This is a genomic window from Rhodovulum sp. FJ3 (assembly GCF_032918305.1).
Lineage (GTDB): Bacteria > Pseudomonadota > Alphaproteobacteria > Rhodobacterales > Rhodobacteraceae > SAT37.
The window spans coordinates 115,344-172,078 of the sequence record NZ_JAWJUU010000001.1; the positions used below are offsets into that span (position 1 = coordinate 115,344).

Here is a 56,735-nt window from a genome sequence, read left to right on the forward strand (position 1 = left end):
CGCCAGACGCGGCGCGTGCAGAACCTCGGGCAGACCGCCGAGATAGGCAAATCCGGGCGCGCCGCCCGCCATATAAACGCTGTAAGTCGCGCTGGCATGCAGGGTGATCAGCGCGTCACGCGACATGCGTTTGGCATGCGCCAGCGCGTCCAGATCGACACCGACATCGCCCCCGTAGACCACCGGAATATCCCACATCCGCCCGATCAATGCCTGATCCGGCAGATCGGCAAACCGGTCCTCCAGTCCCGCGCGCACATGGGCAAAGGGCACCGTTTGCGGGTCATAAATCACCAAGAGCGCGTCACAGGTCGGCACGGTTTCGACAACACCGTTCAGGGGGTCCTCGCGCAGGCTCTGGGCCAGTGCGATGATCTTGTCACCGGCAAGCGCGGGACCGTTCGCGGCCACCCGCAGCGACAGGGCGCGGTCCCCACAGGGATGGACGAGCAAAGCAGCTTGGGTCACGGTCACCTCGGTCTAAACTAGGACCTTAGTATTACGACCCTGCCCCCACCGCGCAAGGCGCTCAGGGCGAACCTATCCTATTGAGATCAACCGTAAACATTTGCGCAACCGATTTCGCACCGAACCGTGCATCCGTATATGTCGCGCCGCCCTTGCGGGGCCTCAGCCGTCCAGCGCGGCAAGCAGCGCCTCTAGCTGATCCAGCAGGGCCTCGATGTTGTCCACGCCGATTTTAGCCTCGATATCCGCATAGATTTGCGCGCTTTCGGGGGCGATTTTGTGGATAAAGGCGCGCCCCTCATCGGTCAGGTGAACCAGTGTCCGCCGCCCGTCGTTTTCGTCGCGAACACCTTGAATAAACCCGCGTTTTTCCAGCGCCCGCATGATCCGCGTCAGGGACGGCGCAAGGATCGAGGCCTGTTCGGCAAGGTAACTTGCATCGACCTGATCCACCTCTTCCAGAACACGGATCACGCGCCATTGCTGTTCAGTGATATCATGCGCGGCCAAGAGCGGGCGAAAGTTTTCCATCACCGCCTCACGCGCGCGCAACAGCAAAATCGGCAGCGTGCGCCGCGTCTGCGCAAGGCCAAAACCGTCCTGTGCCTTGGGGCGTGTCATGGGGCTCTCCTCTTGTCTCTTTTTCCATGGCGGCAAATCGGGCCTGTTGACAAGGCAATTTAAACTTAACATGTTAATGAAGCACGGAGGAGGGATTCGTGCCACATCTCGCGATTGAATATTCGGCAGGCCTGACGGCGCGTGCCGACATGAAGAGCATCTGTAAGGCGCTTTATGACGCCATGCTGCGCGCGGGGATTTTCCCCAAGGCCGGCATCCGCGTGCGCGCCTATCAGGCCGATGTCGCGATTGTGGGCGACGCCCTGCCCGAGAACGATTTCATGGCCATGACCCTGTCGGTCGGCGCAGGACGCAGCACCGAGGACCTACGCACGGCGGGCGACCTGATCTTTGCCGCCGCGCAAGAGGCCCTGAGCGGACCACTGGCCACACCCCATTTCGCACTGTCGCTGGAGATCAGGGTGATCAACCCCGACCTCAGCTGGAAAGACACCCCCATTCACACCCGCCTGTCGGGCCAGACGTGAAGGAACCACAATGAGCGCTCTTGAGGACAACCTGAGCAAGGCCACCGCCTATATGGCCAAATTCGCCGAGACCGGCGTGATGAACCACATCAACGGGGCCAGCGTGCCCGCCGCGTCCGGCAAGATGTTCGAAACCATCTCGCCCGTGGATGGCAAAGTTCTGGCCCAAGTGGCCAAGGGCGACGAGAGCGACATCAACGCCGCCGTCGCCGCCGCCAAAGAGGCGTTCAAAACCTGGTCGAAAACGCCGGGCAAGGAACGCCGCGCCATCCTGATCAAGGTCGCCGAGTTGATTGAGGCCCGCGCCGAGGAAATCGCCTTTACCGAATGCATGGACACCGGTCAGGCCCTGCGGTTCATGTCCAAGGCCGCAATCCGTGGCGCCGCCAACTTCCGCTTTTTCGCGGATCAGGCCCCCACGGCCGAGGACGGTCAGGCCCTGCGCAACCCGACGCAGATGAACGTCACCTCGCGCCGTCCGATCGGCCCCGTGGGCGTCATCACCCCGTGGAACACGCCGTTCATGCTGTCGACGTGGAAAATCGCGCCCGCGCTGGCCGCCGGTTGTACCGTCGTGCACAAACCCGCGGAATTTAGCCCTATGACCGCGAAACTGTTGGTTGAGATCGCCGAAGAGGCCGGTCTGCCCAAGGGGGTTCTGAACCTTGTGAACGGCTTTGGCGAAGACGCGGGCCGCGCCCTGACCGAACATCCCGATATCAAGGCGATTGCCTTTGTGGGTGAGAGCCGCACAGGGTCAATGATCATGCGCCAAGGGGCCGAGACCCTGAAACGCGTTCATTTTGAACTGGGCGGCAAGAACCCCGTCATCGTGTTTGACGACGCGGATATGGAACGCGCGGTCGATGCGGCGGCGTTCATGATCTATTCGCTGAACGGCGAGCGCTGCACGTCGTCCTCGCGCCTGTTGGTGCAGGAAAACATCTATGACGACTTTACCGCCAAGGTGGCCGAGGTCGCCAACCGCATTAAGGTGGGCCACCCGCTTGACCCCGAAACCGTTGTCGGGCCGTTGATCCACCCGGAACACGAGGCCAAGGTCCTGTCCTATTTTGACAAGGCCCGCGCAAGCGGCGCGACCATCGCCGCCGGTGGGGAAAAGATCGGGGATGCGGGATGCTATGTCCGCCCCACCCTGTTCACCAATGCCACCAATGACATGGATATCGCCCAAGAGGAAATCTTTGGCCCCGTCCTGACCGCGATCCCGTTCAAGGATGACGCGGACGCGCTGCGCATCGCGAACGACGTTCAATACGGTCTGGCCGCCTATCTGTGGACCAACGACCTGAACCGCGCGATGTACATGACCGACAACCTTGAGGCCGGTATGATGTGGGTGAATTCGGAAAACATCCGCCACCTGCCCAGCCCCTTTGGCGGGGTCAAGGCATCGGGCATCGGGCGGGACGGCGGCGACTGGTCCTTCGATTTCTACATGGAAACCGTCAACGTCAGCTTTCCGCGCCAATACCACAAGGTTCCGAAACTGGGCGGCTAAGCGCCCCGTTTCCCACCGACAAGACAGACAAAGAGAGAGACAGAGACATGCCCATTCCGGCCCCCAATCTCTACCCGCCGTTCAACATCCTGCGCCTCAGCCACGTCGTGTTCGGGGTCAAGGACCTTGCCGCGTCGCGCAAGTTCTATGTCGATATCCTTGGGCTACAGGTCACGGATGAGGATGAGCAGACCATCTATCTGCGCGCCATGGAAGAGCGCGGCCATCACTGCATGGTTCTGCGCAAATCCGAGGCCAGCGAGGTGCACTCGCTATCGTTCAAGGTGTTTGACGAGGGCGAGTTGGACAAGGCGCATGATTGGTTCGCCGCCAAAGGTCACACCGTGGAATGGGTGGACCGCCCCTATCAGGGTCGCACCCTTGCCACCACCGACAACTATGGGATGCCGATTGAGTTCTATTTCAAAATGGACCGCCTTGCGCCGATCCACCAGAAATACGAGCTCTACAAAGGTGTGAAACCCCTGCGCATCGACCATTTCAACTGTTACTCGCAGTCCGTGGACGAGAGCGTCGCGTTCTATAACGAAATCGGGTTCCGCGTGACCGAATACACCGAGGACGAAGAGAGCGGACGCCTCTGGGCCGCATGGACCCACCGCAAGGGCGGCGTGCATGACATCGCATTCACCAACGGTCTGGGACCGCGCCTGCATCACACCGCGTTCTGGGTGCCGACGCCTCTGAACATCATCGACCTGTGCGACCTGATGGCGACCACCGGCTATGTCTCCAACATCGAACGCGGTCCGGGTCGGCACGGGATTTCGAACGCGTTTTTCCTCTATATCCTCGACCCCGACGGGCACCGGATCGAGATCTATTGCTCGGATTATCAGACGGTCGATCCCGACCTTGAGGCGATCAAATGGGACCTCAAAGACCCCCAACGCCAAACCCTCTGGGGTGCCCCTGCCCCGCGCAGCTGGTTTGAACACGGTTCGACCTTTACCGGCGTAGAACCCAAGGACAGCGATCTGGCCGCAACGCCGATCATCGCCCCCTGAGGAGACGGATCATGACACCCATCCCTGCCCGCATTGCCGCCTTTCACGCCAATGGTTCTGATCGCTATGGCGTTGTGACGGACGCCGGTCTCATCGACATGACGCCCGAGTACGGCGCGCGTTTCCCGACGCTTCAGCACGTGGTTGAGGCCGGCGCGCTGGAAGAGGTGATCGCCGCCGCCGAGGGGCGCGCGCCCACCTACCGCGAAGAGGACGTGACCTATCAAATCCCGATTGCGCGTCCGGAAAAGCTGATCTGTATCGGGGTGAACTTCCCCGACCGCAACGCCGAATACAAAGACGGTCAGGCCCAGCCGACAAAACCGTCGATGTTCATCCGCTTTCCCCGCTCGTTCACCGGTCACGGCGGCAATATGATCCGCCCGCCCGAGAGCGAACAGTTGGACTATGAGGGCGAGGTCACCATCGTCATCGGCAAAAGCGGTCGCCGCATCGCGCGCGAAGACGCCTATGACCACATCGCCGCCCTGACCCTGTGCAATGAGGGCACGATCCGCGATTGGGTGCGCCACGCCAAATTCAACGTGACCCAAGGCAAGAACTGGGACAGCACCGGCGCGATTGGCCCGTGGCTGGTCCCGTTCCGCGGCGCGGATCAGCTGGACGATATCGAACTGACCACCCGCGTGAACGGCGAGGTGCGCCAGAACGACCGCACATCGAACATGATGTTCGATTTCCGGTTCATCGTGAATTACGTCTCGACCTTTTGCACGCTGGTGCCCGGTGATGTGATCGTCTGTGGCACGCCCACCGGCGCGGGCGCGCGGTTCGACCCGCCCAAGTGGCTGAAACCCGGTGACGTAGTTGAGGTCGAGGCCGAAGGCATCGGCATCCTGCGCAACGGCGTGGCGGACGAATGATGCTGTCCAAGGACGATATCACCACCGCCGCTGCCGACCTGCTCAGGGCCGAAGAGACACGGCAACAGATCGGTCTGTTGTCGCGTCGCCACCCCGAGATCACGCTGGACGATGCCTATGCGATCCAGTCGGCGCAGATGGCGCAAAAGCTGGCCCAAGGGCGCACCATCATCGGCTGGAAAATCGGCCTGACGTCCAAGGTGATGCAGGACGCATTGGGGATTTCCACCCCCGACAGTGGCGTGATCTATGACGACATGGATTTCGCCGATGGCTGCACCGTGCCCGCAAACCGGTTCATCCAGCCGCGGATCGAGGCCGAGATCGCCTTTGTGATGAAGGCCCCCCTGTCGGGCAAGGTCACGCGCGAACAGGTTCTGGCGGCCACCGATTACGTCGCCCCGTCGATTGAAATCCTCGACACACGGATCGTGCGCGCCGATGCCGACACCGGCCAGACGCGCAAGATTTTCGACACCGTCGCCGACAACGCGGCCAATGGCGGTATCGTTCTGGGCCCGCAGAAACACGATCCGAACACGGTCGATCTACGCTGGGTCGGGGCGATTTTGACCAAGAACGACGAGGTCGTCGCGACCGGCCTTGGCGCCGCTGTTCTGAACGATCCGGTGATGGGGATTGTCTGGCTGTCCGAACGCATGGGCCAATACGGTCAACGGATCGAGGCCGGTCAGGTCGTCCTCGCGGGCTCGTTCATCGCCCCGATCGAATGCCCGTCCGGCACGCGCATCGACGCCGATTACGGCAGTTTCGGCCGCGTCACAGTGAATTTCGCATAGGAGGCCGCGATGCCCGCACCCAAAAACACGTTCAAAGCCCGCCTTGGCACCGGTGACGTTCAGATCGGCCTGTGGCTGGGCCTTGGGGATCCGTCCTCGGCGGAACTGGCCGCCGGTACGGGGTTTGACTGGGTCCTGATCGACGGCGAACACGGGCCCAACGGCCTGCGCGATGTGCTGGATCAGTTGCGCGGCATCGGTGAGCAGACACAGGTCGTCGTGCGCACCCGTGACGACAACCGCGCCGACATCAAACAGATGCTGGACATTGGCGCGCAGACCCTGCTGGTCCCCATGATCGAGAGCGGGGCGCAGGCCGCCGAGGTCGTCCGGTCAATGAAATACCCGCCCCAAGGGGTGCGCGGCGTGGGCGCGGCCTTGGCCCGTGCGTCGGGCTATAACGGGATCACCGATTACCTGCAGACCGCCAATGATGAGGTCTGTGTCCTTGTCCAAGTCGAGAGCCGCGCGGGCATCGACGCGCTGGACGATATCTTGTCGGTGGACGGTGTGGACGGCGTGTTCGTCGGCCCCGCCGATCTGGCCGCCGATATGGGGATGCTGGGCAAACCCGGCGCGCCCGAGGTGCAAGAGGTGGTCGTGTCGACCCTGACCCGCATCAGGGCCGCGGGCAAGGCGGCAGGCATCCTGACATCCGATCAAACACTGGCGGCCCAGTACAAAGAGATGGGCGTCGAATTCCTCGCCGTCGGGTCGGACGTGGGCGTTTTGCGCGCGGGTCTGACTGCATTGCGGGCGGCGTACCGCTGACGGCTTGGGCGGGGGCTTACGGACGTGCCTCGGGATGGGTCGGGATGTGCAGGCAATATTCCAAATGGCTCGCGCCATCGCCCGAACAGCGCAGCGTGCCGCCCATCGCCCGCGTCAGTTCCATGATATACAGAAGGCCATGCCCCGAGGGCGTGTCCGTCCCATCAAGAAACCTGTTGATGCGATCAGGGTCCGAGCTGGTGCCATTGTCGCGCACGTAGATCGACACGCCGTCGGGGGTGCGATCCGCCCAAAGTGTGATCAGCAGGTCGCGCGCCACCGCATGTTTCAACGCGTTGCCCACAAGATTGACCAAGATTTCGAGAATGGAATCGCGGCTGCCGACCAAGGGTTCCGAGGGCAATTCGACGATCGACCCTTTGCGCGCCTCAAGCTTGAGCGCATAGATTTCCCGCAACTCGGTCGCCAGATCGGACATCACGACATGATCCAACCGCATCGCCAGATCGCGACTGGGCTCGACCGCGATTGAGCGTAAACGCTCATTGATCATGGCAAGCGCCTCTTGGACGTTGCTGTGCATCAGGGCGACGACGCGCGCGGCGCTCTCGCTGAGGTTCGCCTCTTCTGCCAAGACCTCGGTCCCGTATAGGACACCCGACAAGGGGGAACGCAGATCATGCGCCAACATCGTCGCGACCGAGCGCAACCGCGTCCGATAGAGCAACCGCGACATTCGCCCCAGCCGTGCCCGATCCGCGCGTTGTATCGCAAGGCGTAGACCCTCGGCATTCACCGTCGATTTAAAGCACAGCTCATCCACATCCGAGCGCGTCAGTTCCGTCGCAACGGCCCCGTCAAACGATCCGGTCAACACGACGATTCCGGCCTGTGCGGCGGTGGCGCTGCTGCTGCGCAACCATTTCGCCGCGTCCGATCCCGTCCCATCGCCCAGTTCGAAATCAAAGATGAACAAGGCCTCTGGCGGCACCTCGGTCAGGTCCAGCTCGCTCAGCTCTGCGACCGAGCGAAAAACCACAGGTTCAGGCAGTCCCAGTTCTTGTAGCAAGAGCGAGACACGGATGACGTCAAGTTCTTCGTTTTCAAGCAGATAAATCTTCACCGCAGCACAACCACATACATTTCACACCTACACAGGAAGGATCGAACACACCTTGATCCATTTCCCCATCATCTGAATACAATTCAGGAAATCGTCACCCGCTTTTTCCTTGGTAATATAGCCGGTTACGCCCAATTCCATCGCCCGCGCCACGTCATCATCATCCGCCGAAGAGGTCAGGACGAACACCGGAATCTTGACCAGACGACTGTCGTTGTTCATCGCCGTGATCAGTTCAAAGCCGTTCATGATGGGCATGTTCAGGTCGGTCAGAACCACATACCGCTCATGGGCGTTCTGGGTGGTTTCGGAATAGAGATAGTCCAGCAACAACTCACCATTTTCAAAGAACCGCACACGGTTGGACAGGCGTTTGGCCTTGAGGGCGCTTTCGATCAGAAACCGGTCTAGATCCTCGTCCTCGGCGACCAGAATTTCAACCTCTTCCGCGGGGTTCATCGGGTTCATTTCGGTCATTGGACGTCTCCTGAAGGGAATAACATTTCGAAACTTGCCCCGCTCAAACGCACGGGGTCGTCAATTCTGATGGTGCCGTTCATGCGTCCGGTCAGACGCTCGACAATGGCAAGGCCAAGGCCGCTTGCACCAGACCGGTGTTTGGGCTCTTGGGTTTCGAACGGTTTGAACAGGCGTTCGCGGATGGCGGACGGGATGCCGACGCCGTTGTCCTCATAGCGGATGCGCACCCGCCCTTCGATCTGGTCCACCACAAAGACCGCTGCCGGGTGTTCGGCGCGCCCGTGCTGGATCGAATTTTCAAGCAGGTTCTCAAACACGCGGATCAACGCGCCGCGATCCCCCAGAAGGACCGCGCTACCGTCGCCTTCGACGTTGATCTCAACCCGCCCCGCGAACCCCGCTGACACCTGACGCAACACCGCAACGACCCGTACCGGTTTTGTCTCCAGCTCTTCGTCGCGACTGCGGATATAGCGGATGAAAGACGTGCTGAGGTCCTCAATCCGTTTCAACGACTTTATCTGTTCCTGATCGACGTCACCGTCGGACATTCCCCGCTCGGCCTTGAGGGCGTGGCGCATTGTGACAAGGGTACGCACATTGCGCACCGGTGATTTCAGATCATGAGACAGAGAGCTGACGATGAGGGCCAGATCCTCATTCTGACGCGTAATCCGGTCGGCCTGTGCCTTGTGCACAATGGCCAGTTTGGCGTTGTCATAGCCATACATCAACGTCGCCCTGATCCCCGCGAGAACCGTGCCAAACACCGCAACGGTCAACAGGTAGGACAGAAAACTGTCGGGCTTGGGGACGTTGACGAACCAGCTGAGCAACAGAAACACAAACACCGCCGGAAAGAACCCAAGGCGCCAATTCGCCTCTAGACGGCCATCCCGCGCGTGCCGCCAGTAATCAAACAGAAACGCCGCAAAGAACAGAATGGTCATCGGCCCCATGCCACTGCCATGGGTGAGGTTCAGGACCATGTCTTCCACGACGAACAGCTCATAAATCCCATAAGCCGTCAGCCCAACCACCATGAAAAACCGCCACGACGTCAGGCGATCCGTCTCGCCCGTCGCAAGTTGCGTGACCAAAAACACCGCCATAGCGGTCTCAAGCGAGGGCACACCTGGAAATGCCTCAGGCAGATGGCTGGACAGGGTGATCAGTTCCACCGAGGGCAGGATGAACACCCCCACATAGATCAAGATCAACGCCAACGACACGACCTGTAGCACACCGCGCAACACGGCAACCGCCACGATCAGACGCGGTTTGTCCACGATCATGACCAGCACCGCCAACAGGGACAACATCACGGCGGTGGTGATCTGGGTGCGGTTCAGGACGGCGAACGGGGGAATCGTCGTCTCTAGTTCAGGGCGGTAGATTTCGGCCACTTGCGACAGGGCCAACAGCACCAGCATCGCCAGCCACAGCCGTCTGTCATACGGGGGCGCGACCGCCGGGCTCATCCTGCGCGCTCCTGTCGCCTGTGATTTGCCGTGACGGTCAGATCAATCCCGTGGCGGGTCAAAAGGACCTGTTTCCAGTCCAGCAGGAACCGATCACGCAACGATCCGGTGCGGGCGGCCTCAAACCCGTCTTGCGGGACGCTCTGCCCATCAAACGGGGTCACATCGACGGCCAGTCGCTGGCCGTCAAAGGTCACCTCGGCGCACTCATAGGTCTGGCGCGCCTGCAAGACCGTGAACAGGCTATCAAGGATGCATTCAAACACCTCTGTCTGGACATTGCCGTCCGCCTCAATCGCCACCTTTGCGCAACCGGGATCGAAATGCAGTGCCAGAACCTGTTCCGCCGCGCGTTGCAGGCGCTCAGCGGGCACCGTCATCCGCGGCACCGCCAACAGGCCGATCCGCGAGAACTTTTCGACGTCCTCGCCCACCCGCCGCAAACGGTCGGACACCGCCGTCAACATACCGCGTGTCCTGTCATCGCAGTTGGGGCTGATCTGCTCTAGGACGCTGGCCGAGACCCGCAGCGGCGAAATAACATCGTGGTTCAGGTATCGCTGGGCCAGATGCATAATACGGGGCAATTGCGCCATCACCGTACGCGCACGTTCCGCGTCAATCGGGTAAAAAAGGAGTTTTTCCACATTCGCCGCATCAGGGCCGTCGCGGTGCGCTGTGACGAAAAACGGCGAACAACCGGGACTTGTGCTCAGTTCCCAAATCAAATCGCCCGTCGGATCGTTGGCAAATCTTTCGTCCCACGCGACGCGAAACTCTTTCGACGACCCCGAAACAACAAGCGTTTCCAGAGACTTATTAAGAACGCCATCGGGGGTGAGTCCGATGCGCTCTAACAGGGCGGGGCTGACATCTGTGATGGTACCGATTTCATCATGTCGCACCCAGTATGATCGGCTTACCGTTGGCACTTACGATCCAACCCCAGGTTGATGTGATTTATCTCTATCTTTAGTTACATAGGACTTAGACCTTATCAACTTTTTTCAATGAAAACGCAGATACCCCATACTTTTTCCCAAAATACTATACTTTCGGATAGGTATAAGTTTGGGGCGGTTTACAGGTCCAAGGTGACCGAGACCCGCGCGCGCGACACACAGAGCATCATCTTGCTCTGGCGTTCTTTGACCGGCAACACCACGTCGCGGTGGATCACCGTGCCCTCGGAATAGCCGCATTTGCAACTGCCGCAGACGCCCAGTTCGCAGGACGACGCGACCTCATGCCCTGCGGCGCGCAGCACGTCCAGCGCCGAGGCCTCGGCGGGAACATGCAGGGTCTGACCCGATGAGGCAAGGACGATGTCGAACGGCTCGGGCTTGAAATTCTCGTCCAGCGTGGCGGCAAAGACCTCAAAATGCACCTCGTCGGGATCACGATCCTCGGTCGCGGTGCGGATCGCTTCCAGCAACGGATCGGGACCACAGCCATAGATATGCGTCCCCTCGTCCAGCGCGCCCAGAACGCCCGCTACATCCATGCGGGTGCCGCGGGTGCTTTGGTGCAGGGACAGATGCGCGTCGCCACAAACCGCGCGCAACAGGGCAGTCATTTCCGGCGTGGCCTCGCGACAGCAATAGTGCAGCGTAAACGGCTGACCCGCCGCACGGGCCGCGCGCGCCATGGCGATCATCGGCGTCACCCCGATGCCACCGCCAATAAACACGGAACTACCCCCCACCAAGGGGAAGTTGTTGCGCGGGGCCGAGACATGCGCCTCATCGCCGGGAAACAGGTTATCATGAACCCACGCAGACCCGCCCCGCCCCGCGACCTCACGCCGGACGATGATGGAATAGCGCGACAGGTCGGCCGGATCGCTGACCAAGGAATACTGGCGCACCTTGCCATCGGGCAGACGCAGGTCCACATGCGCGCCCGGTTCCCATTCGGGCAGGGTCGGCCGCAGCGGATGGCGAAACTCAAACAGGACAAGGTCGTCGCCAAGGTCATAGCGCGACGCCACGCGCAGCTTCATGATAATTCGGGCTGTCATACGGGTTGCTGCCTATGGGGAAAGGTCGTGGGTTCGTTCAGGGGTTCGATCACATCGCCGGGGCGGATGATGCCGCCCTTTTCGATGCGGCAATTCAGACCGGACCGGTTGTAGAGCGGCAAAAAGAACGGCTTGCCGATCAGTTCCTCGATGTATTTACAGGGAAAGTTCAGACGCCCGCCGGACAGGATGCATTCGCCGATCCGAAACCGCCAGCCGACCAGATGGTTCAACGGCACGCCCCGCACGGTCAGGTTGCGGCGGTGATCGGACGGGGACATCTGGATCGGCGCGCCATGCATCGGCGGATCGTCATAGGCCAGCGCGGTCAGCGCCTCCATCTCGATCAACGTCACCTCACGCACATCGGGCTTGGGGGAATAGGTGCCGGTCCCTTTATAGTACCGGTCCCCGACAATGCCTTTGCCCTCAACCAGATGCGCCTCGGACAGTTCCTCCATTTCATAAGAGGCATCCGGCGCGATATGGATGTGCAGCAGTTCGCCTTGCCAACTCATACCCCACCCCCGACGGCGATGCATTCGATCTCGACCAGCGCGTCCTTGGGCAGGCGCACCACCTGAAACGCGGATCGCGCAGGCGCATCACCGGTAAAGGCGGCGGCGTAAACCCCGTTCATCTCGGCGAACTTGTCCATGTCGGTCAGAAACACGGTGGTCTTGACCACATCGGCCATGCTCAGGCCCTTGGCCGCCAAGATCGCGGCGATATTGTCTAGCGATTGCTGCGTCTGTTCGGCGACGGTTTCAGGCATGTCGCCGGTATCCTTGTTGATCGGCAATTGCCCCGAGACAAAGACGAACCCCTGTGCGGCGGTGCCCTGCGAATAAGGACCGGCGGCGGGCGGGGCGTCTTGGGTCGCGATGATGGTTTTGGTCATTTTATTGGTCCTTTACGGGTGTGAAAATCAATCGAGAAGCGCATGCGGCAGCCAGAGCGCGATCTGGGGAAAAGCCACCAGTCCGCCCAGCACGCAGAGCTGAATCAGTACAAAGGGGATCACGCCGATATAGATCGCGCGCAGGGACACGCCCTCGGGTGCGACGCCGCGCATGTAGAACAGGCTGATGCCAAAGGGTGGGGTCAGGAACGAGGTCTGCAAGTTCACCGCAAACAGCGCGCCCATCCACAGGGCAACGTCGCTGCGCCCGACGTGCGCGCCGAAATCAAGCTGGCCGATGATGGGCACATAGATGGGCAACAGGATTAGACAGATCTCGATCCATTCGAAGAAAAAGCCCAGAACGAAGGCCCCCAGCAGCATGAAAAACAGGACTTTCCACGCCGAACGATCCCCCGCCAGCAACAGGTCCTCGACCATGAAATCGCCGCCCAAGGCGCGGAACACATAGGAAAAGGCCGCCGCGCCGAAAAAGATCATGAACAACATGCCGTTGATCTGTCCGCTGCTGCTGAGGGTGGTGCGCCAGACCGCGCCATTCATCCGGCGCCGCAGGATCACAAGGGCCAGCGCGCCGAACGCGCCGATCCCCGCCGCCTCGGTCGTAGAGGTCAGGCCCGTCGCGATTGAACCCAGCACCAGACCCACAATCGTCAGCACCGGCAAGAGCGACGCCATCAAACGGCCAATCGGAAAGGCCTCGGTATCGGCCACAGACGGGCGCGGTGCCATTTCGGGGCGCAGAACCGCGATCCCCACCGAATAGACCGCGTAAAACCCCGCAAGGATCAGACCCGGCATGACCGCTGACAGGAAAAGCTTGCCCGCCGAGATCTGCAGGATATCCGCCATCAGCACCAGCATGATCGAGGGCGGGATCAGAATGCCCAGCGTCCCCGCCGCGCCGATGATCCCCATGGTATAGCTCTGGGCATAGCCGCGCGACAGCATCGCGGGCGTCGCCAACAGGGTCAGCATCACAACCGACGCCCCCACGATCCCCGTGGTCGCCGCCATGATCGTCCCGAGCAGCGTCACCGACAGGCCAAGGCCCCCCGGCACCTTGCGCAACAGATGGCTAAAGGCGCTGAGCAGGTCATCGCCAATGCCGGACTTGTCCAAGAGAGCGCCCATAAAGATGAACATCGGGATCGCGACCAGCAGATAGTTCTGCATCACCCCGCCATAAATACGGGCCACGATGTTAAAGAACTCGGCCGGATGGAACATGCCGACGCTCATCCCGATACCGGCGAACCCCATCGCCACGCCGCCCAGAACGAAGGCCACCGGATAGCCCGAAAACAACAGCACGAACATCGCGCCAAACATCATCAGGGGCAGGAAATCCATCCAGATCATTCCACATCCCCCCGCAGGCCACGCGCCGAGCGCACCACGACGACAACCGTCGCCATGGCCAGAACCAAAGCCCCAAGCGGCATCACCGATTTGATGATCCAGCGTTGGCCTAACCCCTCGGCCGCCGATGATCCCTCACCCGACAGGAACGCGGTCCATGCGAATTGGGTCGAGAACCACAGGACCAGCGCCAGATACGGCAAAACCAAAACCAGCGCGCCAATGATTTCAACAACATGGCGGGTTTTGGCAGAGAACTTCTCGCTCAGGATTTCGACCCGCACATGCCCGTTGCGCAGGTAGGTCCCCCCCAACGTCAGCAAAAACAGCGTGGCATGAACATGCCACTCGGCCTCTTGGAAGGACACGGTGGGCAGGGACAAAAGACGTCGACCGATCACGTCCACGACGATCAGCAGCATCAAGAGAGGAAACATATACTGTCCGACCTTTTCAAAGGCCGTGACCAATCGCGTTAACGCGGTTTCGACGCGGGACATTCGGAACACTCCAAGGGGAAAAGGAGCCGGGCCCAAACGGACCCGGCCAGAGATCAACGGTCCAGATAACCGACGTTGACCCAGCTCTGGTATTCCTCTTGGAAGGATTTCATCGAGGCCCAGACCGTCGCGAAATCCTCATCCTTGGCGGATTCCTCGGCGGCGACCTCTTCCCAAGCGGCCTCAAGCCCGTCCAGAACCTCGGGCGACCATTCGCGAACCTGAACACCCTTGGCCTCAAATTCCTGCAGCACACCGGCCTGCAAGGATTCACCCAGCGCAATCGCATCACGCACGTTGTCGCCGCAGACATATTCGACCATCGCCTGTTGCTGATCACTCAGGGCGTTCCATTCGTCGAGGTTCATCATGAAATCATAGAGCGTGGCGGGCTGGTGCCAGCCGGGGAAGTAGTAATAGCTTGCCACTTCGTTCAACCCGAGGGCCTTGTCCACCGACGGCGCGGCGAATTCGGTGGCGTCGATGACCCCACGTTCCAACGCCGCGTAGAGCTCACCGCCGGGCAACAACATGGTCGAAACCCCGATTTTTTCCAGCACCAGCGCCCCAAGACCAAGGAACCGCATCCGCATCCCTTGGAAGTCCTCAATGGTGTTCACCTCTTGGCGGAACCAGCCCGACGCCTCGGGGATCATCCCGCCGCAGGGCATGGATTTGACGTTGTGTCGGGCATAGAGCTCATCAAACATCTCTTGTCCGCCGCCGTGATAGAACCACGCCATCAGACCCGGCCAATCCATGCCGAACGGCGCCGAACTATAAAGCGACAGCGCGGGTTCATCGCCGTACCAATAGGCGGGCGTGCCCCAACAGGCCTGAACGCTGCCCCGCCCGACGGCCTCAAGGCATTGGCTGGGCGGGATCAGGGCGCCGGGCTCATAGAATTGCACACGGAAGGTGCCGCCCGACAGGCGCTCCAGCTTGGTGCCGATATCCGCACCACTTGACCCGGCGTGGGGCGCCGCAGAGGGGAACCAGCTCTGCATGCGCCACCGCACCGGGCTGTCCTCGGCCATCGCACTCGAGGCCAGAGACAGTCCAACAACAGTCGTCAGAGTGAAGGGGAGATTTTTTAGGGTCTTAATCATCGTCTTAGTCCTCGCGCTGTTTTCTACTTTAGTGGAATTGCCTCCATTGTTGGGGACTCCGCAGCGAACCTGGCAAGCGTGAGATGGTGGAAACCGGAAATTTAGACGGCAGGCACCTGAAATCGCCTATATTAGAGGCATTATCCATTTTATAGGACGCACTGAGGGCGCAAAATAAACAAAAACGGCCGCGACCTGATGGGTCGCGACCGCCGAATCTATTTTAAGAGAATCTGTTAGCGGGATTTACTGTCGATGATCAGCAGGTACTGACAGGGGCCCGTTCCACGTGCGATGAACTCATGCGTGACATGCGCGCGAAAGAACAACGCGTCCCCTGCGGACAAGGGGTGGCTCTGCCGGTCCAGCAGCGCGTCCAACTCGCCCGACAGAACATAGATATATTCCTCAACCCCGACGGAATGCGGCACGAACTGCCCCGTGCTCTGCCCCTTGGGCAAGGTATTCAGCACCCAGTCCAGCCCCCGCGACGGCAGGATCGGCGCGATACAGCGGCGCTCAAACCCTGTTTTATCGTCGATCATGCGCGGTTGATCCTTGGCCCGCAGGACAACGACCTCACCCCCAGAGGGCGGCGACATCAGTTCGGCAAAGGTGGTCCCCAGCGCCTCGGCCAGCTTGGCAAAGTTGGTCGTGGTCGGGGTCACCTCGCCCCGTTCGATCTTGGAAATCGCGGACCGGCTGACCCCCGATTTCTCGGCCAACTGCTCAAGCGAGAACCCGCGACCCGCGCGAAATTCCTTCAACCGCGGCCCCAGCGCCATCCCTTCTTGGGCCTCCGGCGCGTCCGCCTCATCCGCCAAACGATCAAAGGTCTCAAACCCTGCGCCGCTATTATCCTGCATAGATCAGATCCTCTGCCTCACACATCGCCTCCCATAGATGGGAAGATTTTCCACTATAGTAAGATCGAAACCAGACGACCGCAAGTCACGGACGCACAACCTGACCGAGAATTGAAATGTGGCTCAAGAACTGGCTGCCCCTACCACCTACAATCCGCATAATCTGTTTCAAGGCACCGGACGGTCAACTCTTGTCCCTGTGTCAGTAGACCGACAGGTAAGACTTTCGCAATTTCATCCCGACGCAAACACCCAAGGCTCGCGCCCTTCGCGCAGGAAATATTAAACCACATATATGCCGATACATAATTCTGATAGGTGCCTGCGCCTTCTTCGTACATATCGCCAAGCAAATAATGATCAGCAATTTTCCCTTCCCTTGCTGCCTTTCGCGCAAGTTCAAAGGCTTCGAAGACGTCCTTTTTGACCCCATCTCCATCGTAGTATAATTTAGCAAGCCTTAGCCAAGCTTTCGGGTTTTCGCGTTCTGCAGAAAGCTTCCACCACTCTGCGGCTTTGCCAACATCCTTTGGCACGCCCCTCCCATAGAAATGCATATTTCCCAATCTGAATTGGGCTTCCGCGTCCCCTGCCTCTGCATATGGCGTCATTTCGTTTAAAACGAGTGCAAAATCAGCATCACGATAGGCTTGCTCCCAACGCTCCCAATCCTGCGCGAAACACGGCTGAAAAACACACAGAAAAGCGCAGAGAAACAAAGATAATTTCAGCATTCCACGACCCAACAGATTTAATTATCAGGCTTATAAAAAGACCATAAAACGGCCAGACGTCAAAATCCAAATCAAGGATCTTGGCCTGCAACTGATTTTCCGTGAACTAAAAAAGGAAAATGGCGGAGAGACAGGGATTCGAACCCTGGAGACGGTCTCCCGCCTACACACTTTCCAGGCGTGCGCCTTCGACCACTCGGCCACCTCTCCGGTTGGACCCGTTTAATGCGGAAACCCTATGATGTGCAAGCCCTGAAAACGGATTTTTTACGCGCCCAGCAACAGGTTTACGCGGCGGTTCTGTTTGCCCTTGTTTTCCACCTTGCCAAGGCGCACGGGGCCAATTTCGCCGGTGCGCGCCACATGGGTGCCACCACAGGGTTGCAGGTCGATCTGTTCGTCCTCGGTGCCGATGCGCACCAGACGCACGCGCCCCGCGCCCATAGGCGGTTTCACGGACATGGTTTTGACCAGACCGGGGTTCGCGGCCAGCTCATCATCGGTGATCCAATCGGTCGTGACCGCCAGATCGCGCTCGATCAGGGCGTTCAGCGCGGCCTCAAGCGCGTCTTTGTCCGCGGGCGCCTCGGGCATCATGAAATCCAGGCGCCCCTTTTCCGTGCCGATCTGCCCGCCCGTCACGGGCAGCGGGATCACCACCGACAACAGGTGCAGCGCCGTGTGCACGCGCATGTGGCGATAGCGGCGGTCAAAATCCAGAACCTGTGCGACCTCGGCCCCGACGGGCGGCAGGGGCGCGGGTTCGGCGGGCACAAGGATGATCGCGTCGCCCTCGCCCTTGATCGTCGTCGCGATATCCAGACGCGCCTCGCCCCAGATCAGGGTCCCGCTGTCCCCCGGTTGGCCGCCGCCGGTCGGGTAAAAGATCGAGGCATCCAAGATCACCCCGCCCTCGGGCGTGTGGGCCGTGACGGTCGCGGGGGCCTCGCGCAGATATGCGTCTTGGCGGAACAGGTCTTGGGTCATGGCGTCCTCCGTTATGCGGCTTAGCGCTCGCCGCCGTCGCCTGTATCAATGTCGCGCTGAACCGGTTTGTCGTCCTCGGTCGGCGCGGGCTCGGGGGGCTCTTGCGTCGGGGCGTCGGGTTCGCGTTTGGGCAAGGCCTCACCGCGCAGGGCCTCGGGGTTGCGCAGCCAGATGTCGCGCTGCGCAAACGGGATCTCGATCCCCTCATCGGTAAAGCGGCGCGCGATGGCGTGGTTCAGCTCGGACCGCGTCGGCAGGCCTTGGGTCACGTCGCGGATGACACAGCGCACCTCAAAGTCCAGCGAATCCGCGCCAAACCCCATGAAGGTCACCAAGGGCGGCGGGTTCACGATGACGAGCGGATGATCCTCGGCGATCTCTTGCAGGATGGCCTGAACGCGCTCGGTGTCCGTGCCATAGGCCACGCCGATGTTCAGAATGATGCGGCCCGTCATGCTGGATTTGGTCCAGTTGGTCACGGTGCCCGACACCAGATCGGCGTTGGGGACAATCACGTCGGTGCGGTCGAACGTCTCGATCCGTGTTGAGCGGACCGAGATGGATTGCACGGTACCCATGACGCCGCCGACCTCAATCCAGTCGCCCTCGGCCACGGGACGTTCGATCAACAGGATGATGCCCGAGACAAAGTTCGACACGATGTTTTGCAGGCCAAACCCGATCCCGACCGACAGGGCACCGGCCACAATCGCCAGCGACGACAGGTCGATCCCCGCCGAGGTGATCGCGACCACGGCGGCCAGAAAAATCCCGAGGTATCCGACGCCCGACACAATCGCGTTGCGCCCGCCGGTGTCGATCTTGGTTTTCGGCAGGACCGAGGTGCGCAAGCCCCCCTGCACCAGACGCGTGACCATATAGCCGACCACGAACACGGCAGCGAAGGTCAGGAAATCACCGGGCGAGATGCGGCTATCCCCGATCGAGACGCCCTCGACAAAGCGCGTCCAGACCTCGGTCAGGTCGGCCACCCGCGCGCCCCAGATCAGGGCCAGAACCGGCATCGCCAGCACCGCCAGAACAAAGCCCAGCAATACGGGGATCAACCCGTCCGTCGCGGTTTCGGGATCGCCCATGACCAAGGCATAGCCTTCGGTCACAAACCGCTGCAGCACGGCAACAAAGGCAAACAGGGCCAGCGAATGAATCGCCGGATAGGTCAGGTAATTGGCCGCCGCCGCGTAACCCGCCGCCGTCAACAGCGTCCCCACAACGGCCAGAGCCATCACCACCTGTGCAATCAGTCGGATGATCGAATTGCGGTATTTGCGCTCATCCTCGCCCTCGGGTTCGGCCAGAACATGTTGACGCATCAGCCGCCCCATCCGGAACAGCATCACCGCCGCCAGCACCACCAGCGGAAAGGACAGGGTCGCCATCGCCGCGTCGGAATAGCCCTCGGCCATCCCCACCCGCCGCAGCAGCGCCGCAAGCGCAAGGATCAACCCCATGCCGGCGGTCAGCCACCGGCCCTCGGACTGGCGCTCAATCGGGAGGTTGTCAAACAGGCATTTGCCCAGACCCGGTTTCGCAAACACCCGTCCGCCCAGCCAACGCGCGGCGAAAAACACCAGACCGACGCTGGGGATTGTGGCGATCAGACGGGTACCGCGCGTGCCCAAGAGGCCCGACAGGTTCACCGCCGTGACCACCAGAACCAGCCCCGCAAATGGCAGGGCAATCTGGCCCAGAGACGCGGGCAGGCCCACAATCAGGCGCAGGCGCGTCGCGTGGCCTTGGGTCAGGCGTTCGACCAGACGCTCCATCCACATCCGTCCGCGCAACAGCAGAACACCCGCAATCGCCAGACAAAGGATGATCAGGGGCAGGTTGTTGCGCAATTGGGTCAGGCGCACCGTATTGCCCAGATCGAACCGTGTTTCCGTCCACAGGCTAAGCGCCGTGCCCCGCAGGGCGTTCAGACCGGCAGTCCAATGCACAGGGTTCAGAGGCGATGGCCCAAGTTCCAGAATCTCCGCCGTCTGGCGGTCGCGGATCAGGGCGTCGATTTCCCCGATCAACCCATCCGCGCGGCGATAGGCCTCTTCGGCGGTCAGAACGGGGGCCTGAAGGCGCGACAGTTGTTCGTTCAACGCCGCGCGCCGGTCGGTGATTTCTTGGGGTTCAGTTTGCCCATCGGCGGGCGGATCGCCAAGCGCCTCAATCTGGTCGCGCAGGGTGTCGATACGCGCGCTGTTGATGCCTTGGGCCGTCAGAAACCGGCTGCGCCATGACACCAGTTCACTGCGCAACTGGTCAAAGGCGGCGTTGGACGCGCGCCCTGCGGCGATGGCGTCCTCTGCGCGGGTGGCGACCACCTCCCACGCGGTATAATCGGGGACCAGTGCCTCACTGCCGGCGCTGACTTGGGTGCTGGCGGTTTGCTGGGCCAACGTCACCGTCGGCCCCACCATCCACAGCGCGAAAATCAGCGTCAGCAGACGAAGCATGGTTATCAAGCCTCGTAAACCTCGGGCAGGTCAATCGAGCCAGAGTCCAGCCATTCCGGCACCGGCAGGCCCTTTTCCTTGAGGAATTCGGGGTTGAACAGTTTCGACTGATAGCGCGTGCCATAGTCACACAGGATCGTCACGATCGTGTGGCCCGGTCCCATTTCCTTGGCCATGCGCATCGCACCGGCGATGTTCACACCGGACGAGCCGCCAAGGCACAGACCCTCATCCGCCAGCAGATCGAATACGATCGGCAGGGCCTCTTCGTCGGAGATCTGATAGGCCATGTCGGGGGTAAAGCCCTCGAGGTTGGCGGTGATACGCCCTTGCCCGATACCCTCGGTGATCGAGCCGCCTTCGGACTTGAATTCCCCCGAGGTGTAAAAGCTATAGAGCGCCGCACCCATCGGATCGGCCAGACCGATTTTGACGCCCTTGGGTTGCAGCGCCATGCCAACACCGGCCAGCGTCCCGCCCGAGCCGACCGCACAGGCAAAGCCGTCAACCTTGCCGCCGGTCTGTTCCCAGATTTCGGGGCCGGTGGTTTCGATATGGGCCTGACGGTTGGCAACATTGTCAAACTGGTTCGCCCAGATCGCGCCATTGGGTTCGGTTTTCGCCAGTTCGGCGGCCAGACGGCCCGAATAGCGCACGTAGTTGTTGGGATCGCGATAGGGTTTCGCGGGGACCTGCACCAATTCCGCACCGGCCAAGCGGATCATGTCCTTTTTCTCTTGGCTCTGGGTTTCGGGAATGACGATCACGGTCCGGAACCCCAAGGACGCCCCGACCAGTGCAAGACCGATACCGGTGTTGCCCGCCGTGCCCTCGACAATCGTGCCGCCCGGGCGCAGCAGACCTTTGTCCATCGCGTCCTTGATGATGTAGAGCGCGGCGCGGTCCTTGACCGATTGACCGGGGTTCATGAATTCACATTTGCCCAGAATCTCACAGCCGGTGGCCTCCGACGGGCCATTGAGGCGCACCAGAGGCGTATTGCCGATCAGCGCTGCTAGGTCTTTTTTCATTCGTCCATTCCCTTTTGGCGGTTCCCTCTTAGGTATCCGTCGCGCGGGCGGACTTCAAGCTTGGGGACGCAACCCCTCGCGAATACGTGCAAGCCAGAGGAGAGAGAGGATCGCGGGGGCGTTCTCAAGCTCACCTGATTGGAACAAGTCCATGGCCTTGTAAAAGGGCAGAACATGGGCGCGGATATCCTCGCCCTCACCTTCCAGACCGCCCAGACCCGCCGCGCCGTCGGGCAGATCCGCAAGGCCGATATAGGAATAGAGGTATTCGGTCTTTGCCCCAGGCGACGGATAGTAATTCGCGACCGGAATCAATTCGCGCAACGTCAGGCCCGCCTCTTCCAACGCCTCGCGGCGCGCGCTGGTCTCGGGCGGCTCATGGGGTTCGGTGCGCCCCGCGATGGCCTCAAGCGACCAGACCTGCGCATCCCCGCGCACGAAGGGGCCCATGCGGAATTGTTCGACCAGCATCACGCGGTCGCGCACCGGATCATAGGGCAGAACGGTGACCGCATCGGTCGACACCCACGCGGCACGTTCGATGACGGGCGTAAAGGTGCCGTCGAACCGACGGTGGCGCAGATCGTATTCCTCGACCGAAAAGAAATGCGCGTATGGGCGACGTTTTTCAATGATTTCAACATCATCCGGCGCCATCTTGTGACGGACCTTCGCGGGATGATCACCAGTGGCCGCGCGAAGACGGGCGGCAGCACGGGCCTCGACCGAGCGCATGCGCGCGGCAATCGTTTCGGGCGGGCGGTGGCCGATCTCCTCGGTCACCTCATCGACCATGGCCACGACCAGCGCGGAAAACCGCCGTTGCCATGCGGGGAAATCCCATGCGTCCGAGGCGTCCCCGACCGGCGGACCATAGGCCCGCGCCCAGACCGTGCCACCCGCACAGGTCACATCGACCTCTTGCGCAGAGCAGCCAAAGGCGGTCATCACATAGTGCAGCCGTTCGAGCAGCGCGGGCGGCAAATCGATCAGCACATCGCCCGCAACCGTCCCGCCCGTCCGCGCGGACAGGCCCGCCATCGGCACAGCCCCGACCGACACCGCGTCAAAACCGGACAGGGACGCGGGCACGGGATCCGCCCCCGCCCCCAGAACCGCGTTCAGCACATCGCGGTCCCGCAACCGCCCGAACAGAAAAACAGATGTCATGTCGCCCCTATGACCAGCGCCGGTTGACCGCTTCGGCCCCCCATGCGGTGGCAATGGCACCCAAAATCAAAATTCCCATGACATCGGGCGAGGTAAGTGTCATCCGCCCGTATTCGACGCAGAGGTCGAACATGCCCACAATCGCCTCACCCGGGCCGTCATAGCGCAGCTTGGTCGCGCGGATGATCATCTCGCGCAGGGCATAGCCGCCGATTGCAAAGAACAGGAACACCGCCATGCCGCGCAGACCCACGGTCGCCCCGATGCGGTATCCGTTGCCGACATCCGCCCCCTGAATACGCCAGCCGATGATCCCACCAAGCGCGGCGTTGATCAGGCTGAACTGTTTGACCTGCGTGCCCTCAGGCAACAGCGGGATAAACGTCTCGGAGGCGTAATAGGCCACCGTGGCAAAGGCCAGCGCGGCAAAGAGTTTCGCGGCTGTGGGCATCGTGTCTCAGGTCCGTTCAAAATCCATCGCGGACAGTTTTGCCCGAGGCCCGCGCGGTGACAAGTGGGCCAGCACAAGTTTTCGGCGACCTGTGGCACGGATCAGTCGTCTCGCACGTCGTACGCCTCCAGCGCGCGCTTGCGCCCCTCGGCCAGATCAATGACCGGTTCGGGATAGGCCGCGTCCGGCGACAGGTTCCACGACCGTGGCACCGCATCGAAATAGGACAGTGCGGTTTTGGAGGGCGCGGCGCGTTCTTCGGCGATCCATGCCTTGCGATAGGCGTGATCGGCGTCGAACTTGTCCAGCTGCGTGTCGGGGTTGAAAATCCGGAAATAGGGCGCGGCATCGGGGCCAGATCCCGCAATCCACTGCCACCCCATCGCATTCGACGCGGGGTCCCAGTCGATCAGACAGTCGGCAAACCACGCCTGCCCGATGCGCCAATGGCTGAGCAGGTGTTTACACAGATAAGACCCCACAATCATGCGCGACCGGTTGTGCATCGTACCGGTCACATACATCTCGCGCATGGCGGCATCGACAAATTCGTTGCCCGTCCGACCCTGTTTCCACGCCACCACATCGGCGCGGGTTTCATCCGTGTTCCAGCCGAAATTATCCCAGCCCTCGCGCCAGTTGTCGGTGGTGATATGGGGCGTGTGATAGATCAGGTGATAGGCAAAGTCGCGCCAGACCAGTTCCTTGAGGAAATGTTCGGCGCCGCGCGCGCCCTCGGCCATGGCGCGGGCACCGGTGTGCCAGATGCGGGCGGGGGCGATTTCGCCATAGGTCAGGTTTTCGGACAGGCGTGAGGTCGCCTCGGCCGCCGGATAATCGCGCTCGGCCTTGTAGGCGTCGATCTTGTGCGCCACGAAGGCGCCAAGGCGACCGATCGCGGCCTCTTCGCCGACACAGGTGTGGGGTAAGACCACATCGCGCCCGCGCACCATCGCATCGCCCATGCCCCAGTCGTCCAGATCATCAGAGGCGGGCCATTCGGCGGGCGGATTCAAATCCTTGGGCGCGGCGATCAGATCGGCCACGGGTCGATCTTTAACTGCGCGCCAGAAGGGGCTGTAAACCTTATAGAAATCGCCGCCCGACTTGGTCTCGACCGTCCATGGCTCAAACAGGATGTGACCCGCATGGCTCTGGGCCGAAATGCCCTCGTCTTTGAGCGCAGATTTAACGCCCTCGTCCCGCTTGCGGCTTTCGGGATCATAGAGACGCGACCAATGCACCGCACCCGCCCCCGTCTCGGCAATCACGTCGCGCAGCACGTCAAGCGCCCGCCCACGGCGCAGGATCAACCGCGTGCCCTTGTCCGCCAGTTGCCGGGCCAGCACGGCCACTGACAGGCCCAACCGCCATTTCGGCGCTGCGCCCATGTCCTCGGTCACCTCGTCCAGAATGAACAGCGGGATCACCGGCGCACCGGCATTCACCGCCGCCGATAGGGCCGCATTGTCCGACAGGCGCAGATCGCGGCGAAACCACATGATGACGGGGGGCGTTTGGGTCATGATTGTCCTCGTGTAATCTGACCCTGATCTAGCGCGCCCCGCACAGGGTCAAGCGTTCACATCCACCACGACACGCCCCTGCACCTGACCGCGCAGGATATCGGCCCCAAGGGCGGGCAGATCGCCCAAGGTCACCAGACGCTCCATCCGTTCCAGACGGCTGAGCGGTAGGTCCGACACGATCCGGTTCCATGCGGTGATACGCGAGTCTCGCGGCTGCATCACACTGTCGATGCCCAACAGGTTCACACCCCGCAACAGGAACGGAATGACCGAGGCAGGCAAGTCCGCCCCACCCGCCAGACCAATCGCCGCGACCGAGGCGCCGTATTTCATCTGCCCCAAGACACGCGCCAACATCGCGCCACCCACCGCATCGACGCATCCCGCCCATGTTTCGGTTTCCAGAGGGCGCTTGACCGTTTCCGCCAGATCCTCACGCGGGACAATCTGGGTCGCACCTAGGTCGCGCAGATAGGCGTCGCTGTCGGGCCGTCCGGTGACCGCCGCCACCTCATACCCCAGATGCGCAAGGATCGTGACCGCGACCGAGCCGACCCCGCCGGAGGCACCGGTGACCAGAACCGGCCCCTGCCCTGGGACCATGCCCTGCGCCTCAAGCGCCTGAACGGCCAACATCGCGGTCAAGCCCGCCGTGCCCACCGTCATCGCCTGCCGCGCGCTAAGGCCTTCGGGCAGCGGGACCAGCCAATCACCGCGCACCCGCGCCTTTTGCGCATAGCCGCCCCAATGCACCTCGCCCACACGCCAGCCGGTCAGGATCACCTTGTCACCGGGTGCGAACCGCACATCCTCGGACGCCTCGACCGTGCCCGCGAAATCAATCCCCGGCACATGGGGGTATTTGCGCACCAATCCGCCGCCCTTGGGGCTAAGGCACAGACCGTCCTTGTAGTTCAGCGTCGAGTACTCGACCGCCACAACCACCTCGCCTTCAGGCAGGTCATCGACCGCGATCTGCCGGATATGCGGCGTCGCCTTGCCGTCGGCGTCCTGCTCCATCACCAATGCGTTGAACATCTTGACCTCCCTCGGTTGTCCGCGCCCACCCTGACACGGGCCGCGCATCGCAACAACACCCCTATCCCCACGTCGCAGCGTCAAAAATCCGAACACAGATGCTTCACAAAGAGGCGAGAGCACGCCTAGGGTTGACCCGACGATCAAATCCCTCTTGCCGGTTGAAGACGCCTCTACTAGCGTCTTTTCAACCACACCGCCCACTCACGGGCCCAACCAATAGGGACAGTCATGAACCCCACCAAAAAACTGCTTGTTTCCGTGGCCGCCGCCGCACTGGCAACCACCGCCCATGCGGCGGACAGCGACCTTCTGGTCTTTGACTATTCCGGGTTCGAAGACCCCGCCTTCCACGCCGATTACGTCGCCAAACACGGCGACAGCCCCGAGTTCGCCTTCTTCGGTGACGAAGAAGAAGCGTTCCAGAAACTGCGCTCGGGCTTTAAAACCGACGTCAGCCACGTCTGCGCCGGTTCGGTCAAGAAATGGGTCGACAGCGGCATTCTGGAACCGTGGGACAGCTCGAAAATCGACGCCTTTGACACCCTGAACGCCGATCTGGTGGGTCAGGACATTCTGGCCGGCAACGAAGAGCTCTACTTTGTGCCGACCGATTTCGGCTCGACCGCCATCGCCTATAACGCCGATGAAGTCCCCGCCGAAGACGTCGCCACCCTGAACGTCTTTACCAACCCCGCCTATGCGGGCCGCGTGACCCTGCCCGATAACGTCGATGACGCCTATGCGCTGGCCTATCTGGCGACGGGCACCACCAACTGGACCGATGCGACGGATGAACAGTTCAAGGCCGCCTCGGACTGGCTGCGCGCCGTTCACCCGAACCTGCGCACCTACTGGGTCGATCCCGGTGAACTGGCGCAACTTCTGGCCACCGGCGAGGTTCTGGTCAGCTGGGCATGGAACGAAACCCTGCCCACCATGGCCGAAACCGACTTCCCGATCGGCTTTGCCCGCGAACCCCAAGAGGGCTCGTCGCTGTGGCTCTGTGGTTATGTGAACCTCAAAGACGCCCCCGGCTCCGAGGACAAGGCATACGACTTCCTGAACGCGATGCTGGCCCCGAACTCGACCGTCGCCCTGATGGACGCCGGTTACGGTCAGGCCAACGACGCAGGCATGGAGGCCCTTGGCCTTGACGCGCAAATCGAGGTCGGCCTCGGCCCCATCGACGCCCCCGTTCTGGCCCAACTGCCGATCTCGGGCGAACAGCGCGAACGCCAGGCTTCCGAGTTCGAAAAGATCAAGGCCGGCTTCTAATCGCCTGACCTAACACCCAAAAATCGAAAACGCCGCCCTCAAACGGGGCGGCGTTTTTCATGTCAAAACCTCATCACATATCCCGACCTGAGACCGCCGCGCCTGCGGCGGGCGAGGCATAAAAATGGCCCGCATCGCGGGCCGCATTTAGGTCAGAACTTGCCCATCCGGCGCAGCGCACGTTGGGCTTGGCGCGCGCGTTTGGCGGTTTGTTTCATCTGTTTGTTCGACCGCTGCGCCGCTTGGCGCTCTTCCGGTGTCATCTCCTCGGGGCGCTTGCCCTTACGCGACGCCATATCGATGCCCTTGTTCACGCCCTTGCTGACGAACATGTTGATCGCCTTGCGCATGATCATATTGATCAGCCTATTGGTGTTCATTCGCCCGCTCCTATGCGTCGTCCTCAAACATATCGACCTGATCGTCGCCGGTCGCGTCTTCATCGTCCTGCGGCCCGTCCAGACCCGGCGTCACGCGGTTTTCCAACAATCCGGCGGCGCGCAGCTCTTTCAGCCCCGGCAGGTCCCGCGCGCTCTCCAGACCAAAGTGATCCAGAAACGCCTGTGTCACCACAAACGTCACCGGTCGCCCCGGGGTCATGCGCCGCCGCCCGAACCGGATCCACTCCAGTTCCAGCAACTGATCAATCGTCCCCCGACTGACCGAGACACCGCGGATTTCCTCAATCTCGGCCCGCGTCACAGGTTGATGATAGGCAATGATGGCCAGTGTTTCGATAGCCGCACGGGAAAGTTTCCGTGTTTCAACGGTTTCTTTCTGCATCAGAAACGCCAGATCGGGTGCTGTGCGCATCGCCCAGCCCTCGCCGACCTTGACCACCCGCACGCCGCGCCCCTCATAGCGGCGGCGCAACAGGTCCAGTGCCGCCCCCGCGTCACAGCCATGCGGCATCCGCCCGTTCAACTCGCTCACCCCGACAGGCTCGGCCGAGGCAAACAGGATCGCCTCAACCATGCGTTCCTGCTCGGCCAATGGCGGGGCCTCGAACAGGGACTGTTCGCTGTCCTCAGGCGCGTTTACGGCGTTGTCCTGATCGCTGTCTGTGTCGCTCATGCCTTGCCATCCGCTTTCTTACGTATCTCGATCGGGGCGAATGTTTCGCCCTGCCGGATTTCGATTTGCCCCTGTTTCACCATCTCCAGAGACGCGGCAAAGGTCGCCGCCGTGGCGCTGCGCCGCTTGGCCGGATCCACCTCCCAACCCTCGGGCAGATAGCTCGACAGGCTGGTCCATGTGCCCGCAAAATGGATCAGGCCCCGCATCCGGTCCAGCGCCTCTTCCATCGTAAAGACCGATTCACGGTCCAGAACAAAGGGCCGGAAATCGTCCTTGGTGCGCGTGCGCGCATAGGCCTGCATCAGGTCCAACAGGGTCGCCGTATAGGTCACGCGCCGCACGCGCTCGACCCCTTCGGGCACGCCACGGGCAAAGAAATCCCGCCCCAACTGGTCGCGTGCCATCAATTGCGCGGCGGCGTCGCGCATCGCCTGAAGGCGCTGCAACTGAAACGCCAGATGCGCGGCAAGCTCTTCACCGCTAGGCCCCTCATCGGCAGGATCGGGTGGCAGCAACAGGCGCGATTTCAAAAAGGCCAGCCACGCCGCCATCACCAGATAATCCGCCGCCAGTTCGAGGCGCAATTCCTTGGCGCGCTCGACAAAAACCAGATATTGCTGGGCCAGTTTCAGGATAGAAATCTTAAGCAGATCAACCTTTTGCGTCCGCGACAGGGTCAGCAAAAGGTCCAAAGGCCCCTCGAACCCCTCGACATCAACGATCAGGGCCTCGGCGGCCAGACGTTCCTGCACATCAAGGTGCAGGTCGCTGAATTCCTCTTGCTCAGCCATCCCCGGACAGGCCCGCGATCAGGGCCTCCCACTGGGCCGAAAGGGCGTCCAGATCACCGGCCGCGTCCTCGGCGCGCATCGCGATCACACGCGCCGCGCGGGCATGGGCGGCGGCGGTCATGGGACCGGCGGCCTCGGCCACCTCTTCCATCTCGGCCAAGTCGCCATTGCAATGCAACACCACGTCACAGCCCGCCGCGATGGCGGCATGGCTGCGGCTGTGGATCGTGCCGCTGAGGGCCTGCATTGAGATATCGTCGGACATCAACAGGCCGTTGAACCCAAGGTCACTGCGCATAAGGTCGATCATGCGGGGCGAAACCGTCGCGCACAAGTCCGGTTCGATCGCCGCATAGACCACATGCGCCGTCATCCCCATCGGGATATCGGACAGCTCGGCAAAAGGCGCGAAATCGGTGGCGCGCAGGACGTCCTCGGCCAGATCGACACGGGGCAGTTCCAGATGGCTGTCCGCCGTGGCCGCACCATGGCCCGGAATATGTTTCAGAACCGGCAGAACCCCACCGGCCAGCAATCCGTCCGACACCGCGCGGCCCAATTCGCCCACCCGCGCGGGCGTATCCCCGTAACAGCGGTTCAGCAGGATTTCATGCGTGTCGGGGCGCATCACATCGGCGCAGGGCGCACAGTTCCCGTCGATCCCCAGCGCGCGCAGTTCCGCGGCAATGATGCGATAGCGCAGATGGAACACCTCCGCGGCACGATCACCGGCGCGGGCGGCCTCATCCAGCGGCGCCAACCAGTCGCGCGCCAGCGGCGGGCGCAGACGGGCAACGCGCCCGCCCTCTTGGTCGATCAGGATCGGCGCGTTCCACCCGACGCTTTCGCGCAGGTCGGAACACAGCGCGCGGATTTGATCGGGCGTGACGATGTTGCGGGCAAACAGGATAAAGGCGAACGGCTGGGTCCGCGCGAAAAACGCGCGTTCCTCGGGCAACAGTGCTGTGCCCGCGCAGCCGGCGATAAACGCGCCAAGGGTATCAGGGATCATCGGGCCACCGCCGGAATGCAATCCGCGTTTTCAGCCGTCAGAGCGGCACAGAACCGGCGCGCATCCGACAGGTCGTCAAAGCCGATGGCGCGCAGGCGATAAAACGTCCGACCGCCCTGCACCGCCGATTGAACGACGCGGGATTTACCGGCCATGAAACTGTCAAACCGCCCCGACAGGCGCTGCCATTCGGCGCGGGCGACCTCGGCGCTGTCAAAGGCGCCAAGTTGCACCATCGCGGTGCCGACGGGCACGGCGGCGGGATCGACCTCGGACACAGGCGCGGTGGCGGGGTCCAGCGCGGCCAGTTGCGTGCCACTGGACGAGACATTCGCCAGTTCCAAGGCAACGGGGCGCGGACGCGGGCGCAGGGACCGCGCCAGACCGTCATCGGTGCTTGCGGCGGCCTGTTCACCAAGCGGCGGCTCGGTGAACGGGGCCTCGTCGCGGGTGACTTCCTCAACCAAGGCCAGTGCGGCGGCCACGGCGGCATCGGTGCCGGTCAGGGTCGCGGGATCGGGCACCCCTTCGGGCACGACCAGAACGGGGGCCTCGGCCGCCTCTTCGGGGGCGGGCTCCGCCTCGGCGTCAGGTTCGGCGGTGAGGCTGGCCAGACTGCTGCGCGGGTCCAGTTCGGGTTGCGGTTTGTCCTCGGGGGCCAGATCGACGGGCTTGGGCGCCAGCAACAGTTGATCGGCGGGTGGCGCGGCACTGCCCTCGGCGGCGACTTGGTTCACGGACAGACCTTGGTGATCGGCCTGACGGCCACCGGGATCATCGGGGGTGACGCGCGCGGGGCCTTCCATCGCCTGAATGACAGGCACGCCACTGACATCGCGCACGGCCAACTGATAGCCCCAGACGCCCAGCCCCACCACCAGACCAAGGGACACAACCGCCCCCGTCCAGTTCATAAACGTGGTCAGCGCACCGGGACCACGCGGCGCGTCTTCATAGCCATAGTCATAGCCGTCGTCGTCTTCGGAATAGTCATCGTCATACGCATCCGACGCCTGATAGTCATACTCATCGTCGTCGTAATCGAAATCGTCGACACCCGCCATTGTCGCCTCTTGTGCTCAAAGGGGCGTGTGCCTGTGCACCGCCCGGTCTTGCTTGCCTGCCTGTCCGGACGGTGCGCTTGGTTTGATCAGCGCATTTCTTCTGCCGGAGTTACGCCGAGAATACCAAGACCGGCGGAAATAACAACGGCTACGGCCCGCGCCAGCGCGATTTTCGCCTGAGACGTCGCCGCGTCGCCCTCTTGGATAAAGCGCAGCGACAGATCGTCGTTGCCACGGTTCCAGAGCCCGTGGAACTCACCGGCCAGTTCATAGAGGTAGAACGCCACGCGGTGGGGTTCGTTCGTGCGGGCGGCGATTTCCACCAGACGCGGCCATTCGGCGATCTTTTTCGCGACGGTCAACTCGGCCTCATGAGTCAGGCCCGACAGGTCCGCCGCCGACAAAGTGGCGTCATCAATGGTGATCCCCGCCTCGGCCGCCTTGCGCAGGACCGAGCACACCCGCGCATGCGCGTATTGCACATAGAAAACGGGGTTGTCCTTGGACTGTTCCAAGGCCTTGTCGAAATCAAAGTCCAGCGGCGCGTCGTTCTTGCGCGTCAGCATGACGAAACGGGTCACATCCGCGCCCACCTGATCAACCACATCGCGCAGGGTGATAAAGGTCCCCGCCCGCTTGGACATCTTGAACGGCTCGCCGTTTTTGAACAGACGCACCAGTTGGATCAGCTTGATGTCCAACGGCACCTTGTTTTCCGAAAGCGCGGCCACGGCGGCCTTCATCCGTTTGACATAGCCACCGTGATCGGCGCCGAACACGTCGATCAGCTGATCATAGCCACGGGTGACCTTGTCATAGTGATACGCGATATCGGGCGCGAAATAGGTCCAGCCCCCGTCGGATTTCATGATCGGACGGTCCACGTCATCGCCATAGTCGGTCGATTTGAACAGGGTCTGCTCGCGCGGTTCCCAATCCTCGGGGGTTTTGCCCTTGGGCGGTTCCAGCGTGCCGCGATAGATCAGACCCTTGTCGCGCAGGTCCTCAATCGCGGCCTCAATCCGGCCCGTGCCATAGAGCGACTTTTCGCTAAAGAACACGTCCATTTTGACACCCAGCGCGGCCAGATCGCCGCGGATCAGGTCCATCATCGCGTCGGTGGCAAATTCGCGCACCTCTTCCAGCCAGAACTGTTCGCCCTTGCCGATGAACGCGTCACCGACCTTGGCCTTCAGGGCCTCGCCGACCTCAACCAGATAGTCACCGGGATAGGTGCCTTCGGGGAATTCGACGGTTTCGCCATGCGCCTCAAGGTAACGCAGGTAGACCGAGCGCGCCAAAACGTCGACCTGTGCGCCGCCATCGTTGATGTAGTATTCGCGCGTGACGTCATAGCCCGCAAAGTCCAGCAGGCTGCTCAGGGCATCGCCGAACACCGCGCCGCGCGTATGGCCGACATGCATCGGGCCGGTCGGGTTGGCCGAGACGAATTCGACGTTCACCTTGGTGTTCGCGCCCATGTCCGAGCGCCCGAAATCCGTGCCGGTCCCAAGGGCCGCGCGCACGATGTCCTGCCACAGACCGGGGGCCAGACGCAGGTTCAGGAACCCGGGGCCTGCGACCTCGGCACTGATGATGCGCGCATCCGCGGCCAGCTTTTCGGCCAGCGCATCGGCGATGTCGCGCGGTTTCATCTTGGCGGGTTTGGCCAGAACCATCGCGGCGTTGGTCGCCATATCGCCATGGGCCGCATCGCGCGGGGGTTCGACCGCCACGTTGTCATAGCCAAGATCCGCCGGCAGACGGCCCTCGGCCACCAAGCCATCCAGACAATCGACGACGAGTGCACGCAGTTCGCTAAACAGGTTCATAGCAGGCCCTTTGTTTCTTTGCCGTGGGGTTTACCACGGGTACGGGCCGCGTCAATGCGCCGTTTAGCCGTTTTGGGCTGCGGGGGCCTCGGGTTCGGGGGGCACCATAGCGATCACGCGGGTACCCGGCACATCGCGCACGCCCTCGCGGTCGCCATGCAGACGCAGGGTCCCGTTCGGCCCCAGCGTCGCGACGATCACGCCCTCGGGGTTCTTGTCCGCCCAGTGCTCTAGCGTGAACTCTTCACTGAGGCGCGTCACGCGGAAGGTCCAGCCCTTGGTCATCAGGGACGCCAATTCAAGGTAGCTCGCCCCCTTGGCGATCTCGCGCCCGCCCAGTGTCGCGGGCAGCGCATGGCGCGCGCTTTCCTGTTTGGCGGGGCGCAGTTGATAGACATGCTCGCGCCCGTATTCCGGCGCAAGGTCGGTCGCCACAAGGGTGTTATAGGCGTCGTTGTCCGTGGCCGCGATCAGCTTGCCGAAATTCATCGCCTCGACGTTATGTTCCGCCGCCTCGGACAGGACATCGCCGAAATAGGTCGGCAGGCCCAGTTCGCGCGCCGTGCGCAGGCGCGACCGGTTCGCGTCGGTGATCAACACCGGCACCTCGGCCTTTTGCAGGGCCTCACCGAACGCCGCCGCCCAGCGCGAGCCGCCCACGATCAGAACACCGGGCGTTTCGCCGCCCGCAAGGCCCAGCGCGCGCGCAAATGGCGTCAGGCTAAAGCCATGCAAAACCACCGTCGCCGCCACAAGGACGAACGCCAACGGCCCGATCAGTTGCGCCTGTTCCAGACCGAGATCGACCAGACGTTCGCCAAACAGACCCGCCACCGCGACCAAGACCACACCGCGCGGGCCGGTGAACGCCACCAGAACCCGTTCGGCCATCGGTACGCCACTAAAGGCCAGCGCGGTCAGCACCGTCAGGGGCCGCGCAACAAAGATCACCACCGCGACCAAGGCCGCCGCCCGCCAGTCCAAGAGCGCCAGCCGGTCGAAATCCAGGCCCGCCGACAACAGGATAAACACCCCCGACACCAACAGGATGGTCGCGTGTTCCTTGAACCGGCGCATCTCGGCGTAACTGGGCAGATCGGCATTGGCGATATAGACGCCCATGATCGTGACGGTCAAAAGGCCGCTTTCATGCAGCACCCCATCGGCCAGCGCAAAGACACCCAGCAGAACGGTGAACAGGACCGGCACCTTCATGTATTCGGGCACGGCGGCCTCACGGAACGCCTTGGCCACGCCCCAACCAGCCAAGAGGCCCAGTACGGTCGCCACAACCAGACCGAGGATCAGTTCCTGAACCGCCTCGCCTGCCGATGTGGTGGAATGCAGAACCGTCACAACCTCAAACGCCAGAACGGCGGCAAGGGCACCGACGGGGTCGTTGACGATCGCCTCCCACTGCAGCAATTGCGCGGGACGACGTTTCAGGCGCGCCTGTCGCAACAGGGGCGCAATCACGGTCGGACCAGTCACGATCATGATCCCGCCGAACACAGAGGCACTGCCCCAATCCAGACCGGCCACGTAATGCAGGGCCAGCGTGGACATCAGCCACCCAAGCGGCGCACCGACAAACACCAACCGCCGCACACCAACGGCGGCGTCGCGCAAACTGTCACGGTTCAGGGTCAGGCCGCCCTCAAACAGGATAATCGCCACGGCAATCGCGATCATGGGCTGCATCAAGGGCCCCACATCGCGGGCGGGATCGAACACACCGGCGACGGGGCCAATGATAATCCCCGCCAACAGCATCAGAACAATCGCCGGCAGGCGCAACCGCCACGCCAGCCATTGCGACCCCACGCCCAGCGCGCCCACAAGGGCAAACGCCATTACCGGCGCAATCGCCCCCTCAGTCCCTGTTGCCATCTATGTATCCCCTGATCCGCGCAATATGTTTTTGGTCAATCAAGGTGAACATAGCACGTCACAGACCTTTGGCGAGGTCCCCACCTATAAGCCTTTGGTATTCCTGCATGGCAAAGCGGTCCGTCATCCCCGAGATGTAATCGGACACGATACGGGCCAGCGTGACCTCATCCGCCGCCTCGGCCACGTCCTTGCGCCACTGACGCGGCAACAGTTCGGGGTTCTCCATGAACAGCGGGAAGAGCTCATGCACCATGGCCGTCACCTTTTTGCGCATGGCAACGACGCTGGGCGCGCGGTACATGCGGGTGAACAGGAACTGGCGGATGACCTTCAGCTTTTCCCACAGTTCCGGCGTGAACTGCACCATGGGCCGCCCCGCCATCCGGATATCGCCCGAGGTTTTCGGGTCCAGTTCCGCCAGACGGGCCTTGGCCACGTCGATCACATCATCGACCAGCACGCCAAAGAACCGGCGCAGGGCCTCATGGCGGCGGCGGTAATAGTTCAGACCCGGATATTTGCGATCCACGGCGGCAAAGCATTCGTCCAGCACCGGCAGTTCGGCCAGTTCGTCGGTGGAGAACAGTTCCGCCCGCAGACCGTCGTGCAGATCGTGGTTGGAGTACGCGATATCATCGGCCAGCGCGGCAACCTGTGCCTCGCAACTGGCATAGGTGTGCAGTTCCAGATCGTGGATGTCGTTATATTCCGCCAACGCATAAGGCAGATCCCCCGTCACAGGGCCGTTGTGTTTCGCGATCCCCTCCAGCGTCTCCCACGTCAGGTTCAGACCGTCGAATTCCGCGTAATGGCGTTCCAATCGGGTGACGATGCGGATCGCTTGGGCATTGTGGTCAAACCCGCCATAGGGCGCCATCAGTTCGGCCAGCGCGTCCTCGCCCGTGTGACCGAACGGCGTATGCCCAAGGTCATGGGCCAGCGCCACCGCCTCGGTCAGTTCGATATTCAGGCCCAGCACATTGGAAATCGTGCGCGCCACCTGACCGACCTCGATCGAATGGGTCAGACGGGTGCGGAAATAATCGCCCTCATGTTCGATGAACACTTGGGTCTTGTGTTTCAACCGCCGAAAGCTGGAGGCGTGGATGATGCGGTCGCGATCCCGTTGAAAGCAGGAACGAAACACGCTCTCTTCTTCTGGGTATAAACGCCCCCGTGTATTTTCGGGGTGACAGGCAAAAGGCGCAAGCATGCTCTCTCCGGCTTGTGGGGTCCTTGAGGAGTACTTATATTGGTTTTGATACAGTTACGAGACGGATTTGGACCAATGGACCTGACCCTGCCCCCCAAAGTGACCGACCGCGCCTTTGATCGCCTGTCCGAAATCGGTGCCGCCGATCAGGGCAAGGCCCTGCGCATCGCGGTTGAAGGCGGTGGATGCTCGGGGTTTCAGTACAATATCGTTCTGGACGATGTGACGCCCGATGACCTTGTGCTTGAGGGCAGCGGCGAAAAGGTCGTGGTCGATAGCGTCTCTTTGCCGTTCTTGACCAATGCCGTCATCGACTTTACCGAAGAGCTGATCGGCGCGCGCTTTGTGATCGAGAACCCCAATGCCACCGCTTCGTGCGGCTGCGGGACCAGTTTCTCAATCTAAATCCCCACGCGCCTCTGGACCTCTGAACCCAAGGACAATGGCCTATGGCGGCGCGCCCCTATGATTGTGTGATCCTCGGGGCCGGTGCGGCCGGTCTGATGTGCGCGATCCATGCGGGCGCGACGGGTAAACGCGTTCTGGTTCTGGACCACGCCCGCGCCGCAGGTGAGAAAATCCGCATCTCGGGCGGGGGGCGGTGCAATTTCACCAACCTCGACGTGACGGCGGCGAATTTCATCTCGCAAAACCCGCATTTCGCCAAATCCGCGCTGGCCCGCTATACCCAATGGGATTTCATCGACCTTTTGGCCCAGCACAACGTGACATGGCACGAAAAGACATTGGGTCAGCTGTTTTGCGACACCTCGGCCAAGGATATCGTGCGCGTCCTGCTGGACGAGGTCGCCCACGCCGGCGGTGAGATCCGCGTGAAAACGGGCGTCGCCGGTGTCACCAAGGCCGACAGCGGGTTTATCGTCACCCTAGAGGACGGGCGCGCCATCCCCGCCACGCAGCTGGTCATCGCGACGGGCGGCAAATCCATCCCGAAAATGGGCGCAACCGGTTTCGGCTATCAGATCGCGGAACAGTTCGGGCATGGCATCGTCGATCCGCGCCCCGCATTGGTGCCGCTGACATTCGGGGATACATTCGCGCCGCTGGCCGGAACCGCCCTGCCCGCGCGGGTGACATGCAACGGCACCACGTTCGATGAATCGATCCTGTTCACGCATCGCGGTCTGTCCGGTCCCGCGATCCTGCAGATCAGCAGCTATTGGCGCGAAGGCGACGCGATTTCCGTGAACCTGATCCCCGATGGCACCGGATACGACACCCTGCGCACGCGCCGCGCCAGCGATGGGCGCAAGGCCATCGGCACGGTTCTGGGCGATCTTTTGCCCGGACGTCTGGCCGCCTATTGGACGGAACAAAACGGGCTAAGCGGCAATCTGGCCGATTGGTCGGACAAGCGCCTGACCGAGCTGACAGACCAGATCGCGGCATGGTCCCTGACCCCGTCGGGCAGTGAGGGCTATCGCACCGCCGAGGTCACATTAGGCGGGGTCGATACCGCCACCCTGTCGTCCAAGGACATGTCCAGCACCCTGATCCCCAACCTCTATTTCATCGGTGAGGTCGTCGACGTCACCGGATGGCTAGGCGGGTATAATTTCCAATGGGCGTGGTCCTCGGGCGCGGCGGCGGGACGCGCCATCGCCGCGGCCTAGGGTTTTCCCCACTGGACGTGCCTTGCGCGCGACGTAAACTGACCCGCGAGGTGGTCGGTAAAGGTATCCCATGCGTGTTTTGATGATCGGCAGCGGCCCGAACGCCGTCGACGCCCGCGACTTTGACGGGTTCGATGCGGTCGTGGCCATCAACAACGCGTGGCGCATCCGCCCCGATTGGACGCATCACATCCACCCCGAGGATTTCCCGACCGACCGCCACCCGCCCGATGTGAACGCGGGCCAGACCATCGTCACCTACCGCGATTACGTGCCCATTCAGAACGAGTTTGGTGGGTTCGTCTATGCGGGCGGGACGATGGCCTTTACCGCCGGATACTGGGCGCTGGGGCATCTGCGCCCGCGCCTGATCGCCTTTATCGGCTGTGACATGACCTATGCCGCGACGGGGGCCACGCATTTTTACGGCACCGGCACGGCGGACCCGTTGCGCGATGATGTGACCCTGCGCGATCTAAGTGCCAAATCCGCGCGTCTGATGGTGATGGGGGCCGCGCGGGGATGCGCCATGGTGAACCTGTCCCGCGCGGATCAAAGCCGCCTGATCCTGCCCCGCGCCGCGCCCCATGACAGGCCCCCGCCCCGCCCGTTTGATGCGCGCGCGGTGGAACGGGCGCGCGATCTGGAACGCGCGCTGAACTACACCACGCCCGACGGGCGCTATTGGCAGGACACGGGCCATATCGACGTGGGCGCGTTGGACCGACTGGACGCGCTCTGGATGCGGGCGGCAAGTGCTGGACTTTCCCCCAGCGGACAGGGATAGTCGCGCCAGACTGCGCCGACGGGGGATCACATGAAAATCGCGACGTTCAACATCAACGGGATCAAGGCCCGCCTGCCCGCCCTTTTGGACTGGCTGGATGAGGCACAGCCCGATGTCGCCCTGTTGCAAGAGATCAAATCGGTGGACGAGGGCTTTCCCCGCGAACCGTTTGAAGAGCGCGGCTATAACGTCGAAACCCATGGGCAAAAGAGCTTTAACGGCGTGGCGATCCTGTCGAAACTGCCGCTTGAGGACGTCACGCGCGGATTGCCCGGTGATGACGCGGATGAACAGGCGCGCTGGATCGAGGCGACGGTGGTCGGCAAAACCGCGATCCGTCTGTGTGGTCTCTACCTGCCCAACGGAAACCCCTGTCCGGGTCCGAAATACGACTACAAACTGGCGTGGATGAAACGTCTTGAGGCACGGGCGCGCGATCTGTTGGCGGCCGAGGAACCGGCGCTGATGGCGGGCGATTACAACATCATCCCGCAGGATGAGGACGCCAAACGCCCCGAGGTCTGGCAAGAGGACGCCCTTGCCCGCCCCGAGAGCCGCGCGGCCTTTCGCCGGATCGTGAACCTCGGCTTTACCGAGGCATTTCGTGCCCGCACCCGTGGGCCCGGCCACTATAGTTTCTGGGATTATCAGGCGGGCGCGTGGAACCGTGACGATGGCATCCGCATCGACCACTTTCTGCTGACCCCGCAATGCGCGGACCTGTTGATGGACTGCAAGATCGACAAGGACATCCGCGCCCGCGAAAAGCCGTCCGATCACGTGCCGGTCTGGGTCGAACTGGACGCCTAATCCGCCAAGGGCTGGGCCGTCTCCACAAGGCGCGCGAAATAGGACGCGCCGACGGGGGCGACCGCGTCGTTGAAGTCATAGCCCGGATTGTGCAGCGACGCGCCGGGCCCAATCCCCAGATACATGAACGCCCCCGGTTTGCGTTCCAGCATGAACGAAAAATCCTCAGCCCCCATGCCGCGTTCGACATCGGGGTCCACATTGTCCGCCCCGACCAGATCGGCGGCCACCTCGGCGGCAAACGCGGCCTTTTCCGCGTCGTTGATCGTGGCGGGATAGCCTTCGAGCACATCCAGACGCGCGGCCAGACCATGGGCCGACGCCGTGCCCTCAACCACCTCATCCAGACGGCGCAACAGGGTCTCGCGCAGCTCGGGGTCGAACGTGCGCAGCGTGCCGTTGATAAAGGCCGTGTCGGGGATGACGTTGCTGGCCGTGCCTGCGTGGATTTGCGTGACCGAAAGGACCGCCTGTTGCATCGGACCGGTGTTGCGGCTGACCAGCGATTGCAGGATTTGCACCATCGCTACGGCAGCAATCAGGGGATCGCGCGTGTCCTCGGGATGGGCCGCATGACCGCCCTGCCCCGTGATATGGATTTCGAAATCGTCCACGGCGGCCAAGATCGGACCGGGCGTGGTTTGCATATGCCCCGCCTCTAGCCCCGGCAAGTTGTGGATCGCATAGACCTGCGCCACCGGAAAGCGGTCGAACAACCCGTCGTCGATCATCGCCTTGCCGCCGCCGCCGTCCTCTTCGGCGGGTTGAAAGATCAATGCGACACTGCCCGAAAACCGGCGCGTTTCGGCCAGATATTTCGCCGCGCCCAGCAGCATCGTCATATGCCCGTCATGCCCGCAGGCGTGCATCTTGCCCGCGACCGTCGACGCATAGGCCTTGCCCGTGGTTTCCTGCATCGCCAGCGCATCCATATCCGAGCGCAGCCCGATCATCGGCCCCGCCCCGCGCCCGTGGATCACCGCAACGACACCGGTTTTGCCGATCCCCTCATGCACCTCATCCACGCCGAATTCGCGCAGACGCTCGGCCACATAGGCGGCGGTCTCATGGCACTCAAAACCAATTTCGGGATGCATATGCAGGTGGCGCCGCCATGCCGTCATTTCATCTGCAAACCCTGCGATACGGTTTAGAACGGGCATGGGTGGACTCCTTGGGCCGAACGGTTCAGGGTCTCATCGAAACGCGAAATCGGGGGCGGGTGCAATGGCAGAAAACGATATTATTCACGATCCGAAAGGCGGGATTGCGCGGCTGCTTGAAATCATGCGCCGCCTGCGCGATCCCGAGACCGGCTGCCCGTGGGATATCGAACAAACCTTTGCCACCATCGCCCCCTACACGATCGAAGAAGCCTATGAGGTCGCCGATGCGATTGAGCGTCAGGCATGGGACGAATTGCGCGGCGAATTGGGTGATTTGCTGTTCCAATCGGTGTTTCACGCGCAAATGGCGTCCGAGGCGGGGATGTTCGATTTCGACGACGTCGCCAACACGATGTCGGACAAGATGGTCGCCCGCCACCCCCATGTGTTCGGGGACGAGAGCCGCGAAAAATCCGCCGAACAACAGACCCGCGATTGGGAAACCATCAAGGCGGCCGAGCGCGCGGGCAAGAACCAGGCCGGTGCGCTGGACGGGGTTGCGGTGCACCTGCCCGCCCTGACCCGCGCGGTGAAACTGCAAAAACGGGCGGCGCGGGTCGGGTTCGACTGGCCCGACACGTCTCATGTTCTGGACAAGGTTCAGGAAGAGATCGGCGAACTGGTCGAGGCGCGCGAGATGGGCGATCCGGCGGCGATCAAGGATGAATTCGGCGATCTGTTGTTCGTCATGGCCAATCTGGCGCGCCATTGGGACATCGACCCCGAAGAGGCCCTGCGCGGCGCGAACGCCAAATTCACCCGCCGCTTTGAGGGCATCGAGGCGCGTCTTGCCGCCGAGGGTCGCACGCCAAAGGATAGCGATCTGGCGGAAATGGATGCGCTTTGGGACGCGGTCAAGGTCGAGGAACGCACGAAAAAGTAACCTGACTAAAAAATTCAGGTATTGACCCGACCAAAATAGTCAGGTTTAAAACGCGCAACGAAGGAACAGGAGAATCCAATGTCGTTTGATCTGCGCACTTTCTCGATCGCACTGGCAACCGCTGCGGCGGCCACCCCTGCACTGGCCGAGGTCAACATCTATTCCCAGCGTCAGCCCGAACTGATCGCCCCGATCACCGAGGCCTTTACCAAGGCCACCGGCATTGAAACCAACGTTGCCTATCTGGACAAAGGCCTGACCGAGCGCCTGCAGGCCGAGGGCGAGCGTTCGCCAGCCGACATCATCATGACCGTCGACATCTCGCGCCTCAGCCAAGCGGTCGAGGCCGGTGTGACCCAACCGGTCGAGAGCGCCGTTCTGAACGACAACATCCCCGCCGAATTCCGCGACCCCGGCAATGAATGGTTCGGCGTCACCACCCGCGCCCGTATCGTTTACGCCAGCAAGGACCGCGTCGCAGACGGCGAAATCACCACCTATGAGGACCTGACCGATCCGAAATGGGCGGGCCGCATCTGTACCCGTTCGGGCACGCACCCCTATAACCTTGCTCTGATCTCGGGCATCATCCACCACCACGGCGAAGACTACGCCAAAGAGTGGGCCGAAGGCGTCAAAGCCAACCTCGCCCGCAAGCCCCAAGGCAACGACCGCGCACAGGTCAAGGCGATCTGGGCCGGTGAATGCGACATCAGCCTCGGCAACACCTACTACATGGGCAAGATGCTGGAGAACGAAGAGCAGAGCGAATGGGCCAACTCGGTGCGCATCGTGTTCCCCGAATTTGACGGCAAAGGCACCCACATGAACGTCTCGGGCGTCGCCATGACCAAGGCCGCCCCGCACAAAGAAGATGCGCTGGCGTTCATGGAATTCCTCGCCTCGCCCGAAGCTCAGGAAATCTACGCCGAAGTGAACTATGAATTCCCCGTCAAACCGGGCGTCGCACGTTCGGAACTGGTCCAAAGCTGGGGTGACTTCGCACCGGACGCGGCCAACCTGATGGATCTGGCCAAGCTGCGCCCGACCGCGCTGCGCATCATGGAAGAAGTCAACTTCGACGGCTGATCCCCCGTTTAAGGTGACGGAAAAGGCGCTGAACCTCGGTTCGGCGCCTTTTTCTTTGGCTGCACTATTCAGGGCGTTTCCGTAACCAGAAAAAACCGCGTCAGGCCGAATTCTGCCTTTTTGGTCAAACCTGTCGCCTAGTTGCTGGACAATGTTCGCCCCCCTTGTCAGGGTCCCTCAAAAGGCAGGAGAAGACCTTGACCACACCGCACCAAATCATCATCGACACCGACCCGGGACAGGACGATGCCGTCGCCATTCTCTTGGCGCTTGGCAGCCCGCAAGAGATTGAAATCCTTGGAATTACCGCCGTCGCGGGCAATGTACCGCTTGCCCTGACGGAAAAGAACGCACGCATTGTGTGTGAACTGGCCAACCGCCCCGACATCCGCGTGTTTTCCGGCTGTGATGCGCCGATCGCCCGCCCTCTGGTGACGGCGGAACATGTGCATGGCAAGACCGGCTTGGACGGTCCGACCCTGCCCGATCCGGTGATGCCGCTACAGGAACAGCACGCGGTCGATTTTATCATCGACACCTTCCGCAACGCCCCTGCGGGTAGCATCAGCCTCTGCACGCTGGGCCCGTTGACCAATGTGGCAACCGCCCTGCAACGCGCGCCCGACATCGCCCCCAAGATCAAACAGATCGTCATGATGGGCGGCGCCTATTTCGAGGTTGGCAACATCACCCCGACGGCCGAGTTCAACATCTACGTCGACCCCGAGGCCGCCAAGATCGTGTTCGGCGCGGGCATCCCGTTGGTGGTGCTGCCGCTAGACGTGACGCACAAGACACTGGTCACGAAAGAGCGCAACGACGCCTTCCGCGCCCTACCGGGCAAGGTCGGGATCGCCGTGGCCGAGATGACCGACTTTTTCGAACGCTTTGACAAGGAAAAATACGGCTCGACCGGTGCGCCCCTGCATGATCCGACGGTGATCGGTTATCTGCTGAACCCCGACCTGTTTCAGGGCCGCGAGATCAACGTCGAAATCGAAACCGGCTCGGACCTGACCCTCGGGATGACGGTGGCCGATTGGTGGCGCGTGACGGATCGCCCTGAAAACGCGCTGTTCATCAAGGACATCGACGATGAGGGCTTTTTCACCCTGTTGACCGAGCGTTTGGCCACCCTATGAGCCTGCTGACTCTGGCCGGCCCCGCCGATGCGGCGCGGTTGATCCCGCTGATCACCGCCTGTCACGCCGAGGCCGGTCTGACCACCACCGAGGACCACGTTGAACAGACGCTGGCGACCCTGTTTGAGCAGGACATTCAGGCGGCGGTCTGGCTGATCGGCCCGCCGCGCGCGCCGGTGGGTTATCTGTTTGTCTCGTTTGGCTTTTCCCTATCGCGTGGCGGGCGCGAGGCCGTGGTGCAGGACATCTACATCCGTCCCCGCATCCGTGCACGTGGGATGGGAACACAGGCCCTGACGCAACTGGTGTCCATGCTGGGCCAGATGGGCGTGGTGGCGATTGACGTTCCGGTGGGTGCCGATCATCCGGCCGCACCCCTGCTGTCACGACTGCACTTCACGTCCGAAAATCAAATATTTACACGCCAAACTTAAAGCAAAACACCAAGATCAATACGGGGCGCGCGACAGGATCATCTGGCAATCGCGCGTCATCCACCCTAGATCAGGTTCATGTTTCATTTCGCGACCTCTGCCACCTACGCCACCTTGCCTGACCGGTTCTTTACCAAGATCGGACCGACGCCCGTGCGCGCGCCGTCCCTGATTGCGGTGAACGACGATCTGGCGCGGGACTTGGGGCTGAACCCCGACGATCTGACCTCGCCCGAGGGCGTGGCGATCTTGGCGGGCAATGCCCTGCCCCAAGGCGCGACGCCACTGGCCGCTGTCTATGCGGGGCATCAGTTCGGCGGCTGGAACCCGCGTCTGGGCGACGGGCGCGCGGTGCTGCTGGGGGAGCTGACGCCCGAGGGCGGCCCGCAGGTCGATATCCAGCTGAAAGGCGCCGGTCGGACCCCCTATTCGCGGGGCGGTGACGGGCGCGCGTGGGTCGGGCCGGTGATCCGCGAATACCTGTTGTCCGAGGCGATGCATGCCCTTGGCGTGCCCACGACCCGCGCCCTTGCCGCCGTTCTGACGGGAGAGGACGTCTATCGCGAAACCCGCCTGCCCGGTGCCGTTCTGACCCGCGTCGCGCGCAGCCATATCCGCATCGGCACGTTTCAATATTTCGCGTCCCAACGCGATATCGACGCCCTGCGCACCCTCTATGAATTCACCCGCGCGCGTCATTATCTGGACGCCGAAACGCCGCTACAGATGCTCGAGCAGGTCATCACCGCACAGGCCGAACTGGTCGCGCACTGGATGTCGCTGGGGTTCATCCACGGGGTGATGAACACGGATAACATGACCCTGTCGGGGGAAACGATCGACTATGGCCCCTGCGCGTTCATGGACGCCTATCATCCGGCCAAGGTGTTTTCCTCGATCGACCGGCACGGGCGCTATGCCTATAACCAGCAGGCCGATATCGCGGTCTGGAACCTTGCCCAACTGGCCAGCGCGATCCTGCCCCTGATCGACACGAATGAGGCGCAGGCGGTCGAGGTGGCAAGCGCCGCACTGAACGACTTCGCGCCCCAGTTTCAGGCCGCGTGGACCCGCCGGTTCGGGCGCAAGATCGGGCTGAAAAACGCGACGCCCGAGGACGCGCAATTGATCCAGGACCTGCTGAACCGTATGGGCAGTTTGGGCGCGGATTTCACCAACACCTTTCGCGCCTTGGCCGATGGCACTGCGCGTGACGCGTTTTCCGATCCTGCCGCCTATGATCAATGGCACGATGCGTGGCGCGCCCGTCTGGCGGCGGAGGGTACGGACGCGGCCACCCAAACCGCGATTATGCGTGCCGCAAACCCCGCGATCATCCCGCGCAACCACCGCGTGGAGGAGGCCATCACCGCCGCCGTTGCGGGGGATTACGCGCCGTTTCACCGGTTGCACAGCGCGCTGAAATCGCCCTATGAGCCCGCGCCGGACATGGGCGATCTGACCATGGCCCCCACCGCGGACCAAGAGGTCCGACAAACCTTTTGCGGCACCTGAGGCCCCTGCGCACACGCGATTTTCGGTTGGCGGGGCGCGGCCCCTCGGGTACACAGAACCACCCGCCGACCCCGAACAAGACGCGCTGACCCTATGAGCAACACCATCATCGCCCGCTGCGAAGCGCAAAAACTGCGCATGACGGATCAGCGCCGTACGATTGCGCAGGTTCTGCAGGACAGCGACGACCACCCCGATGCAGAAGAACTCTATGCCCGCGCGTCCAAGATCGACCCGCGCATCAGTCTGGCCACGGTTTATCGTACGGTGAAGCTGCTCGAGGAATCCGGCATTCTGGAAAAGCTGGAATTCGGCGACGGGCGCGCGCGCTACGAGGACGCCGAGCGCGACCACCACGACCACCTGATCGACATGACCACCGGACAGGTGATCGAATTCTGCGACCCCGAGATCGAGGCCCTACAGGAAAAGATCGCGCGCCGTCTGGGCTATCGGTTGCATGGGCACAAGCTTGAACTCTACGGCAGCCCGATCAAGAAAAAAGACTGACCCGGCGGTCAATTTCCCCCTTCCCGCAACCGCATCCCCGCGATATGGCCGTTAGCGTGAACGGGAGGATCAACATGGACAATCGGCGCGGTATTTTCCTGATGGTTGCGGCCATGCTGGCCTTTGCGCTTGAGGACATGTTCATCAAGATCATGGCCGCCGATTTGGGCGTGGGTCAGATCCTTGCCTCGCTGGGGATCATGGGCGGTGTGGTCTACGGGATCATCTGCAAGGTTCAGGGCCTGCCCCTGTTGGCGCGGGCCCTGTGGCGCGGTCCGGTTTTGCTGCGCAACATCGGCGAAATCATCGGGACCAGCGGCTTTCTCTTGGCGGTGACCCTGTCGAACCTGTCCACGGCCACCGCGATCTTTCAGGCGACACCGCTGACCGTGACGCTTGGGGCGGCGTTGTTCCTTGGTCATGCGGTCGGATGGCGGCGGTGGCTGGCGATCCTGATGGGGTTCTTTGGGGTGATGTTGATCATCCGTCCAGGCACCGCGCATTTCGACCCCACGTCCCTCTTCGCGGTGCAGGCGGTTCTGGGCCTAACCGTGCGCGATCTGGCGACCCGCGTCTGCCCGCCCGAGGTCAAGACGATGCAGATGTCGACATACGGGTTCTTGTCCGTGGTGCCCGCCGGTCTGGTCCTGATGTGGCTACAGGGGCGTGCCGATCCCGTGGACGTGACCCTTGGCGGGCAACTGATCGCCGCCACCTTTATGGGCGCTCTGGGCTATTATATGCTGGTTGAGGCGACGCGGGCGGGCGATGTTTCTGTTATCACGCCGTTTCGCTATTCGCGGTTGCTGTTCGCGCTTGCCATCGGGTTCATCGTGTTCCATGAACGTCCCGACGCGCTGACCCTGATCGGGGCGGCGGTGATCATCGGCTCGGGCGTCTATGCCTTTGCCCGCGAACGTCAGGCCAAGCAACGCGCCGCGCGTCTGGCGGCAAAAGCGTTAAAAACCTGACCTGTTAACGCAACAGGTAGCGTTAACGCTAACAATGTTCACTTGAATGACACGCGTTCCCTGTTATTAAGCACGCGACAGAATTTTATTGGACAACCCAAAGGTTTTCTTATGAGCACCATCATCGAAATCATCGGACGCGAAATCCTGGACAGCCGTGGCAACCCCACGGTTGAGGTCGACGTCATCCTCGAAGACGGCACAATGGGCCGCGCTGCTGTTCCCTCGGGCGCCTCGACCGGTGCACACGAGGCCGTGGAAAAGCGCGACGGCGACAAGGGCCGTTATCTGGGCAAAGGCGTGCTTGAGGCCGTCGCAGCCGTGAACGGTGAAATCGCCGAAGCCCTGATCGGCATGGACGTGACCGAGCAGGTCGCTATCGACGGCATGATGATCGAACTGGACGGCACGTCGAACAAGGGCCGTCTGGGCGCGAACGCGATCCTTGGCGTCTCGCTGGCCTGTGCCAAGGCAGCCGCCGAATTCACCGGTCAGCCGCTGTTCCGTTATGTCGGCGGCACCTCGGCCCGCGTTCTGCCCGTTCCGATGATGAACATCATCAACGGCGGTGAGCACGCCGATAACCCCATCGACATCCAAGAATTCATGATCATGCCGGTCAGCGCCACGAACATCCGTGACGCGATCCGCATGGGCGCCGAAGTGTTCCACACCCTGAAAAAAGAGCTGTCCTCGGCCGGTTACAACACCGGTATCGGCGACGAAGGTGGCTTTGCCCCCGCTCTGGAATCGACCCGCGTTGCGCTGGACTTTGTTCTGAAGGCCATCGAGAAAGCAGGCTACAAACCGGGTCAGGACATCTATCTGGCCCTCGATTGCGCCTCGACCGAATACTACGTCGACGGCAAGTACGAGATGAAGGGCGAAGGCGTTTCGCTGACGTCCGAGGAAAACGCCGACTATCTGGCGAAACTCTGCGATGACTACCCGATCATCTCGATCGAGGACGGCATGGCCGAGGACGACTGGGCCGGTTGGAAACTGCTGACCGAGAAACTGGGCGACAAGGTGCAACTGGTCGGCGACGACCTGTTCGTGACCAACCCCGTCCGTCTGGCCGATGGCATCGCCCAAGGCGTCGCCAACTCGATGCTGGTCAAAGTGAACCAGATCGGCTCGCTGACCGAGACGCTCAAGGCCGTCGATATGGCGCACCGCGCGCGCTACACCAACGTGATGTCGCACCGCTCGGGCGAGACCGAGGACGCCACCATCGCCGACCTGGCCGTGGCGACCAACTGTGGCCAGATCAAAACCGGCTCGCTGTCGCGCTCGGACCGTCTGGCCAAATACAACCAGCTGATCCGGATTGAGGAACTACTGGGCGAAACCGCCGAATACGCGGGTGCCTCGATCCTCAAGGGCTAATCGCCTTCACGACAGTTTTTGAAAACACCCGTCCCCGTGGCGGGTGTTTTTTCACATCTCGCCCTATTGTGGCCACATGCGCCGACCATACACGCTATAGATGTTTACGTTGTGTATGAGGTTTCATGTCTTCCCCCGTTGCCGTGCTTGTTGACGGCGAAAATATCCGCGCCGATTTTGCGGTGCAAATTCTGAACGCCGCCGCGCGCTACGGCACCGCCACAATTCGCCGAATCTATCAAGACGCGGCCAAGCAGAACGGCTGGTCCGACATGCCCGGGTGGAAAGTGGTGCATGCCGGTTCGGGCAAGAACGCCAGCGATATGTTGCTGTGTCTCGAGGCGGTGCATCTGGCCCTGATCCAAGATATCAAGCAGGTGGTGATCGCCAGTTCGGACGGCGACTTCTCGCATCTCGCGACCTATTTGCGGGAACATGGGACCGAGGTCATCGGCATCGGCGAGCTCAAAACGCCCCGCAAGTTCAGCAAAGCCTGCAGTGAGTTTGTCAACCTCACCTTCTCCGCCACACCGTCTGATCCTGTGCCGTTACACGCCCCGAAACCCGCGCCCTCGTCCGCGCTTTCATCGGTCGACCAAAACATCATGGGGATTCTGCGCGTGCACGGGGATAATCACGGGTGGTTGGAGACCGGAAAGCTGAATGTGCTCATGCGCGAAAGAGTACCAAGCTTTCAAATTTCGACCACGACCCAGAAAACATGGCGTGCATACCTTGAGGGCCTGCCACACCTTTACAAGCTGATGACCAAAGACAATCAGACCCATGTACGCACCCTGATTGACGCAGACCACGGTACCGGCACTTGACCCCGCCCCATGGCGCGCCACACTGGCTCCAAGCACATCCAACCGAGGCCGCCATGACATCCGCATCCGCCCTGATCGACCATCTCGACCTGCGTCCCCACCCCGAGGGCGGCTGGTACCGCGAAACATGGGCGGCCAGCGCGGCGGTGGGGGAACGCCCCGTCGGTACGGCGATCTATTACCTGCTCGAGGCGCGACAAACTTCGCATTGGCACCGCGTGGACGCCGACGAAATCTGGCATTTCTACGCGGGCGATCCCCTGACCCTGAAGATCGCCGCCGATGAGGCGGGCCCGCGCCGCGACTGGACCCTTGGCCCTGATGTCATGGCCGGACAGTCCCCGCAAATCCTTGTTCCCAAAGGGTTCTGGCAGGCCGCGCGCCCCACGGGCGCCTATACGCTGGTCGGCTGCACGGTCAGTCCGGGCTTCCAATTCGACGGTTTCGAAATGGCGCCGGCGGGCTTTGACATCCCCTAATCTACGACCGTCGTACGACCGGTCCGCACCCCTTCCCTATGTCCCGACGTTGGTCGCAGACACCATGGTCCAATTCGACCAAACCGCGTCTGTGGCTAACCTTCGCCCAGCAGGTCACGCACAAAAAACAAGCGACCTGCACACGAAATGGGAGGAACGGACATGAATTTGATTAACGCATTGGCGATCTCGATTGGCATCTTGGCCGCAGTCGCCACCTATCTCTGCCTCGGCACGAACTTCGGCCTACAGGTCTGGGCGCTGTTCATCGGCTGGGGCAGCTTCTATCACACCGGCGGCGGCACGGGCGGCGTGACGAAATCCGCCATCAACCACATCTGGGGCGCCTTGGTCGCGGCCATCGCCCTGTTCGTCGTGGGCACCGTGGGCGGCTCGGTCGCGATCACCTCGGCTCTGGTCGGCATCTCGGTGGTTGTTCTGGTGCTGGGCGCACATATCCCCGCCTTGGCCACCATCCCCGCCGCGGTCTACGGCTATGCCAGTACGGCGGCCTTTGCCCTGCTGACGGGCGTGGCCATCGGCGACATCACCGCCGTGTTCAAGGCCGCGATCATCGTCGTGATCTCGCTGATCATCGGCAACATCTTCGGCTTCGTCTCGGAAAAAGGCGCAGGTGCCCTGACCGCCAAAGCGGAATAAGGCATAGGGCACGCCCTATCGGGCAGACCAAACCAACCAAAAACAACAAAGGGCACCGTCAGGTGCCCTTTTCCTTTTGATTACGGTCGCTTAGACCCTCGACGCGACCACCGCCCCCGATGGGCGACTGACCTGCCCACCGCCCACAGACGCGCTGACCCCCGTGGTGCCCGGACAGGACGTTGGCAATCCCCGCGCCACGCGCACCGCCAGATAGGCGAAGGCCTGCGCCTCTAACATATCGCCGTTCAGACCGACCTCTTCGACCTGCACCGCCGGCACACCGCAGCGTTCGATCAGCATCTCCATCATCAACGGATTCTTGCGCCCGCCACCGGTGACCAGCAACTGCTCGGGCGGCTCGGGACAATGGTCCAGCCCCCGCGCCACAGACCCCGCCACGATCGCCGTCAGGGTCGCCGCCGCATCCGCGTCACTCAGATCCGACACCATCTCCAACACATCGCCAAACGCGTCACGGTCCAGTGATTTCGGCGGCACCTTGTAGAAATACCCGCGATCCAGAACGGCGTTCACAACGGTCTCATCCACCAAACCGCTGGACGCCAGCGCCGCGTCCTCATCCATCGCAACCCCGCGCCGCGCCTGCATCAAATCGTTCAGCGGCGCATTCGCGGGCCCCGTATCAAACGCCAACAGTGCGCCCTTTTGGTCCGGCCGATCAAAGGACGGATCGACCCACGTCATATTCCCGACCCCGCCAAGGTTCAGAAACACCACCGGCCCCGTCGCACCGACCCATTTGGCACAGGCAAAATGGAAAAACGGCGCCAGAGGCGCGCCCTGCCCGCCCAAACGCACATCCGCCGACCGGAAATCCCAAACCACAGGACGCTGCAACACCTCGGCCAGAACCTGACCATCGCCACATTGATGCGTCCCGCGCCCACCCGGATCATGCGCCAATGTCTGCCCGTGAAACCCGACCAGATCGACCTCATCAAACCGACACAGCAACGCCGCATGCGCGGTCTCGACCACCTCTGCGGCGGCCTCCACCCCGTCTTCGCCCGGCCATCGGCCAAGCGCGCCCTGCAACACCGCGCGCTCTTTGTCCGTATAGGCGCGATAGCCCGTATCGCCAAAAGCGTGGATCTCAACCCCGTCAGTCACCAAAACTGCCGCATCTACACCGTCCAGCGACGTGCCGGACATCGCCCCCAAGGCGCGAATCGGTGCCGATTTCAACATGGCCTTCCCCTCCAAAGCACTCACCGTTATAGAAGTGGCCGAAACACAACCCGTGGACAAGAGACCCGATGACCTACCACCCCAAATCCGACTTTCTGCGTGTGATGATCGAACGCGGCTTTCTGGCCGACTGCACCGATTATCAAGCGCTCGACGAGGCGCTGATCAACGGGGTTGTACCGGCCTATATCGGCTTTGACGCAACCGCGAAATCGCTGCATGTCGGCAGCCTGATCCAGATCATGATGCTGCGCTGGTTGCAGAAAACCGGCCACAAACCGATCACCCTGATGGGCGGCGGCACGACCAAGGTGGGCGATCCGTCCTTCCGCGCCGACGAACGCCCCCTGCTGACCGAGGCCCAGATCGACGACAACATCGACGGCATCAAACAGGTCTTTGCGAAATACGTGACCTATGGCGACGGGCCGACCGACGCCCTGATGCTGAACAACGCCGAATGGCTGGACGAACTGAACTACCTCGAATTCCTGCGCGACATCGGGCGGCACTTCAGTGTGAACCGTATGCTGTCGTTTGAATCGGTGAAATCGCGTCTGGACCGCGAACAATCGCTGTCCTTCCTCGAATTCAACTACATGATCCTACAGGCCTACGACTTCCTCGAACTGAACCGCCGCTATGGCTGTCTGCTGCAAATGGGCGGCAGCGATCAGTGGGGCAATATCGTCAACGGGATCGACCTGACCCGCCGCGTGCTGGATCACGAGATTTACGGCCTGACCTCGCCCCTATTGACCACCAGCGATGGCAAGAAAATGGGCAAGACCGCCGAAGGCGCGATCTGGCTGAACGCCGAAATGCGCGCGCCCTACGAATTCTGGCAGTTCTGGCGCAACACGACGGATGCGGACGTGGGCCGGTTCCTGAAACTCTACACCGAACTCCCGGTTGAGGAATGCGACCGCCTCGGCGCGCTTGAGGGATCCGAGATCAACGCCGCGAAAATCATCCTCGCCAATGAGGTGACAACCCTCTGCCACGGGGCCGAGGCCGCCGCCGCCGCCGAAGCCACCGCACGCGAAGTGTTTGAAAAGGGCGGCGTCGGCGATGACCTACCCACGCTAACCCTGCCCGCAGGTGACATCGGCGATGGCATCTCGCTGGCCCAACTCGTGGTGCGCTCGGGCCTCGCGAAATCCGGCAAGGACGGCAAACGCCTGATCACCGACGGCGCCCTGCGCGTGAACGACGAACCCTGCAACGATCCGGGCCGCCTGTTCTCCGCCGCCGATCTGGCCGAACCGGTCAAGCTCAGCGCCGGTAAAAAACGTCACGCCCTGATCACTCTGGGCGACTGACCTCTTCAGCTTGGTAAAAATACTCTCGCCGAAGGCGTCCTGACCAAGACATCAAAAAACCCCGCCGGATAACGCGTCCGGCGGGGTTTTCATATTCTGCTTCTGCGACGGGGATCAGTCGATCACAACAACGCTTTCCATCACATCGGGACGGCCAATGACCTCACCGTTACGGCCCGCGCCTTTTTTGATCGCGTCCACCACATCCATGCCCTCGGTCACCTGACCGACGACCGTATAGGCCCCGTTCAGATGCGGCGCGGGGGCGAACATGATGAAAAACTGGCTGTTGGCCGAGTTCGGGTTGTTCGAGCGCGCCATGCCGACCACACCGCGCTCATAGTTGAAATCGCTGAACTCGGCGGGCAGGTCCGGACGATCCGACCCACCGGTCCCGGCCAGACGCATGTCCTGACCGATGCGACCGTGCTCCACGTCACCGGTTTGCGCCATGAACCCGGGGATCACGCGGTGAAACACCACGCCGTCATACTGACCTTCGGCGGCAAGTGCGGTGATTTGCTCAACATGCTGGGGGGCCAGGTCCTCGAACAGGTCAACGGTGATCACGCCATTGGCCTCCCCCGCGACGGTGATCTCCAGACCGGTCGCGGCGGCGGCCCCCGCGCTCAGGCCCAGTGCGGCAATCGCCGCGGACAACAGCTTAGACATCGGCGGCGACTTTCATGCTGATCATCTGGTCGGGGTACATCGGCGGCTCACCACGGGTGATGGCGTCGACATGCTCCATGCCCTCAACCACGCGGCCATAGACCGTGTATTGGCCGTTCAGGAAATGGTTGTCGTTGAAGTTGATAAAGAACTGGCTGTTGGCCGAATTCGGGTTGGCCGAGCGCGCCGCGCCAAGCGTACCACGATCATGGGGCAGCTTCGAGAACTCGGCGGGCAGATCGGGCAGGTCCGACCCACCGGTGCCTGCACGGCGCAGATCGCCACCCTTGTCCAGCACACCGTGCTCGACATCGCCCGTCTGGGCCATAAAGCTGTCGATCACGCGGTGAAACACAACGCCGTCGTATTTCCCAGCACGGGCCAGCTCTTTCATCCGCTCACAATGTTTCGGTGCCACGTCGGGCAGCAGTTCGATGACAACATTGCCGTCTTTCAGCTCGATGATGATGGTGTTTTCGGGATCTTTGATATCGGCCATCTGCCGGTCCTCCTGTTCGATTTGGCCGAACCCTACTTGGCCCCACAGCCAAAGAAAAGACCGAACCGCAGAGGACAGCTTGACGCGCCCCGCCCCTCAGGGTGTAAAGACCCTGAATAGCCTTAGGTAGGAGCGGACGATGGCGTGGAAAACCCTTGATGACATGGATATGGCGGACAAGATCGTTCTGGTGCGCGTGGATATCAACGTGCCCGTGGACAACGGTCAGGTGACCGACGACACCCGCATCCAACGCATCATCCCCACCCTGCGCGATATTCTGGCCGCTGGGGGCACGCCGGTCCTGCTGGCGCATTTCGGTCGCCCCAAGGGTCAGGTCGTGCCGGAAATGTCGCTGCGCATCACCCTGCCCGCGCTTGAGGCCGCTCTAGGCCAAAGCGTCACCTTTGTCGAAACGCCCGACCGCGCCGCGCTGGACGCCCTGCCCAAGGGCTCGGTCGTTCTGGTCGAGAACACCCGCTTTTCCCCGATGGAGGAAAAGAACGACCCGAAAATGGCCGAATTTCTGGCCAGCCTCGGCGACATCTATGTCAACGACGCCTTTTCCGCCGCCCACCGTGCCCATGCCTCGACCGAAGGTGTCGCGCGCCAGCTGCCCGCCGCCGCGGGTCGTTTGATGGCGGCCGAGCTTGAGGCGCTGAACGCCGCCCTTGGCACGCCCAAACGCCCCGTGGTCGCGGTTGTCGGCGGGGCCAAAGTGTCCACCAAACTGGACCTTCTGGGCAACCTCGTCAGCAAGGTCGACCATCTGGTCATCGGGGGTGGCATGGCCAACACCTTCCTCGCGGCCCAAGGCATCGACGTCGGCAAATCGCTGGCCGAACATGACATGACCGACACCGCGCGCGACATCCTGACCAAGGCCGCCGATGCGAATTGCGAAATCATCCTGCCCAGCGACGTTGTTGTCGCCCGTGAATTCAAGGCAAACGCCGAAAACGAAACCGTGGCCGCCGACGCCTGCCCCGCCGATGCGATGATCCTCGACGCAGGCCCCGCCACGGTCGATCGCATCACCAAAACGCTGGCCAGTGCGCAGACGCTGATCTGGAACGGGCCGCTGGGCGCATTTGAAATCCCGCCGTTTGACGCCGCCACCAACGCCGCCGCGACAGCCGCCGCCGAACTGACCGCTGAGGGCACCCTGATTTCCGTCGCGGGCGGGGGCGACACCGTTGCCGCGCTGAACGTCGCGGGGGCTGCGGACAAGTTCACCTATATCTCGACCGCTGGCGGTGCTTTCCTTGAATGGATGGAGGGCAAAGACCTGCCAGGTGTCACGGTTTTGGGCGGCTGATCGGCAAAACACCCGACAAATGAACGAGTTAGCGCAACCACATTTGCGCCCCCCGTTCAGAGCGCATATCAACCGGGGCAACACGAAACCCCGACAGTACACAGGACATAGACATGCCCAACCCAGACCAGTTCAAGCGCGTTTCCGCAGGCCAAGGCTTTATCGCCGCCCTTGATCAGTCGGGGGGCTCGACCCCCAAGGCCCTGCGCCTCTACGGCGTTGAGGAAAACGAATACTCGGGCGAGGCCGAGATGTTCGACCTGATCCACCAGATGCGCTCGCGCATCATCAAATCGCCCGCTTTTAACGGGGACAAAGTGGTCGGCGCCATCCTGTTCGAAATGACCATGGACCGCGACATCGACGGCACCCCGACCGCCACCTACCTGTGGAACGAATGTCAGGTCGTGCCCTTCCTGAAGGTCGACAAGGGCCTCGCGGAAGAAGACGGCGGCGTTCAGGTCATGAAACCCATGCCCGACCTCGACGCCCTGCTGGACAAGGCCGTCGCCAAAGGCATCTTCGGCACCAAAATGCGCTCGGTCATCTCAGCGGCCAACCCCGAAGGCGTCAAGGCCGTCGTCGCCCAGCAATTCGAGATCGGCAAACAGATCCTCGCCAAGGGCCTCGTGCCGATCATCGAACCCGAGGTCACGATCACCATCGCGGACAAGGCCGCCGCCGAAGACCTCCTGCGCGACGCGATCCTCGCCGAACTCGACGCGCTGGCCGAGGATCAGAACATCATGCTGAAACTCTCGCTGCCCGAAAACGACAACCAGTACAAAGTGCTGGTCGATCACCCCCGCGTGGTCAAACTGGTCGCTCTGTCGGGCGGTTACAGCCGCGAAGAGGCCAACGATAAACTCTCGCGCAACAGCGGCATGATCGCCTCCTTCTCGCGCGCCCTCACCGAAGGCCTAAGCGCCAAGCAATCCGACGCCGAATTCGACGACACGCTGGCCGCAACGATCGACACGATCTATCAGGCCTCGATCGCAGGCTAACCCAATCGGGCGGCGCATCCATCTGCGCCGCCCTTTTCATCTTGGCATAAATACTCATGCCACTCGATGAGGTCCCCCATGCGCCCGACCGCCCTGCTCACGCTCCTGCTCGCATGGATCTCCGCATGGCTACCGCGCACGCCTGACCTCACCACTTTCGCGCTCGCCGTCCTCTCGCTCACCTTACCGTCGCTCGCGTGGCGCGGCGCCCCGCGCCCCAAAACGGCCCGCTTCCTCAGCATCCTCGCCCTTCTGCCGCTCCTCGCCTGCGCCCTCTTCGCCGCCGCGGCGTTCCTGTTCGGCCCGACACCCCACGGAACACTGGTCCTCTTCACCATCGCAAACCTCTCGGCCTACGCCTTTTTCCTCGCCCGGCTCCTGAGCCCGACACCGCGCCTTACCACTCCCATAACGCTTCTCCTCGCCCTC

The 56,735-nt window shown here is 62.1% G+C and carries 59 protein-coding genes and 1 tRNA gene (2 of these 60 cut by a window edge); 26 read left to right on the top strand and 34 right to left on the bottom strand.

Annotated elements, in window-relative coordinates:
* Positions 1-468 carry the 5' portion of a 5-oxoprolinase subunit PxpB gene (gene pxpB, locus R1W00_RS00490; RefSeq protein ID WP_317260753.1) on the bottom strand. It extends 255 nt beyond the left edge of the window, so the window shows 468 of its 723 coding nt (coding positions 1-468); its start codon is at positions 466-468; its stop codon lies beyond the left edge, outside the window.
* A gap of 162 nt (positions 469-630) precedes the next feature.
* Positions 631-1,089, bottom strand: coding sequence for a homoprotocatechuate degradation operon regulator HpaR (gene hpaR / locus R1W00_RS00495; protein ID WP_317260754.1), 459 nt, complete (start codon positions 1,087-1,089; stop codon positions 631-633).
* A 98-nt stretch (positions 1,090-1,187) separates the two neighbouring features.
* Here hpaR and R1W00_RS00500 point away from each other — a divergent pair, with 98 nt between their 5' ends.
* Genes R1W00_RS00500 through R1W00_RS00525 form a run of 6 tightly spaced genes read left to right on the top strand, consistent with a single transcriptional unit; the run spans position 1,188 to position 6,582 of the window.
* Positions 1,188-1,577 carry a 5-carboxymethyl-2-hydroxymuconate Delta-isomerase gene (locus R1W00_RS00500; RefSeq protein WP_317260755.1) on the top strand — a complete coding sequence of 130 codons (390 nt, stop codon included), beginning with the start codon at positions 1,188-1,190 and terminating at the stop codon, positions 1,575-1,577.
* Between the two features lie 10 nt (positions 1,578-1,587).
* Positions 1,588-3,099 carry a 5-carboxymethyl-2-hydroxymuconate semialdehyde dehydrogenase gene (gene hpaE / locus R1W00_RS00505; RefSeq protein ID WP_317260756.1) on the top strand — a complete coding sequence of 504 codons (1,512 nt, stop codon included), beginning with the start codon at positions 1,588-1,590 and terminating at the stop codon, positions 3,097-3,099.
* A 47-nt stretch (positions 3,100-3,146) separates the two neighbouring features.
* A complete protein-coding gene (gene hpaD / locus R1W00_RS00510) occupies positions 3,147-4,127 on the top strand; it encodes a 3,4-dihydroxyphenylacetate 2,3-dioxygenase (protein WP_317260757.1) in 981 nt (326 codons plus the stop codon).
* 11 nt (positions 4,128-4,138) lie between these two features.
* Entirely contained in the window at positions 4,139-5,011 is an 873-nt protein-coding gene (locus R1W00_RS00515; protein ID WP_317260758.1) for a fumarylacetoacetate hydrolase family protein, read from the top strand.
* Positions 5,011-5,811, top strand: a complete 801-nt coding sequence (gene hpaH / locus R1W00_RS00520) for a 2-oxo-hept-4-ene-1,7-dioate hydratase (protein WP_317261582.1) — start codon at positions 5,011-5,013, stop codon at positions 5,809-5,811. The genes R1W00_RS00515 and hpaH overlap by 1 nt, the downstream gene beginning before the upstream one ends.
* 9 nt (positions 5,812-5,820) lie before the next feature.
* The gene (locus tag R1W00_RS00525; RefSeq protein ID WP_317260759.1) at positions 5,821-6,582 is read left to right on the top strand and encodes an HpcH/HpaI aldolase/citrate lyase family protein; all 762 of its coding nucleotides are present in this window, start codon (positions 5,821-5,823) and stop codon (positions 6,580-6,582) included.
* A gap of 16 nt (positions 6,583-6,598) precedes the next feature.
* Here the strand turns inward: R1W00_RS00525 and R1W00_RS00530 are convergent, their stop codons facing one another.
* From R1W00_RS00530 to R1W00_RS00625, 20 genes are all read right to left on the bottom strand, one after another.
* Complete coding sequence (locus R1W00_RS00530; RefSeq protein ID WP_317260760.1) at positions 6,599-7,666, bottom strand: HAMP domain-containing sensor histidine kinase; 1,068 nt, start codon at positions 7,664-7,666, stop codon at positions 6,599-6,601.
* A 27-nt stretch (positions 7,667-7,693) separates the two neighbouring features.
* The gene (locus R1W00_RS00535) at positions 7,694-8,143 is read right to left on the bottom strand and encodes a response regulator (protein ID WP_317260761.1); all 450 of its coding nucleotides are present in this window, start codon (positions 8,141-8,143) and stop codon (positions 7,694-7,696) included.
* A complete protein-coding gene (locus R1W00_RS00540; protein WP_317260762.1) occupies positions 8,140-9,627 on the bottom strand; it encodes a HAMP domain-containing sensor histidine kinase in 1,488 nt (495 codons plus the stop codon). The genes R1W00_RS00535 and R1W00_RS00540 overlap by 4 nt, the downstream gene beginning before the upstream one ends.
* A complete protein-coding gene (locus R1W00_RS00545; protein WP_317260763.1) occupies positions 9,624-10,274 on the bottom strand; it encodes a hypothetical protein in 651 nt (216 codons plus the stop codon). Before R1W00_RS00545 ends, R1W00_RS00540 begins: the two co-directional genes overlap by 4 nt.
* A 434-nt stretch (positions 10,275-10,708) precedes the next feature.
* Positions 10,709-11,647, bottom strand: a complete 939-nt coding sequence (locus R1W00_RS00550; protein WP_317260764.1) for a PDR/VanB family oxidoreductase — start codon at positions 11,645-11,647, stop codon at positions 10,709-10,711.
* Positions 11,644-12,165 (bottom strand): MOSC domain-containing protein, encoded by a 522-nt coding sequence (locus tag R1W00_RS00555; protein WP_317260765.1) that lies wholly within the window; start codon positions 12,163-12,165, stop codon positions 11,644-11,646. Before R1W00_RS00555 ends, R1W00_RS00550 begins: the two co-directional genes overlap by 4 nt.
* Positions 12,162-12,548 carry a RidA family protein gene (locus R1W00_RS00560; protein WP_317260766.1) on the bottom strand — a complete coding sequence of 129 codons (387 nt, stop codon included), beginning with the start codon at positions 12,546-12,548 and terminating at the stop codon, positions 12,162-12,164. The genes R1W00_RS00555 and R1W00_RS00560 overlap by 4 nt, the downstream gene beginning before the upstream one ends.
* 27 nt (positions 12,549-12,575) lie before the next feature.
* Entirely contained in the window at positions 12,576-13,931 is a 1,356-nt protein-coding gene (locus R1W00_RS00565; RefSeq protein WP_317260767.1) for a TRAP transporter large permease subunit, read from the bottom strand.
* Entirely contained in the window at positions 13,928-14,431 is a 504-nt protein-coding gene (locus R1W00_RS00570; protein ID WP_317260768.1) for a TRAP transporter small permease subunit, read from the bottom strand. The genes R1W00_RS00565 and R1W00_RS00570 overlap by 4 nt, the downstream gene beginning before the upstream one ends.
* A 53-nt stretch (positions 14,432-14,484) precedes the next feature.
* Positions 14,485-15,540: a TRAP transporter substrate-binding protein gene (locus R1W00_RS00575; RefSeq protein WP_317260769.1), complete on the bottom strand. Its 1,056-nt coding sequence runs from the start codon at positions 15,538-15,540 to the stop codon at positions 14,485-14,487.
* A 236-nt stretch (positions 15,541-15,776) separates the two neighbouring features.
* On the bottom strand, positions 15,777-16,406 hold the full coding sequence (locus R1W00_RS00580) for an XRE family transcriptional regulator (RefSeq protein ID WP_317260770.1): 630 nt from the start codon (positions 16,404-16,406) through the stop codon (positions 15,777-15,779).
* Positions 16,407-16,546: 140 nt separating this feature from the next.
* Positions 16,547-17,140 carry a tetratricopeptide repeat protein gene (locus tag R1W00_RS00585; RefSeq protein ID WP_317260771.1) on the bottom strand — a complete coding sequence of 198 codons (594 nt, stop codon included), beginning with the start codon at positions 17,138-17,140 and terminating at the stop codon, positions 16,547-16,549.
* Positions 17,141-17,260: 120 nt separating this feature from the next.
* Positions 17,261-17,350, bottom strand: a tRNA-Ser gene (locus R1W00_RS00590).
* Between the two features lie 57 nt (positions 17,351-17,407).
* A complete protein-coding gene (locus R1W00_RS00595) occupies positions 17,408-18,127 on the bottom strand; it encodes an alanyl-tRNA editing protein (protein WP_317260772.1) in 720 nt (239 codons plus the stop codon).
* A 20-nt stretch (positions 18,128-18,147) separates the two neighbouring features.
* Entirely contained in the window at positions 18,148-20,598 is a 2,451-nt protein-coding gene (locus tag R1W00_RS00600; RefSeq protein ID WP_317260773.1) for a DUF3772 domain-containing protein, read from the bottom strand.
* 5 nt (positions 20,599-20,603) lie between these two features.
* A complete protein-coding gene (locus R1W00_RS00605) occupies positions 20,604-21,629 on the bottom strand; it encodes a cysteine synthase A (protein WP_317260774.1) in 1,026 nt (341 codons plus the stop codon).
* Positions 21,630-21,683: 54 nt separating this feature from the next.
* The gene (locus R1W00_RS00610) at positions 21,684-22,799 is read right to left on the bottom strand and encodes an NUDIX domain-containing protein (protein WP_317260775.1); all 1,116 of its coding nucleotides are present in this window, start codon (positions 22,797-22,799) and stop codon (positions 21,684-21,686) included.
* Positions 22,800-22,806: 7 nt separating this feature from the next.
* Complete coding sequence (locus R1W00_RS00615; RefSeq protein WP_317260776.1) at positions 22,807-23,250, bottom strand: TrgA family protein; 444 nt, start codon at positions 23,248-23,250, stop codon at positions 22,807-22,809.
* 101 nt (positions 23,251-23,351) lie between these two features.
* Positions 23,352-24,776 carry a deoxyribodipyrimidine photo-lyase gene (locus tag R1W00_RS00620; RefSeq protein ID WP_317260777.1) on the bottom strand — a complete coding sequence of 475 codons (1,425 nt, stop codon included), beginning with the start codon at positions 24,774-24,776 and terminating at the stop codon, positions 23,352-23,354.
* A gap of 48 nt (positions 24,777-24,824) precedes the next feature.
* Positions 24,825-25,817 (bottom strand): MDR family oxidoreductase, encoded by a 993-nt coding sequence (locus tag R1W00_RS00625; RefSeq protein ID WP_317260778.1) that lies wholly within the window; start codon positions 25,815-25,817, stop codon positions 24,825-24,827.
* 231 nt (positions 25,818-26,048) lie between these two features.
* On the opposite strand from R1W00_RS00625, the gene R1W00_RS00630 reads away from it, so the two are divergent.
* The gene (locus R1W00_RS00630) at positions 26,049-27,095 is read left to right on the top strand and encodes an extracellular solute-binding protein (protein WP_317260779.1); all 1,047 of its coding nucleotides are present in this window, start codon (positions 26,049-26,051) and stop codon (positions 27,093-27,095) included.
* 152 nt (positions 27,096-27,247) lie between these two features.
* On the opposite strand, the gene R1W00_RS00635 is transcribed toward R1W00_RS00630, so the two are convergent.
* The 8 genes from R1W00_RS00635 to R1W00_RS00670 form a co-directional block, all read right to left on the bottom strand.
* Positions 27,248-27,475 (bottom strand): hypothetical protein, encoded by a 228-nt coding sequence (locus tag R1W00_RS00635; protein WP_317260780.1) that lies wholly within the window; start codon positions 27,473-27,475, stop codon positions 27,248-27,250.
* A 10-nt stretch (positions 27,476-27,485) separates the two neighbouring features.
* Positions 27,486-28,169, bottom strand: a complete 684-nt coding sequence (scpB, locus tag R1W00_RS00640) for an SMC-Scp complex subunit ScpB (protein ID WP_317260781.1) — start codon at positions 28,167-28,169, stop codon at positions 27,486-27,488.
* Positions 28,166-28,963 carry a ScpA family protein gene (locus R1W00_RS00645; RefSeq protein ID WP_317260782.1) on the bottom strand — a complete coding sequence of 266 codons (798 nt, stop codon included), beginning with the start codon at positions 28,961-28,963 and terminating at the stop codon, positions 28,166-28,168. The genes scpB and R1W00_RS00645 overlap by 4 nt, the downstream gene beginning before the upstream one ends.
* Complete coding sequence (locus R1W00_RS00650) at positions 28,956-29,975, bottom strand: glycoside hydrolase family 3 N-terminal domain-containing protein (RefSeq protein ID WP_317260783.1); 1,020 nt, start codon at positions 29,973-29,975, stop codon at positions 28,956-28,958. The genes R1W00_RS00645 and R1W00_RS00650 overlap by 8 nt, the downstream gene beginning before the upstream one ends.
* On the bottom strand, positions 29,972-31,039 hold the full coding sequence (locus R1W00_RS00655) for an SPOR domain-containing protein (protein WP_317260784.1): 1,068 nt from the start codon (positions 31,037-31,039) through the stop codon (positions 29,972-29,974). Before R1W00_RS00655 ends, R1W00_RS00650 begins: the two co-directional genes overlap by 4 nt.
* Before the next feature lie 86 nt (positions 31,040-31,125).
* Positions 31,126-32,871, bottom strand: coding sequence for an arginine--tRNA ligase (gene argS / locus R1W00_RS00660; protein ID WP_317260785.1), 1,746 nt, complete (start codon positions 32,869-32,871; stop codon positions 31,126-31,128).
* Positions 32,872-32,934: 63 nt separating this feature from the next.
* Positions 32,935-34,761, bottom strand: a complete 1,827-nt coding sequence (locus R1W00_RS00665) for a cation:proton antiporter (protein WP_317260786.1) — start codon at positions 34,759-34,761, stop codon at positions 32,935-32,937.
* A 58-nt stretch (positions 34,762-34,819) separates the two neighbouring features.
* Positions 34,820-35,977 carry a deoxyguanosinetriphosphate triphosphohydrolase gene (locus tag R1W00_RS00670; RefSeq protein ID WP_317260787.1) on the bottom strand — a complete coding sequence of 386 codons (1,158 nt, stop codon included), beginning with the start codon at positions 35,975-35,977 and terminating at the stop codon, positions 34,820-34,822.
* Between the two features lie 81 nt (positions 35,978-36,058).
* On the opposite strand from R1W00_RS00670, the gene R1W00_RS00675 reads away from it, so the two are divergent.
* From R1W00_RS00675 to xth, 4 genes are all read left to right on the top strand, one after another.
* Entirely contained in the window at positions 36,059-36,382 is a 324-nt protein-coding gene (locus tag R1W00_RS00675; RefSeq protein ID WP_317261583.1) for an iron-sulfur cluster assembly accessory protein, read from the top strand.
* Positions 36,383-36,426: 44 nt separating this feature from the next.
* Complete coding sequence (locus tag R1W00_RS00680; RefSeq protein WP_317260788.1) at positions 36,427-37,611, top strand: NAD(P)/FAD-dependent oxidoreductase; 1,185 nt, start codon at positions 36,427-36,429, stop codon at positions 37,609-37,611.
* 70 nt (positions 37,612-37,681) lie between these two features.
* Entirely contained in the window at positions 37,682-38,398 is a 717-nt protein-coding gene (locus R1W00_RS00685) for a hypothetical protein (RefSeq protein WP_317260789.1), read from the top strand.
* A gap of 30 nt (positions 38,399-38,428) precedes the next feature.
* Complete coding sequence (gene xth, locus R1W00_RS00690; protein WP_317260790.1) at positions 38,429-39,208, top strand: exodeoxyribonuclease III; 780 nt, start codon at positions 38,429-38,431, stop codon at positions 39,206-39,208.
* Here the strand turns inward: xth and R1W00_RS00695 are convergent.
* Complete coding sequence (locus R1W00_RS00695) at positions 39,205-40,371, bottom strand: M20 aminoacylase family protein (protein ID WP_317260791.1); 1,167 nt, start codon at positions 40,369-40,371, stop codon at positions 39,205-39,207. The two genes, xth and R1W00_RS00695, sit on opposite strands and share 4 nt — an antisense overlap.
* A gap of 64 nt (positions 40,372-40,435) precedes the next feature.
* On the opposite strand from R1W00_RS00695, the gene mazG reads away from it, so the two are divergent.
* The 11 genes from mazG (at position 40,436) to R1W00_RS00750 (ending at position 50,276) form a co-directional block, all read left to right on the top strand.
* Positions 40,436-41,257 carry a nucleoside triphosphate pyrophosphohydrolase gene (gene mazG, locus R1W00_RS00700; protein WP_317260792.1) on the top strand — a complete coding sequence of 274 codons (822 nt, stop codon included), beginning with the start codon at positions 40,436-40,438 and terminating at the stop codon, positions 41,255-41,257.
* Between the two features lie 78 nt (positions 41,258-41,335).
* On the top strand, positions 41,336-42,346 hold the full coding sequence (locus R1W00_RS00705; RefSeq protein WP_317260793.1) for a Fe(3+) ABC transporter substrate-binding protein: 1,011 nt from the start codon (positions 41,336-41,338) through the stop codon (positions 42,344-42,346).
* A gap of 197 nt (positions 42,347-42,543) precedes the next feature.
* The gene (locus tag R1W00_RS00710; protein ID WP_317260794.1) at positions 42,544-43,488 is read left to right on the top strand and encodes a nucleoside hydrolase; all 945 of its coding nucleotides are present in this window, start codon (positions 42,544-42,546) and stop codon (positions 43,486-43,488) included.
* Entirely contained in the window at positions 43,485-43,922 is a 438-nt protein-coding gene (locus R1W00_RS00715; protein WP_317260795.1) for a GNAT family N-acetyltransferase, read from the top strand. Before R1W00_RS00710 ends, R1W00_RS00715 begins: the two co-directional genes overlap by 4 nt.
* A gap of 78 nt (positions 43,923-44,000) precedes the next feature.
* Positions 44,001-45,437 carry a protein adenylyltransferase SelO gene (locus R1W00_RS00720; protein WP_317260796.1) on the top strand — a complete coding sequence of 479 codons (1,437 nt, stop codon included), beginning with the start codon at positions 44,001-44,003 and terminating at the stop codon, positions 45,435-45,437.
* A gap of 93 nt (positions 45,438-45,530) precedes the next feature.
* The gene (locus tag R1W00_RS00725; RefSeq protein WP_317260797.1) at positions 45,531-45,947 is read left to right on the top strand and encodes a Fur family transcriptional regulator; all 417 of its coding nucleotides are present in this window, start codon (positions 45,531-45,533) and stop codon (positions 45,945-45,947) included.
* Positions 45,948-46,021: 74 nt separating this feature from the next.
* A complete protein-coding gene (locus R1W00_RS00730) occupies positions 46,022-46,918 on the top strand; it encodes a DMT family transporter (RefSeq protein WP_317260798.1) in 897 nt (298 codons plus the stop codon).
* Between the two features lie 111 nt (positions 46,919-47,029).
* The gene (gene eno / locus R1W00_RS00735) at positions 47,030-48,307 is read left to right on the top strand and encodes a phosphopyruvate hydratase (RefSeq protein ID WP_317260799.1); all 1,278 of its coding nucleotides are present in this window, start codon (positions 47,030-47,032) and stop codon (positions 48,305-48,307) included.
* A gap of 125 nt (positions 48,308-48,432) precedes the next feature.
* Positions 48,433-49,137, top strand: a complete 705-nt coding sequence (locus R1W00_RS00740) for an NYN domain-containing protein (RefSeq protein WP_317260800.1) — start codon at positions 48,433-48,435, stop codon at positions 49,135-49,137.
* A 53-nt stretch (positions 49,138-49,190) separates the two neighbouring features.
* Positions 49,191-49,616: a cupin domain-containing protein gene (locus tag R1W00_RS00745; protein WP_317260801.1), complete on the top strand. Its 426-nt coding sequence runs from the start codon at positions 49,191-49,193 to the stop codon at positions 49,614-49,616.
* A 162-nt stretch (positions 49,617-49,778) separates the two neighbouring features.
* A complete protein-coding gene (locus R1W00_RS00750; RefSeq protein ID WP_317260802.1) occupies positions 49,779-50,276 on the top strand; it encodes a DUF1097 domain-containing protein in 498 nt (165 codons plus the stop codon).
* A gap of 90 nt (positions 50,277-50,366) precedes the next feature.
* Here the strand turns inward: R1W00_RS00750 and R1W00_RS00755 are convergent, their stop codons facing one another.
* On the bottom strand, positions 50,367-51,488 hold the full coding sequence (locus tag R1W00_RS00755; protein WP_317260803.1) for an anhydro-N-acetylmuramic acid kinase: 1,122 nt from the start codon (positions 51,486-51,488) through the stop codon (positions 50,367-50,369).
* A 68-nt stretch (positions 51,489-51,556) separates the two neighbouring features.
* Here R1W00_RS00755 and tyrS point away from each other — a divergent pair, with 68 nt between their 5' ends.
* Positions 51,557-52,810 carry a tyrosine--tRNA ligase gene (gene tyrS, locus R1W00_RS00760; protein ID WP_317260804.1) on the top strand — a complete coding sequence of 418 codons (1,254 nt, stop codon included), beginning with the start codon at positions 51,557-51,559 and terminating at the stop codon, positions 52,808-52,810.
* A gap of 114 nt (positions 52,811-52,924) precedes the next feature.
* Here tyrS and R1W00_RS00765 read toward each other — a convergent pair whose 3' ends face one another.
* Both R1W00_RS00765 and R1W00_RS00770 read right to left on the bottom strand, forming a co-directional pair.
* Positions 52,925-53,482 (bottom strand): peptidylprolyl isomerase, encoded by a 558-nt coding sequence (locus R1W00_RS00765; protein WP_317260805.1) that lies wholly within the window; start codon positions 53,480-53,482, stop codon positions 52,925-52,927.
* Entirely contained in the window at positions 53,475-53,981 is a 507-nt protein-coding gene (locus R1W00_RS00770; RefSeq protein ID WP_317260806.1) for a peptidylprolyl isomerase, read from the bottom strand. Before R1W00_RS00770 ends, R1W00_RS00765 begins: the two co-directional genes overlap by 8 nt.
* Before the next feature lie 139 nt (positions 53,982-54,120).
* On the opposite strand from R1W00_RS00770, the gene R1W00_RS00775 reads away from it, so the two are divergent.
* From R1W00_RS00775 to R1W00_RS00785, 3 genes are all read left to right on the top strand, one after another.
* Complete coding sequence (locus tag R1W00_RS00775) at positions 54,121-55,299, top strand: phosphoglycerate kinase (protein ID WP_317260807.1); 1,179 nt, start codon at positions 54,121-54,123, stop codon at positions 55,297-55,299.
* 113 nt (positions 55,300-55,412) lie between these two features.
* A complete protein-coding gene (locus tag R1W00_RS00780) occupies positions 55,413-56,306 on the top strand; it encodes a fructose bisphosphate aldolase (protein WP_317260808.1) in 894 nt (297 codons plus the stop codon).
* 78 nt (positions 56,307-56,384) lie between these two features.
* A protein-coding gene (locus R1W00_RS00785; protein ID WP_317260809.1) for a hypothetical protein crosses the window boundary here: on the top strand, positions 56,385-56,735 show its 5' portion. It continues 315 nt past the right edge of the window; only the first 351 of its 666 coding nucleotides appear in the window; its start codon is at positions 56,385-56,387; its stop codon lies off the right edge, out of view.

Coding starts and splice junctions, on each gene's coding strand:
- R1W00_RS00515 (WP_317260758.1), top strand. CDS start 4,139: ATGACACCCATCCCTGCCCGCATTGCCGCCTTTCACGCCAATGGTTCT.
- R1W00_RS00635 (WP_317260780.1), bottom strand. CDS start 27,475: ATGAACACCAATAGGCTGATCAATATGATCATGCGCAAGGCGATCAAC.
- R1W00_RS00670 (WP_317260787.1), bottom strand. CDS start 35,977: ATGCTTGCGCCTTTTGCCTGTCACCCCGAAAATACACGGGGGCGTTTA.
- R1W00_RS00605 (WP_317260774.1), bottom strand. CDS start 21,629: ATGAAAAAAGACCTAGCAGCGCTGATCGGCAATACGCCTCTGGTGCGC.
- scpB (WP_317260781.1), bottom strand. CDS start 28,169: ATGAGCGACACAGACAGCGATCAGGACAACGCCGTAAACGCGCCTGAG.
- R1W00_RS00715 (WP_317260795.1), top strand. CDS start 43,485: ATGAGCCTGCTGACTCTGGCCGGCCCCGCCGATGCGGCGCGGTTGATC.
- R1W00_RS00600 (WP_317260773.1), bottom strand. CDS start 20,598: ATGCTTCGTCTGCTGACGCTGATTTTCGCGCTGTGGATGGTGGGGCCG.
- R1W00_RS00575 (WP_317260769.1), bottom strand. CDS start 15,540: ATGATTAAGACCCTAAAAAATCTCCCCTTCACTCTGACGACTGTTGTT.
- R1W00_RS00555 (WP_317260765.1), bottom strand. CDS start 12,165: ATGAGTTGGCAAGGCGAACTGCTGCACATCCATATCGCGCCGGATGCC.
- R1W00_RS00610 (WP_317260775.1), bottom strand. CDS start 22,799: ATGACATCTGTTTTTCTGTTCGGGCGGTTGCGGGACCGCGATGTGCTG.
- R1W00_RS00580 (WP_317260770.1), bottom strand. CDS start 16,406: ATGCAGGATAATAGCGGCGCAGGGTTTGAGACCTTTGATCGTTTGGCG.
- R1W00_RS00770 (WP_317260806.1), bottom strand. CDS start 53,981: ATGGCCGATATCAAAGATCCCGAAAACACCATCATCATCGAGCTGAAA.
- R1W00_RS00560 (WP_317260766.1), bottom strand. CDS start 12,548: ATGACCAAAACCATCATCGCGACCCAAGACGCCCCGCCCGCCGCCGGT.
- R1W00_RS00755 (WP_317260803.1), bottom strand. CDS start 51,488: ATGTTGAAATCGGCACCGATTCGCGCCTTGGGGGCGATGTCCGGCACG.
- hpaR (WP_317260754.1), bottom strand. CDS start 1,089: ATGACACGCCCCAAGGCACAGGACGGTTTTGGCCTTGCGCAGACGCGG.
- R1W00_RS00725 (WP_317260797.1), top strand. CDS start 45,531: ATGAGCAACACCATCATCGCCCGCTGCGAAGCGCAAAAACTGCGCATG.
- R1W00_RS00620 (WP_317260777.1), bottom strand. CDS start 24,776: ATGACCCAAACGCCCCCCGTCATCATGTGGTTTCGCCGCGATCTGCGC.
- R1W00_RS00625 (WP_317260778.1), bottom strand. CDS start 25,817: ATGTTCAACGCATTGGTGATGGAGCAGGACGCCGACGGCAAGGCGACG.
- R1W00_RS00695 (WP_317260791.1), bottom strand. CDS start 40,371: ATGCCCGTTCTAAACCGTATCGCAGGGTTTGCAGATGAAATGACGGCA.
- argS (WP_317260785.1), bottom strand. CDS start 32,871: ATGAACCTGTTTAGCGAACTGCGTGCACTCGTCGTCGATTGTCTGGAT.
- R1W00_RS00650 (WP_317260783.1), bottom strand. CDS start 29,975: ATGATCCCTGATACCCTTGGCGCGTTTATCGCCGGCTGCGCGGGCACA.
- hpaD (WP_317260757.1), top strand. CDS start 3,147: ATGCCCATTCCGGCCCCCAATCTCTACCCGCCGTTCAACATCCTGCGC.
- R1W00_RS00750 (WP_317260802.1), top strand. CDS start 49,779: ATGAATTTGATTAACGCATTGGCGATCTCGATTGGCATCTTGGCCGCA.
- xth (WP_317260790.1), top strand. CDS start 38,429: ATGAAAATCGCGACGTTCAACATCAACGGGATCAAGGCCCGCCTGCCC.
- R1W00_RS00565 (WP_317260767.1), bottom strand. CDS start 13,931: ATGATCTGGATGGATTTCCTGCCCCTGATGATGTTTGGCGCGATGTTC.
- R1W00_RS00535 (WP_317260761.1), bottom strand. CDS start 8,143: ATGACCGAAATGAACCCGATGAACCCCGCGGAAGAGGTTGAAATTCTG.
- R1W00_RS00655 (WP_317260784.1), bottom strand. CDS start 31,039: ATGGCGGGTGTCGACGATTTCGATTACGACGACGATGAGTATGACTAT.
- R1W00_RS00550 (WP_317260764.1), bottom strand. CDS start 11,647: ATGACAGCCCGAATTATCATGAAGCTGCGCGTGGCGTCGCGCTATGAC.
- R1W00_RS00540 (WP_317260762.1), bottom strand. CDS start 9,627: ATGAGCCCGGCGGTCGCGCCCCCGTATGACAGACGGCTGTGGCTGGCG.
- R1W00_RS00775 (WP_317260807.1), top strand. CDS start 54,121: ATGGCGTGGAAAACCCTTGATGACATGGATATGGCGGACAAGATCGTT.
- R1W00_RS00570 (WP_317260768.1), bottom strand. CDS start 14,431: ATGTCCCGCGTCGAAACCGCGTTAACGCGATTGGTCACGGCCTTTGAA.
- R1W00_RS00680 (WP_317260788.1), top strand. CDS start 36,427: ATGGCGGCGCGCCCCTATGATTGTGTGATCCTCGGGGCCGGTGCGGCC.
- R1W00_RS00585 (WP_317260771.1), bottom strand. CDS start 17,140: ATGCTGAAATTATCTTTGTTTCTCTGCGCTTTTCTGTGTGTTTTTCAG.
- R1W00_RS00685 (WP_317260789.1), top strand. CDS start 37,682: ATGCGTGTTTTGATGATCGGCAGCGGCCCGAACGCCGTCGACGCCCGC.
- R1W00_RS00705 (WP_317260793.1), top strand. CDS start 41,336: ATGTCGTTTGATCTGCGCACTTTCTCGATCGCACTGGCAACCGCTGCG.
- R1W00_RS00765 (WP_317260805.1), bottom strand. CDS start 53,482: ATGTCTAAGCTGTTGTCCGCGGCGATTGCCGCACTGGGCCTGAGCGCG.
- R1W00_RS00740 (WP_317260800.1), top strand. CDS start 48,433: ATGTCTTCCCCCGTTGCCGTGCTTGTTGACGGCGAAAATATCCGCGCC.
- R1W00_RS00745 (WP_317260801.1), top strand. CDS start 49,191: ATGACATCCGCATCCGCCCTGATCGACCATCTCGACCTGCGTCCCCAC.
- tyrS (WP_317260804.1), top strand. CDS start 51,557: ATGACCTACCACCCCAAATCCGACTTTCTGCGTGTGATGATCGAACGC.
- R1W00_RS00730 (WP_317260798.1), top strand. CDS start 46,022: ATGGACAATCGGCGCGGTATTTTCCTGATGGTTGCGGCCATGCTGGCC.
- hpaH (WP_317261582.1), top strand. CDS start 5,011: ATGCTGTCCAAGGACGATATCACCACCGCCGCTGCCGACCTGCTCAGG.
- R1W00_RS00525 (WP_317260759.1), top strand. CDS start 5,821: ATGCCCGCACCCAAAAACACGTTCAAAGCCCGCCTTGGCACCGGTGAC.
- R1W00_RS00630 (WP_317260779.1), top strand. CDS start 26,049: ATGAACCCCACCAAAAAACTGCTTGTTTCCGTGGCCGCCGCCGCACTG.
- R1W00_RS00615 (WP_317260776.1), bottom strand. CDS start 23,250: ATGCCCACAGCCGCGAAACTCTTTGCCGCGCTGGCCTTTGCCACGGTG.
- hpaE (WP_317260756.1), top strand. CDS start 1,588: ATGAGCGCTCTTGAGGACAACCTGAGCAAGGCCACCGCCTATATGGCC.
- mazG (WP_317260792.1), top strand. CDS start 40,436: ATGGCAGAAAACGATATTATTCACGATCCGAAAGGCGGGATTGCGCGG.
- R1W00_RS00780 (WP_317260808.1), top strand. CDS start 55,413: ATGCCCAACCCAGACCAGTTCAAGCGCGTTTCCGCAGGCCAAGGCTTT.
- R1W00_RS00595 (WP_317260772.1), bottom strand. CDS start 18,127: ATGACCCAAGACCTGTTCCGCCAAGACGCATATCTGCGCGAGGCCCCC.
- R1W00_RS00720 (WP_317260796.1), top strand. CDS start 44,001: ATGTTTCATTTCGCGACCTCTGCCACCTACGCCACCTTGCCTGACCGG.
- R1W00_RS00665 (WP_317260786.1), bottom strand. CDS start 34,761: ATGGCAACAGGGACTGAGGGGGCGATTGCGCCGGTAATGGCGTTTGCC.
- R1W00_RS00645 (WP_317260782.1), bottom strand. CDS start 28,963: ATGGCTGAGCAAGAGGAATTCAGCGACCTGCACCTTGATGTGCAGGAA.
- eno (WP_317260799.1), top strand. CDS start 47,030: ATGAGCACCATCATCGAAATCATCGGACGCGAAATCCTGGACAGCCGT.